The organism is Roseovarius litorisediminis, from assembly GCF_900172295.1.
In the GTDB taxonomy this organism is placed as follows: domain Bacteria; phylum Pseudomonadota; class Alphaproteobacteria; order Rhodobacterales; family Rhodobacteraceae; genus Roseovarius; species Roseovarius litorisediminis.
The window spans coordinates 54,003-109,553 of sequence record NZ_FWFL01000011.1 but is presented as its reverse complement, the minus strand read 5'-3'; the positions used below and the strand labels follow the sequence as shown (position 1 = coordinate 109,553).

Sequence of the window (55,551 nt, the reverse complement as noted above, 5' to 3'; positions counted from 1 at the left end):
TACGAGGCACTGCGCAAGGGCGGCTATTACCCTTGGGAATATCAACCGCTGCAAAAGGCATCCGAGCGCTACATGCGCAACCATATGGACCTGAATGTTGTCGAGGAAAATCAACGCTTTCCGAGGGGAGAGTGATGTTAACCGTTTACGGTCGCGCCACCTCATCGAATGTACAGGCCTTGCTGTGGGGGCTGGAGGAACTCGGCCTCAGCTATGAGCGGCTGGATTATGGTGAAAACCATGGCGGGCTGGACACGGATGACTTCAGGGCGATGAACCCGCATGGCAAGATCCCGGTGCTGAAAGTTGGCAACCGGGCGCTTTTTGAGACGGCTGCGATCCTGCGTTATCTGGCCGGGCAGCATGGCGACGCCGCATTCTGGCCCCGCGACCCGGTGGCGCGGGCCGAGGTGGATATGTGGGCGGAATGGGCCAAGCATGACGTGGCAGAGGCATTTACCGGGCCGGTATTCTGGCGGGTCGTGCGAACACCCAGGGCGCGTTGGGATGTGGCGGCAATTCGGGGTGCGGTTGAGGCACTGGAGAACCAATTGGCCATTGCCGAACCACGTTTGGCAAAAACCGCATACCTGTGCGGGGATGATCTTAGTCTGGCTGATATTCAATTTGGCCATGTCCTGTTTCGGTACTTTGATATCGAGATTGAACGTCGGGAGTTTCCGGAGGTGCGGGCTTATTTTGACCGGCTGGCTGAACGCCCGGCGTATCGGACAGCGGTGATGCTGTCCTATGAGATGCTGCGTGACACGGTTTGAAACCTGATTGGGTGGGGGCCGCCGCCTTGGCGCGCCGCCCACCCGCCCACCCCGTCGCGCCAAGGCGGCGGTAACTCGAAAGTTGATCTGAGGTTGTGATGGAAGCGGACTATGTGATTGTGGGGGCGGGAAGTGCGGGCTGCGCCATGGCCTATAGACTGTCCGAGGCGGGCAAATCGGTGCTGGTGATCGAGCATGGCGGCACCGACGCAGGGCCGTTCATTCAGATGCCGGGCGCGCTGAGCTATCCGATGAACATGAAGCGCTATGACTGGGGGTATCGCAGCGAGCCCGAGCCGCATTTGAACAATCGAGAACTGGCCTGTCCGCGTGGCAAGGTGATTGGCGGCTCATCCAGCATCAACGGGATGGTGTACGTGCGGGGGCACGCCTGCGACTATGACCATTGGCGCGATCAGGGGGCGGATGGCTGGGGCTATGCCGATGTGCTGCCCTATTTCAAGCGCATGGAGAACTGGCACGATGGCGGCCATGGCGGCGATGCCGGGTGGCGCGGCGACAGCGGGCCGCTGCATGTATCGCGGGGCGGGCGCAAGAATCCTTTGGTGAAGGCTTTTGTCGAGGCCGGTGGGCAGGCGGGATACCCGCTGACCGACGATTATAACGGCGAGCAGCAAGAGGGGTTTGGCCCGTTTGAAATGACGGTCTGGAAAGGGCGGCGCTGGTCAACGGCAAATGCCTATCTGCGGCCTGCCTTGAAACGCAAGAATTGCGATCTGGTGCGCGGGCTGGTGCGCCGTGTGGTGATGTGCGGGAACCGAGCCGTCGGTGTTGAGGCCACGATAAAGGGTCAGACGCAGGTGGTGCGCGCGCGGCGCGAGGTAATTCTGGCGGCGTCGTCCATCAATTCGCCCAAATTGCTGATGCTGTCGGGTATCGGGCCGGCGGCGCATCTGACCGAACACGGTATCGAGGTGGTCGCCGACCGCCCCGGGGTAGGTGCAAATTTGCAGGATCATCTGGAGCTTTACATCCAGATGGCCGCCAGCCAGCCGGTGAGCCTTTACAAATACTGGAACATTTTTGGCAAGGCCTGGGTGGGCGCACAGTGGCTGCTTGGTAAGAACGGGCCCGGAGCCAGTAACCAGTTTGAAAGCTGCGGCTTCATCCGCTCTCGTGCGGGGGTGGATTATCCGGACATTCAGTTCCATTTTCTGCCCATTGCGGTGCGCTATGACGGTCAGGCGGCGGCCGAGGGCCACGGGTTTCAGGCCCATGTCGGCCCGATGCGCAGCGCCTCGCGCGGGGCGGTGACCCTGCGCAGTGCGGACCCCGAGGCCGATCCGGTCATCCGTTTCAACTATATGAGTGAAGAAAGCGACTGGGTGGATTTCCGGCAATGTATCAGGCTGACCCGTGAGGTTTTTGCGCAAGAGGCGTTCAAACCCTTTGTAAAGAAAGAGATTCAACCCGGTGCAGAAGTTCAGAGCGATGATGAACTGGATGGGTTTATCCGCGAGCATGGCGAAAGCGCCTATCACCCTTGCGGAACCTGCCGCATGGGGCGCGCGGAGGACAAAACGGCCGTGGTTGACGCCCAGGCGCGGGTGATCGGGGTGGACGGGCTGCGGGTGGCTGATAGCAGCATTTTCCCCAGGATTACCAATGGCAACCTGAATGCGCCGTCGATCATGGTGGGCGAAAAGACGGCGGATCACATTCTTGGCCGGACGCCGCTGACGCCCGAAAATGCACAACCCTGGATGCACCCGGACTGGCAGGCGGCACAGCGCTGATCCGAAGGAGCGCGCTGGCGCGCGCGCTTTATTCCGTGTCAGGCTGCGCCCGCCCCGGCGCCCGGGACACCGCGATGCCCTGTCCGGGGCGATTGTCATATCTGCCATGTTCTTTTTGAGTATTTGATTCTTTTTGAGTATTTGAGGAAAAGTGAAAGTGCAGGTTTGTTGTCTTTCAAGACAGGGGCCGGGCCCCGCCGTGCATAAACCGACAGTTACCTGGGTGCGGCGTCAGGGCTTGCGGGTGGAATTCCGGCAAGCAATGCAATGATTTTTCCCGGCAAACTTATCCATTTGATCCGGATCAAAGAGGGATCGCGCGGCAGGGCCTAGCGTGGTCTGCGAACATTGGACAAAGGAGAAAAGCGCGATGTCTCATACGCCTCATGAATTGCAGGAGGAATTCCCGGAACATGCTGACAAGATTACCAGGCTGAAACAGGCGGATGCGCATTTTGCCCGGTTGGCAGATGAGTACCATGAGGTCAACCGCGCCGTGCATAGGGCGGAGACCAATGTCGAACCGGTTGAGGAGTTGACCGAAGTTGCGATGCGCAAGCAGCGGGCGGCGCTGAAGGATGAGCTATACCGGATGCTATCGGCCTGAACTTAATGTTGGTCGATGAAGTGCCACAGCGCTGGCAGGACGTCTGAGCGCCAGATATCGGTATGGCCGGCGCCTTTTACAGCCAAAAAGCGTTTTGCTTGCGACGGGGCGGCGGTGAAAACCTGCCGCCCCTGATTTATGGGTATCAACGCGTCGTCGGTGCCGTGCAGGACCAGCAGGGGGACAGACAGGGCGCGGGCATGATCCAGGCTGTTCCAGATATTTTTCATCCGCGGGATCAGCGGTTCCAGCTGCGGGTAGGTGTGGCGGACGACGTCGGGCAACGAGGTATAGGGCGCCTCAAGCACCACGGCGGCGGGTTGGGCTGTGCCCGGCTTTGCCAGCAGTTTGAGGGCCACGCCGGTGCCCAGGCTTTCGCCGTAGATCACGGTTTGTGATGGCGTGAGACCCGGGATCAACCGGTCCAGATGACGGTAGATGTGCTGTGCGTCGCGGCTCAGGGCGGGCTCGGATGGTTTGCCGCTGCTACCCGAGGAGCCGCGATAGGCGGGGGCAATCACGCCGTAGCCACGCGCCTGAAATCGCTGAAACCGACCCGCACGATTGGCCAGGTTGCCGGCGTTGCCGTGGAAGTAGAGGATTGTCGGCTGGCCCGGTTTTGGGGCAGCTGTCCAGAGGATCAGGCTTTGGCCATTGGTTTTGACAATGCGCTCGTGCAGTGCAGGCGCACCTGCGCTGGAAGGGCTTTGACGTTTTTTATCAAAGGGATATACGGCCTGAACCTCGATCCGGTTCAGGTTGGCAAACAGGCCGCCGGTCAATATGGCCAGCAAAAGGGAAAGCCTCAGCATCCACTTCATCCCACCTTGTAGGGTAGCACGCCGCGTTCATCGGGGGTGATCGACAGGCGGCGTTCCAGCGGCGGAACCGAGCGTTGGTGGCATTCGGTGCGTTCGCAGATCCGGCAGGAAATGCCGATCGGTTCGAACGCGCGGGCGTTGGTCACGTCCAGGTTGTCGGCATAGACCAGCGCCTCGGCGTGTTTGATCTCGCAGCCCAGGGCAATGGCAAAGCGCCGCACAGGTGCACCAAAAGACCCACCGGGTTTGGACACGTCGCGCGCCAGGCTGATATAGCGCACGCCGTCGGGGGTTTCGGCCAGCTGGCGCAGGAAACGACCGGGGGTTTCAAAGGCGCGGTGCACGTTCCACAGCGGGCAGGCCCCGCCAAAACGGGCAAATTGCAGCAGGGTGGCCGAGTGGCGCTTGGTGATCGTGCCGGCCTGATCGACCCGGACAAAGAAGAACGGAATGCCCTTGGCGCCGGGGCGTTGCAGGGTCGACAGGCGGTGGCAGACCTGTTCGATCGAGGCGCCAAAGCGGTTTGCCAGTATTTCAAGGTCGTGCCGACACTCTTTGGCGGCCCGAAGAAGGGCGCCGTAAGGCATCAGGGCCGCGCCGGCGAAATAGTTGGCAAGCCCGATTTTGGCGATGGCCCGGGCTGCATCCGATTGAAATCGGGCAAAATCCAGCGTCGCCTCAAGCAGTTTGTCCTGCGTCAGCAGCGCCAGCTGCAGCAGGATCTGAAAGGTCACGGTTTCGGGCAGGGCGCGGGATGACAGGTAAAGCATGCCAGTTTGCCGGTCGTAAAACCGCAGTCTGGGGCTGTCGGAATAACTGACCTTGATGCCCATCTCTGACAGGCGCGCGATGGCGATGTCACGGATGCTTCCGGGGGTTTCCGAGGAGGTCGCGAACCGTTCGGCGGCCCGGTCTACGGCGTCGATATAGTTGTCGCAGTAGTGGAAGAAATCGCGCACCTCGTCCCAGGGGCTGGGTTGGGTGCGGGCATCTTCACGACCCAGGGCTTCGTCCAGGGAGGCCAGCCTTTCGTGGGTCTGCCGATAGGCGCTGTGCAGTTCCAGAAAGGCGCGCGCCAGCGCCGGGGCGTTCGAGGCGGTAAGGCGCAGATCGGCCAGCGGGGGCGGATCATCGGCAAAAACCGGATCGGCAAGGGCCTCGCGCATGTCGCTGACCATGCGTTCGGCATCGCCGGTGCTGAGTTCGGTCACGTCAAAGCCGAATTCCTGCGCCAGGGCCAGAACCACGGTGGTGCTGACGGGTCGGTTGTTGTTCTCCATCTGGTTCAGATAGGGAAGTGAGACACCCAGCTTTGCCGCGAAATCCTTTTGTGTCAGCGCAAGGCGTTGGCGGGTTTCACGCAGTTTGGCACCGGCATAGAGTTTCTGAGGGGGCATGGCGGGTTCCCAGGTTTGCAGATTAGCTATTATTGCAGGTTAGATTTGCAAAGCGTCGGGTGCAAGCCATGCCAATCCTGGACCGAAATTTGCAATCATCTGGGGGTAGGGCTGATAAATGGACTGAAAGCGCCAGATGACTGGTAAGAACCCGAAGCGGACATGCTTCCATTTCTGATTTGGCAGAAGCAGCGATCTTGTCGGCAAAGCCAAAGCAAGAGAATTTCCCGGTCCCAGCAAGTCGAACAGCCTTTGGTAGCTCGGCAGTCTGCGGATTGCACGCATGTTTGCACTTCAAGACAAAAACGCGGAACTGGTACTTCGCTCGAGAAGATCCTGGACCAAGGGATTCGGGAACCGGCGCCGTAGCGTGATGGCGAAAAAGGTTTCCTTGATCAGAGGGTGCTCTTTGGCTTCCTTGAGCCGACCGGAGTTCAACTCATCCTTCACAACAATCGGTGCTACAAGCGCAAGCCCGATATCCTCTCGTGCCAAAAGGCGCATCATGGCCATGTCGTCCACCTCGGCTGCGATTTGCGGGCGCACGGATAACCGGCTGGCCATGGCGTCGAAAGCGGTGCGCACGCTGCTGTCGGTCGTGGGCAGAATAAAGGGCTGATCGAGGAGAAGTTCCCTGATCGGACGGTCCGGATCGAGCCTCTCTGGGGAACCAACGATGCTGACGTCCTGTTCACCAATCTGGTGCGTTTCGTACGGTGTCAGGCTGTCGTCTGGTGGCGGGCGGTTCATGAGCGCCAGGTCGAGATTGAGCGTTCCCAATCCTTCAAGCAATTCAGTAGGACTGCCTGAGCGCAGGATCACCTCAACATCGATGCGAGACAGAATCGGCCCCAGAAAACCGATCTGGAAGTTGCGCGACATGGTTGCGAGCGCGCCCACCCGCAACGCTTTGCGGCTTTGAACGGTGCCCGTCAGGGTGGCGACAAGTTCCTGGCCGGTCGAGAAAATCGCATCCGCGTGGTCCAATGCAATGCGTCCGGCCTCGGTCAGGTGAAGCTGCCGCCCACGCCGTTCGAAAAGAGCATGGCCAAGACGTTCTTCCAATTGCTTGATCTGAACTGACAAGGCCGACTGCGACAGGTTCAACCGCTGTGCCGTGCGCGTCAGGTTCCCGTCATGCGCAACCGCCCAAAAATACCGGAGGTGATGATAGTTCAATGGCATAACGTTCTATTTAATGGAACGATAACTCAAGAACAATGAATTTTTATTGCCAGAACTTCTATCCTAACCAGTTTCCAAAGGTCTTTGGCCGCGAAAACTAAAAGGATCTCGATCATGGCTTATCTCTTTTTGCCTCTTGTCAGCCCACTTGTCCTGCTGGCGGCGGCACTTCATGCGGCCCGAAACCCGGGGCGCCGTCCGGGAATGGTGCCACAGATGACCGAGGCTGCCGCTTTCGCCGCCTTCGTGGTCGCGGTGGTGGCTGCAACGCTCCTTGTGATCAAAGGCGACGGCACATCGCCATTGATCGGACTGTACGGCGTTGGCCTGTCCGTGCGGCTCGACGCTGTGAGCGCGGTGATGCTGGTGCTGGTCAGCTTCATCGGCTGGATTGTGCTGCGCTATTCCAAGACCTACATGGATGGAGAAGCCCGACAGGGGGCATTCACCGCCTGGATGTCCGTGACGCTGGCGGCTGTCCTGTTCATCGTAATGTCGGGCAATCTGTTTCAGCTTTTCGCGGCCTGGACACTCACCAGCGTGTCGCTAAACCGGCTGCTCCTCTTTTACCCCGAGCGCGTAACTGCACGGCGCGCCGCCCGCAAGAAAGCACTCGTCGCGCGGCTGAGTGAAGGCGCTCTGGCAGGTGCTGTCATTCTGCTGATCACCGCAACCGGGACCAGCGACATCGAAACTATCCTGACTACGATCGAAGCCAACTGGCTGACAATGGTGGCCGCCCTGCTGATCGCCGTCTCGGCAGTGTTGGCATCGGCGCAATTCCCGGTACATGGCTGGCTGACCGAAGTGATGGAGGCCCCAACACCGGTATCCGCCCTTCTGCATGCGGGTGTTATCAATGCGGGCGGGTTCCTCTTGATCCGGTTCGCGGACGTGATGCTTCTGGCTCCGGGGGTCATGGCACTCCTCGTCATGCTTGGGGGGTTCACTGCGCTGTTCGGTGGTCTGGTGATGCTGACCCAGCCGGCGGTCAAGACGTCGCTGGCGTGGTCGACCATCGCGCAGATGGCCTTCATGGTCATGCAATGCGGTCTGGCGCTGTTCCCGCTGGCCTTGCTGCATATCGTGGCGCACTCGCTGTACAAGGCGCATGCGTTCCTCAGTTCTGGGGAGGCCGTGCGCAATGTCGCGGCTATCCGCCGCCCCGGACCGATTGCCGTGCCAAGTGCGCGCAACGTCTTGCAGGCCTTTGCCATTGCCATCGTCATCTATGGTCTGGTCGGCACCATTCCGGGGTTTGTTGGGAAATCGATCCAGGCCATGGCCTTGGGCGTGATCCTGATCTTTGGCGTTGCCTACCTGCTGGCGCAGGGCTTTGCCGATGCGGCACCGCGCGCGTTGATGCGGCGCACTGCAATCTATGCCTTGGTGACTTCGGTGAGCTATTTCGCCCTTCAGGTCGTCGCGCAGTCTCTCACCGCCGGTAGCTTGCCCCCGACCCCGAGCCCCGGTCCCCTGGAGTGGGCCCTCATCATCCTTGCGCTTGTGAGCTTTGGCTTTGTCGCCGTGGCTCAGGCGACATTCCCGCTGTGGGCATCGCACCCGGCGGCAGCCGGACTTCGCGTTCACCTGACCAACGGTCTTTATGCCAATGCGATCTTCGACAAGCTTCTGGACGGACGGTCCAAGCGCTCAGCAGCCTGAAAGGAACAAACCTCATGTTTGCAAAACTCGAGTCCTACCCCGCCGCCCTGTTGGAACTTGTCGCCGAAGCCAACAATGTCGCCAAGGCGATCCCGCCGCTTTTCCCGCTTTCCGCGAATGTTGCGGTGAACCCTTTCCTGGGCCAGACCGGTGAGACCCTGGCGGTCACCGCTGCGCGTCTGGCGCGGGTGGGCGGCGCCCGGATTACACCTTCGCGCGCGCACTGGGCCAGCAAACTGGACGCAGGTGAAATCGCGGAAACGGACCTGCTGGATGCATTGACTGCGGTCGAAGGGCGGTTCCATGTGCTGGGCCTGCAGGACATCAAAGCCGCTCTGGAGGATGACACACCCGAGCCCAAGGCCTTTCCCACTGTGGCTGAGTTGGCGGCGGAGGTTTCGGGCATTGACTGGCCGGGGCTGATCGAAGACCGCATTGGAGCATGGGCCGCCAGTTATTTTGACCAGGGACAGACTCTCTGGCAGCAGGCCAACACCGGAGGGCCCTTCAAATCCTGGCGGGATTTCGCCTCGCGCGATCTGACCCCCGAGATTCAGGGCCTGACGGGCTTTTGTGCCTTTGTCGCTGAAACCAACCGGTCGCATTGGCGTGCCATAGGCCGCGCTTCGGAAAAGCTCGGAGTGACCACCGGTTCCGCGACGACCGCGTTCCACCGTTGGCTGATGACGCTGGGCGGATGGGCCCAATACGGGCGCTACCTTTTGTGGCAGGCGGAACTGGATGGCGAACAGGAAAGCACCGTGACCGAGCTTCTGGCTGTCCGCATGGTGTTCGATGAAGCGCTGTTTGAACTCTATGAAGAGCAGATCGCGGCGCGTTGGGCAGAGGTTATCGCGGCCCACCAGACACTTGTCATTCCTTCAAGGGATCTTGTCATCGACGCGGTGCTCCAGGACGCCGCTGAAAGGGCACAACAGCGTATTCTGGCAGACAAGCTGTTTCGGGGCAAACCGCGCAAGGCCCAAGGCCGTCCGGATGTGCAAGCGGCCTTCTGTATCGACGTTCGCTCCGAAGTCTTCCGTCGCGCACTGGAAGCGCAGGACAATAACATCGAGACTATCGGTTTTGCCGGGTTCTTCGGGCTGGCCAGCGCGCACAAGGCCGCCGGCTCGGATGTGACCGAACTGCGCGGGCCGGTTCTCTTGCAACCCGGCATGACATCACAGGCGGCCGAACCCAAGAAGGCCGATCTTGACCGCCGCCACACCGCACGGGCTAAGCGGGCCTGGGGCCGGTTCAAGCTGGCTGCTGTATCGTCTTTTGCCTTCGTGGAGGCCACAGGGCCGCTCTATGCAGGGAAACTGGTTCGGGATTCGCTGGGTCTTGGCGGCAAGGCGACAGCAGAACCTACACCCCGGATAGACCCGGCAATCGACCTTGAAACACGTGTTGGACTGGCGAAGTCAGTGCTGACCGCCATGTCACTTACAGACAATTTTGCGCGGATCGTATTGCTAACCGGTCACGGCGCCGACGTGACCAACAATCCGCACGAAAGCGCGTTGCAGTGTGGTGCCTGTGGCGGTTACGCAGGGGACGTGAATGCCCGGCTTCTGGCTGGCCTTTTGAATGATCGTGGCGTGCAGTTTGGGTTGCGTAAAAACGGGATCGACATCCCTTCGGACACGGTGTTCCTGCCCGCAATGCACCATACAACGACTGACGAGGTGACCCTCTTCGAGCAGGATTTGCCGCATGGTGAAACAACGGGCGGGCTCACACAGCTGAAAAAGTGGCTGGCCGCGGCCGGGAGCCTCGCCCGTGCAGAGCGCACGCAACGTCTGCCGCGCGCGGCAGGAGCAGCGACCGTCCCACACCGGGCACGGGACTGGGCCGAAACACGTCCCGAATGGGGGCTGGCTGGATGCCGTGCCTTTATCGCCGCGCCGCGCCACCGCACTGACGGCGCAGACCTGTCCGGGCAGGCATTCCTACACAACTACGACTGGCGTCGCGATGACGGGTTCGGCGTTCTTGAATTGATCATGACCGCCCCTGTGGTCGTCGCCAGTTGGATCAGCCTTCAGTATTACGGCTCGACCGTGGCGCCGACCCTGTTCGGTGGCGGCAACAAGCTGCTGCATAATGTGGTGGGTGGCATCGGAGTTCTGGAGGGCAACAACGGCGCCCCGCGTCCGGGTTTGCCGTGGCAATCAGTCCATGACGGCAGCAGGTTGCAACACGATCCGCTGCGCTTGTCTGTGATCGTCGAAGCACCACGCGAAGCAATGTCCGAGATTCTCACGCGCCATCCCGGTGTGTGCGAGCTTTTTGACAACGGGTGGCTTCACCTCATCGCCATGGATGATGAAGGCAGGCTGTCCTGGCGCTATCGCGGAAATCTGAGATGGACACGATTTAAAGATCAATCCGATTACACACACGCAATAGCAGCGGAATAGTCCGTACTTTCCGCCCGCGCGGATAGGATTGGGGGCGACGTATTGGTGTTTCAGGTGACCTGCGACGCTACCGATACAGAAATGCGCCAGGGCAACAGACTGCTCCGCACATCAATATGTCCGCTTTGTCCGCAAGGCAGCCATAGGTGCAAACCGGTCGACTTGCACGAAACCAGCGAAGCGGGCGTTGCCTGGGCTACCCGATTTCAGACGATAAGCCTGGGCCAATCAGGGGCGCGGTTGTTTCAGGGGTGCGCCAGCCTGCGCTCTCGTCTGATAACCAGAATAATGGCAACAACGGCCAGCAGGGCGGTGACCAGCATGATCCAGAGCAGGGGAAAGGCACCTGAGCCGGGGGTCAGCAGCGCACCTGCAAGGGCCGAGAGGGCCGCGCCGCCGCCGATCATCAGCGCACCTGCCAGCCCGCTGGCGGTGCCGGCCAGATGTGGGCGGACGGACAGGGCGCCGGCGGTGGCATTGGGAATTGTCATGCCATTTCCCAGACCCATAAGGGTCATCAGGCCAAAAAAGCTGAGAGCGGTGCCCAGGCCTGCGTAGAACGACGCAAGGTTCAGCGCGATCCCGGCGGCATTTACGATGGTGCCCCAGAGCACCATCCGGTTGACGCCGATCCGGACGGAAAACCGCCCCGACAGGAAATTGCCAAGAAAGTAGCCGATGGCAGGGGCGCCGAAATATAGCCCCAGTTCGGCCGGTTCCAGCCCGAATACCTTGTCCCCGACAAAAGGGGCGCCCCCGAGATAGGCAAAAAATGCCCCCGACGACAGGCCTGACGCAAACGCATATCCCCAGAAACGCGGTGAGGTCAGCAACTCGGGGTATTCGCGGAACTGCCCGGCCAGGGTGCGGCCGCTGAGGGGGGCGGTTTCGCCCAGATCAGCCCACATCAGCCAGAGAACAAGCATGCCAAGCACCAGCAGCAGCCAGAAATTTGCCTGCCATCCAAACCACTGGTCCAGAAAGCCGCCAATGGCAGGGCCGACCATCGGGACAACGGCCATGCCCATCGTAACATAACCCATCATGCTTGCGGCCTGATCCTGCGGTACCATGTCCCGCACGATGGCGCGGCTGAGCACCATGGCCACGACGATGGCGGCCTGCATCATCCGGAATCCAAGGAAAACATATACGTTCCCCGACAGGGCGCAGCCCAGTGTCGCCATTAAAAACAGGACTATTCCGGCCAGAACAACCGGGCGGCGCCCCCACCGGTCCGAGATCGGACCGATGACCAGTTGCAGCACTGCATTGACCGTGAGATAGACCGCAACTGACAATTGCATCACGCGGTAGTCGGTGCCAAATTCCTTGGCCATTCCGGGAAGGCTGGGCAGAAATATGTTCATCGCCAGCGCAGCAATTCCCGCAAGCAGGATAAGCGTTGCTATATGCGGTGGCGTGGTGCGGTCGAGAAACCGAACCTGTAGGTCATTGGTCATAACCCAATGGGTAGGAGGGCGCTATGGTGATGTCCATGTCAACGCGGGATGGTTTGCAAATTTACATATATTCAAAATAGGGTTTTCAATATTTTGCAAATTTGCGGGATTCTGCTTTGTTACCTGTGGTTTTTTGCCTATTGTAGCGGAAAAATCGCAAGGGGACCGCCATGAAAGATATCCTTCAGGTACTGGAAGACCGCCGCACCGAAGCCCGCATGGGCGGGGGTGAGCGCCGGATTGAAGCGCAGCACGCCAAGGGCAAACTGACAGCGCGCGAACGGATCGAATTGCTGCTGGATGAGGGCAGTTTCGAAGAATTCGACATGTTCAAGGCGCATCGCTGCACTGATTTCGGCATGGAGAAGGTCAAGATGCCTGGCGATGGTGTGATCACTGGCTGGGGCACGATCAACGGTCGGATGGTCTATGTGTTCAGTCAGGATTTCACGGTGTTCGGCGGCTCGTTAAGCGAGACCCACGCCGAAAAGATATGCAAGATCATGGATATGGCGATTCAGAATGGCGCGCCGGTCATCGGCATCAACGATTCCGGTGGCGCGCGCATTCAGGAAGGCGTGGCATCGCTGGCGGGTTATGCCGAGGTGTTCCAGCGCAATATCATGGCCAGCGGTGTGATCCCGCAGATCAGCGTCATCATGGGCCCCTGTGCCGGTGGCGCGGTTTACAGCCCCGCGATGACTGATTTCATCTTCATGGTCAAAGACAGCAGCTATATGTTTGTGACCGGTCCTGACGTGGTCAAAACCGTGACCAACGAGGTGGTGACCGCAGAAGAGCTGGGCGGTGCCAGCACCCACACGCGCAAATCAAGCGTGGCCGATGGCGCGTTTGAAAATGATGTCGAAGCAATGGCCGAAGTGCGCCGTCTGGTCGATTTCCTGCCGCTGAGTAACCGCGAGAAAGCGCCTGTGCGCCCGTTCTTTGACAAGCCGGGCCGGGTAGAGGAGAGCCTTGATACGCTGATCCCCGACAATGCCAATACACCTTATGACATGAAAGAGCTGATTGAAAAGATCGCCGATGAAGGCGATTTTTACGAAATTCAGGAAGACTTTGCCAAGAACATCATCACCGGCTTCATGCGGCTTGAGGGGCAAACCGTGGGGGTGGTGGCCAATCAGCCGATGGTGCTGGCCGGTTGTCTGGATATCGACAGCAGCCGCAAAGCGGCGCGGTTTGTGCGGTTTTGCGATTGTTTTGAAATTCCGATCCTGACGCTGGTGGATGTGCCGGGCTTTCTGCCGGGAACGTCACAGGAATATGGCGGCGTGATCAAGCACGGGGCCAAGCTGCTGTTTGCTTACGGTGAAGCGACCGTGCCGAAGGTGACGGTGATCACCCGCAAGGCTTATGGTGGCGCCTATGACGTTATGGCGTCAAAGCACCTGCGCGGCGATTTCAACTATGCCTGGCCCACGGCCGAGATTGCGGTGATGGGGGCCAAAGGCGCAACCGAGATCATCTATCGCGCCGATCTGGGCGACCCTGAGAAGATCGCGGCGCATACCAAAAGCTATGAAGATCGGTTTGCCAACCCGTTTGTCGCGGCCGAACGCGGCTTTATCGACGAGGTTATCACACCGCGCAGCACCCGGATGCGTGTGAGCCGTGCCTTTGCCTCGCTGCGCAACAAGAAGCTGTCCAACCCATGGAAAAAGCACGATAATATTCCCCTCTAAAGCGGTTGAACACAGCCCGGAACCCAGTGAATGTCCAATTCGGACAATGGTGCCGCAGCGATTCCGGGCCCTTTGGAAAGATCGAAAAGCAAATGCAAGACAAGCACTGGCATATCCTGGAGGAGGACGGCGTGTTGACCTATGCGCGCCGGGTGCCGGTGCGGTTTGATCTGGCGGTGCGGACCACTTTGCCAAGTGGCTCGCGCCGCCGGATCGCCCGGCAGATCCGGCAGGATATCTGGCGGGTGCTGCGCGATCTGCGCGGGTTTTCTCCGGTGGTTCAGGTGACGCGCGTTGACGCGGGTCTGGACGTGATTGCAGGCGGGCAGGTGGATGGCAGATTTGCACGGGCCATGGCCGAGACAAGGATTGGCGAGGTGCTGGAGTGTCCCAGGAACCGCGCGCGCTGGATGCGGTGGGCCGCATGAAAGCAGCCATGATCACAGGCGCTTTGTTGGCGGCTGCCGGGGTCACAGCGGGAGCGTTGTGGATGGGCGGAGGTCAAAAGCCCGTGGCGCTGGCCGATCAGGGAATCCTCTTGCCGTCTGGTCTGGAGGCCGAACTGCAGGAGATGCTGTGGAATGAACCCGGCAGCGGGCTGGTGTACCGGTTTCGGTTTGTGGCGCCCGCGTTCAAGGGCGGGGACGGGGATTTTGATCAGCTGAGGGCTGATCTGGAATATCTGTGTAACGAATATGCGCTGGCGCGCCTGTCCAATCTTGGACCTGTGCCCCGTCAGGTGATTATTTCACTTGCTGACCGTCCGTCGGAATTTGGGGTGGCCGACCCCAACGTAACGCAGGTTTTCGAGGCCTATAGCATCGAAAATGACACCTGCATCTGGGAGATGTTTTGATGGATACACAATATGTTGCGGGCCAAAGCTTAGGTGGTTGCACGTTTGAGGCTTTCGGATCACATGCGCGGGCGTTCGCCTTTGACGCGTATCCATTTTACTCATTTTCCAGTATGCTGCCGCGCGGTTGCAAAAACGCAAACCGAACCTTGCAACTGAGGCAGGCACGGGGGATTTTTCCCGGTTTGTCTTCGTTCACATACAGGAGAAATAAATGTCGAACAGTATCAAGAGCCTGCTGGCCATCAGTCTGGTTGCCTTCGTGGCGGCCTGTGCCCAACAGGCAGAAGACGAATTCGTTGTCGTCGACCCGGAGCCGATTTCGGTCGAACCGGTTCACACCGGCAAATACAAGTAAAACCTTCGGGCAAAGTTCGGGGCAGGCGTTTGCGCCTGTTCCGGCGCAGGTTTCATTGTCCGCTGTTGGTGCGGAGATTAACCTAGATCAATTCATCCCAGATTTTGTTCGATATTCTGCCCGTGCGCACGGCGGTAATTGCTGTGTGTTTCTATCTTGGAAGGGTATTGAAGAATGTTTGGAAAAACAAAAACAATCTTGCTTGGTGCGGCAATGGCCAGCCTTGCCGCGTGTGCGCAGCAGGAAGAGCCGACGCCTGTTGGTGTCCAGCCGACTTTCACAAAATATGGCGAGGCCATGTGTCCGGAAGGCTATGCACTGTCCGGAGACGTCTGCCTGCCTGCCGGTTACGCTGGTGCCTCAACTGCGTCGGCAGGGGTTGCCGACGCAAACGGCAACGAAGATGGCGCATCCGGAACCGGTGATTCAAGCGACGGCTCGGAAGGTGATCCCGGATCAGATCCCGGATCTGACCCCGGAAGTGATCCGGGTACAGGGCCAGGACCGGATGCGGGCTCTGGGCCGGGTGCCGGGCCTGGGCCGGGCGAGGGAACTGGTCAGGGCCAGGGTAGTGGCCAGGGTCAGGGCGGCGCAGTCTGACATTTACCCGTTCCCCCGGTCAATTGAACTGGTCGGGGGGGCCTTGTGGGGCGCCTTCGCTGATAGCGAGGGCGCATCATGCTGAAGCATCGCGGGTTTCCGGGCCGTCTTCCCGGATCGGATTTTCAATTTACCGTAAGACGCGCCAATCCCAAGGGCGCGACACCTTTGATCCCCCGAGAGCGGTATCGTGATCGCAAGTCGGTTGACCGGCGCGCGGACGCGGCCTTTGTGCGAGCGTTGTGGGAGAATTTTGGCGATCAGCCGTTTGAGCGCGGCAATCTGGACGCCGGGCGGCTGAACTGGCTTTTCGGTCGTGAGGTATTACCTGCCGAAGATCCGTTCGACCCGGCAAGCTATGACGCATTGCTGGTGCTGGACGTCGAGGCGGCGCGCGCCTCCTTTCCTGATGCATTCAGCGACGGGGAGGGGTGGTAGTGTCTTCGATTGGCGCGATTTTGCCCATGACTTGCGGATTTACGCGGAATGCAGCCGATGTGGTTGCGCTGTTTTCAATCCGCTTGGAAAACCGGGGAATTGTGTGCAGCGTCAATGGCGTAGTGGAGGCCCTCCCCCAAGGGGCTGAGACATTAAGTCTAATCCGTTACCCTTCCCCTGAAGGGCGGCTTTGCGCGTTGTGGTGCAAGCCGCCCACTTTTTTGTTTGGTGCTGCAGGTCGGCGTGATCGGCGAAGCTTTGCCGTTATAGGTTCGCGGGTGCAGACTGGTTTTGACGATGGCCGTGGATTGGCGTTGAGTGTGCGGAAGAAGCCCAATAACAAAATACGAGGCAAATTAAGATGCAGTCGATTCTTACAAAAACCCTGGCAGTCACGGCCCTTGTCGGCCTGTCGGCCTGCGGCGATACAATTCCTGAACAGGCTGTTCTGGGGGGCGGCGCCGGAGCGATCACAGGCGCGGTCGTTGGCGGCAGTGTCCTTACCGGTGCAGCTGTCGGCGCGGCAGGGAACGTCGTCTATTGCCAGACCTACCCAAGCCGCTGCTAACCTGATCCTCCCCCGCACAGGGGGCGCTGAAAAGAATAATCAAACCATCGGTGCGTTGCCGCGCGCCGGTGGTTTTTTGCATGCCGGATCCGCGCGCAACGTCGCGTGGCCAAGAACCAAAAGAAGGGACGAGAGATGTTCAAGAAGATCCTGATCGCCAATCGCGGCGAGATCGCCTGCCGGGTGATCAAAACCGCCAAAGCCATGGGCATTAAAACGGTCGCAATCTATTCCGACGCAGACCGCAATGCGCTGCATGTACGTATGGCGGATGAGGCGGTGCATATTGGCCCGTCGCCTGCCAGCGAATCTTATATCGTCATTGAAAAGGTGATGGAGGCCGTGCGCCAAACCGGAGCCGAGGCGGTGCATCCCGGCTATGGTTTTCTGTCGGAGAATCCCAGGTTTGCCAAGGCGCTGGAGGCTGAAGGCGTTGCCTTTGTCGGGCCGCCGGTGGGGGCGATCGAGGCGATGGGCGACAAGATCACCAGCAAGAAGATCGCGCAAGAGGCCAATGTCAGCACCGTGCCGGGCTATATGGGCCTGATCGAAGACGCCGAGGAGGCGGTGAAAATATCTAATCAGGTCGGCTATCCGGTGATGATCAAGGCCAGTGCCGGCGGCGGCGGCAAGGGCATGCGGATTGCTTGGAACGACGACGAGGCGCGTGAGGGCTTTCAAAGCTCGAAAAACGAGGCGGCCAGCAGTTTTGGCGATGACCGGATTTTCATCGAGAAATTCGTGACCCAGCCGCGCCATATCGAAATTCAGGTGCTGTGCGACAGCCATGGTAACGGGATCTACCTGAACGAGCGGGAATGCAGCATTCAGCGCCGGAACCAGAAGGTTGTCGAAGAAGCGCCCAGCCCGTTTCTGGACGAGGCCACCCGCAAGGCCATGGGCGAACAGTCGGTCGCATTGGCGCAAGCGGTGAGTTATTCCAGCGCGGGGACGGTGGAATTCATCGTTGATGGAGACCGGAATTTCTATTTTCTCGAGATGAACACGCGTCTGCAGGTGGAGCATCCTGTGACCGAGCTGATCACCGGTGTTGATCTGGTCGAACAGATGATCCGTGTGGCTTATGGCGAAAAACTGGCGCTGAAACAGTCGGATGTGAAAATCAATGGCTGGGCGATTGAAAACCGCCTTTACGCCGAAGACCCCTATCGTGGGTTTCTGCCTTCCATTGGCCGTCTGAGCCGCTATCGCCCACCCGAGGAACTGGCCATTGAAGGCGCTGTGGTGCGCAACGATACCGGCGTCTATGAGGGCGGCGAAATCAGCATGTACTACGACCCGATGATCGCCAAGCTGTGCACATGGGGCCATACCCGCGCCGAGGCAATCGAGGGGATGCGCAACGCATTGGACAGTTTCGAGATTGAAGGCATCGGGCACAATTTGCCGTTTCTGGCGGCGGTGATGGATCATCCGATCTTCATTGCCGGAGAAATGACAACCGCTTTCATCGACGAGCAATATCCCGATGGGTTTGAAGGGGTTGGACTGAAAGAAGATGCCCTGCGCCGGATTGCCGCCAGTTCTGCGGCGATGCATCGTGTCGCCGAGATACGCCGTACCCGCGTGTCGGGCCGGATGGACAATCACGAACGCCATGTCGGCAATGATTGGGTTGTCAGCCTGCAGGGGATGAGCTTTCCGGTGACGATTGATGCCGATCCCGCCGGATCGACGGTGCGGTTTGAGGATGGCGACAAGATGCGCGTCACCAGTGACTGGACACCGGGTGATCAACTGGCCACGCTGCAGGTGGATGGATCGCCCCTGGTCCTGAAGGTCGGCAAGATCAGCGGCGGCTTCCGCATCCGCAGCCGGGGCGCAGATCTGAAAGTGCATGTGCGCACCCCGCGTCAGGCTGAACTGGCCGCGTTAATGCCCGAGAAACTGCCACCTGATACATCCAAGATGCTGCTGTGCCCGATGCCCGGCCTGATCGTGAAGGTCAATGTCGAGGTTGGCGACGAGGTGCAGGAAGGGCAGGCGCTGTGCACGGTCGAGGCGATGAAGATGGAAAACATTCTGCGGGCCGAAAGGAAATCGGTAGTGAGCAAGATCAATGCCGGTCCCGGTGACAGTCTGGCGGTGGATGATGTGATAATGGAGTTCGAATGAATTCATGAACCTGACCCGCGATCATATGCGATCCCACAGCCAGGCACCGCTGGTGCTGGCCTGTCTGGTGCTGTCTATGATTGCGGGATGTTCGCGCGAGGATGAAGAAGCGCTGCGCGGGCGGCTGGAACAATGGTATGCACTGGGTCCGACAGTGGCCTTTCATGCGACGGGTAACTGCGCAGCGGGCGCTTTCGGGCTGACCGATGACGCCGTGAAATCTGCCATGCCAGTCACGCAGGGCCTGCCCGAAATGGTGATTGCATTGGCCCGTCGCGGTGCCGCGGCACTGGATGATCCGTCACAGACACCGGATGCCGGGATGGTGGCACTGGTAAACTTAGACCGCGCAACCGGAAGCGGCATGCGCCGCGCGGCCCTTGAGGGGCGTGCGTGTATGAATGAAACGGTTGAAAGCGCCTTTCGCTATGCGCTGGTCAATCCACGCGCCGTGCTGGCCTATGACAAGCGCCACGCGGCGCTGATGCTGCTGGACCCGCGGACAGGTATGCTAATCGTGGCAATGGGGGCAGCTGATGGTTGAGCCTTGCGCCCGTCAGCTACCGCTACGGCGGTCGCGCAGCTCTTGCTGGCGCATCGGCAGCTTGTCGATCACGCGGGTGATTTCGCGCACGTCCCAGGGAAAGGGTTTGCGCAGGTACTTGGTGCCGTCCTTGCCAATCAGAACCAGCATGAAGCCGCGCGGATGCAGTGCTTTGCGCAGGGCACTTTTGGCAGAAGGGTCGGTATCGGTCAGGACAACAACATCGCGATCGGCAAGAACATCCAGCCTTTCGGTGATATATCCCATCTGCTGGATATACCTGGGGTCCGCCGGAGAGTCGGCAAAAATGACAAGCGGTCGTTTTATCCAGACAAATTCATTCAAATCCGATTCAAGGCCGGACCGGATCACCTGCGGTTCGGCAGGATCGTCCGTCACCGTGGGCGTATCTGCAAAGGCAAAGCCTGCGATAAGCGTCAGAAAAACAAAGGATATGGTTTGCTTCATCGTCCCTCCTGTCAGCCAAGATATAGGGGCGGCTGCCGGGAATGCGAAGGCCAATCGCAACGGGGGTGATGAAAATTTTAGTGTTAATCGCATTGTCAGCTTTGGAGGGGCATCATGCAGGCCATGACCGTTCCAAGCCCGCGTTTCGCGGCAATCCGGCGAAAGGTGCGCGTAACGATGGATGTGATATTGCATTTGGGGGCCCATAGAACGGCATCCACCAGCTTTCAGCATTATATGCGTGAAAATGCGGCGAAGCTTATGCCGGAGGGTATTGGTTTCTGGGGGCCTTTGCGAACGCGGGACGGTTTGCTGAGCGGTATCATCCCGGTGCCGGGCAGGCGCACAGCCGCAGACCAGCTTGGCCGGGCCAAGGGCCGCATCGCGCTTCACCTGAAAACGGCGCGCGACAAGGGCATCCGCCAACTGATCGTCAGCGATGAAAACATGATAGGCGCGGCACGCAAAAATTTGCGCGATTCCTGCCTCTACGCCGGGGTGGGTGAACGGATGGCAAGATACAACGACGCATTTGCCGGGAAGATCGTGCGTGTCGCCTTGTCGATCCGCAGTCAGGATGGTTTCTGGGCCTCGTCAGCCGCTTTTGCCGTTGGGCGCGGGCACGTGGTGCCCCGCAAAGATGACCTGGACCGGTTGGTTACCACAAACCGCCACTGGCGCGAGGTGGTTGCTGATCTGTACTGCGCTTTGCCGGGCGCCGAGATTCAGGTGATGCCCTATGAGATTTATGGCGGCCTGCCCGAGCGCAAGCTGGCACAGATGACCGGGCTGGCCAACCCGCCGCGCAAACATGCACGCGAATGGCTCAACCGCGCGCCTGACCTGACCAGGCTGCGCCAGATTGTGACGGATCGCGGCGGCGATGCCGGACGCCTGCCCGAAGGAACCGGCCGGTGGCACCCGTTTGACCGGCACCAGACCATCGCCCTGCGCGAGGCTTATGCGGACGATCTTTTCTGGCTGCGGGCCGGGGCGGATGGGTGCGCGACACTGATAGAGGAAACCGGACCTGAGAAGGCGGGGCAGAACCCGTCCACAGGCCAGAATACGACAAGAGGACAACCCAATGGTATCGAAGAAAGACGACTGGCGTAGCGCTGCTGAAAAGGAATTGCGGGGCCGCCCCCTGGATGATCTGACCTGGAAAACGCTGGAAGGCATCGAGGTTCAGCCGCTTTACACCGAAGAGGACCTGACCGGTCTGGATCATCTGGGAACAATTCCGGGGCAGGCGCCGTTCACCCGGGGCGTGAAAGCCACTATGTATGCCGGCCGGCCCTGGACAATCCGGCAATATGCCGGGTTTTCCACTGCCGAGGAATCAAATGCCTTTTACCGCCGTAACCTGGCGGCCGGGCAGCAGGGGGTTTCGGTGGCCTTTGATCTGGCCACGCACCGCGGGTATGACAGCGATCACCCCCGCGTCGAAGGCGATGTCGGCAAGGCCGGGGTGGCGATTGATTCCGTTGAGGACATGAAGATCCTGTTTGACGGTATCCCGCTGGATCAGGTCAGCGTTTCCATGACGATGAACGGGGCGGTTGTGCCGATTCTGGCCAGCTTCATCGTCGCCGGAGAGGAGCAGGGCCATGACAAGAGCGTGCTGTCAGGCACCATTCAGAACGATATTCTGAAAGAATTCATGGTGCGGAACACCTATATTTATCCGCCCGAACCCTCGATGCGGATCATTTCGGATATCATCGAATATACCTCGAACCAGATGCCGAAATTCAACTCGATCTCGATTTCGGGCTATCATATGCAAGAGGCCGGGGCCAACCTGGTGCAGGAGCTGGCCTATACCCTTGCGGACGGCCGCGAATATGTACGCGCTGCCATCGAGGCGGGCATGGATGTGGACAAGTTTGCCGGACGGCTGAGCTTTTTCTTTGCGATCGGCATGAACTTTTTCATGGAAGCGGCCAAATTGCGCGCCGCTCGCCTGCTGTGGCACCGCATCATGACCGAGTTTGGCGCCAAAAACGAACGCTCGAAAATGCTGCGCACCCATTGCCAGACGTCGGGTGTCAGCCTGCAGGAGCAGGACCCCTATAACAACGTGATACGCACCGCCTATGAGGCGATGAGCGCGGTGCTGGGCGGCACGCAGTCATTGCACACCAACGCGCTGGACGAGGCAATTGCCCTGCCCACTGATTTCAGTGCCCGGATAGCCCGCAACACCCAGCTGATCCTGCAGGAAGAAACCGGGGTGACCCATGTGGTCGATCCGCTGGCGGGATCATATTACGTTGAAAAACTGACTGCCGATCTGGCCAGCGAAGCCTGGAAACTGATCGAAGAGGTCGAAGAAATGGGCGGCATGACCAAAGCGGTTGAATCAGGCATGCCCAAGCTGAGAATCGAGGAATCAGCGGCCCGGCGGCAGGCAATGATCGACCGCGGGGATGAGGTGGTTGTTGGCGTCAACAAATACAAGCTGGCGCAACAGGACCCGATTGATATCCGCGATATCGACAACACATCGGTTCGCGACTCGCAGGTCGCGCGCCTGAAAAATATCCGTGCAACCCGTGACGAGGCGGCCTGTCAGGCGGCGCTGGACGAGTTGACACGCCGCGCGAAGGAAGGCGGCAACCTGTTGGAGGCGGCGGTTGAGGCCGCCCGCGCAAGAGCATCGGTCGGAGAGATCAGCATGAGTATGGAAAAGGAATTCGGCCGCCACCGCGCCGAAGTGAAAACCCTGGCAGGCGTCTATGGCGCCGCCTATGAGGGCGACGAAGGTTTTGCCGCGATCCAGAAATCGATTGAGGATTTTGCCGAGGATGAGGGGCGCCGCCCCCGGATGCTGGTGGTCAAGATGGGCCAGGATGGCCATGACCGCGGTGCCAAGGTGATCGCCACTGCCTTTGCCGATATTGGGTTTGATGTCGATGTCGGCCCGCTGTTTCAGACGCCGGAAGAGGCCGCCCAGGATGCGGTCGACAACGACGTGCATGTGATCGGCATCAGCTCTCAGGCGGCGGGGCATAAAACGCTGGCGCCCAAACTGATCGAGGCGCTCAAAGCCAAGGATGCAGGGGATATTCTGGTCATTTGCGGCGGCGTTATTCCGCAGCAGGATTACGACTTTCTGAAAAAGGCCGGGGTGAAGGCAATCTTTGGTCCGGGCACCAACATTCCGCAAGCGGCCCAGGACATTTTGCGCCTGATCCGTGAAGCGCGGGCGTGATGTTGCCAACGCCCGGGGGGCGATCTGCCCCCCGCCGCTGATACTGTTGACAGTATCAGCGTGCCCCCCGAGAGTATTTTTGGGAAAAATGAAAGAGCACGATGGGCAAGCGGGGCAAAATTACGGTCGGTATGACGGCGGGATTGATCTGGGCCATGGCGCTGCTGTGGGGGGCTGCAAATTTTGTGGTGCTGCCGGTGTTCACCCTGATGCCCACGATCATGACTGCGTTTCTGGCGCCGGGTCTGGTTCTGATCATGATGATCGGGCGGCTGGCGCAGCGGCGGTTCTATGACGACGCACTCATTGACGGGCAGCCTTTTGAATCACAAAGCAGCGCCGAGATTGATCACAGAGTTCTGGTAAACACGGTTGAGCAACTGGTGCTGGCGCTGTGTGTCTGGCCCGCCGCTGCGGTTATTCTGGCGGGCGAGGGGCCGGGGGTTATCATGGTGTTGGGACTGGGATTTGCCGCGGCAAGACTGGCTTTCTGGGGCGGTTATCACATGTCGCCACCGCTGCGGGCCTTTGGCTTTGCCGCCACGTTCTATCCCACCGTTCTGGTCGCCCTTTGGGCGCTGTTCAGGCTGGTCAGTTACGTCGGTTAGGCTTGGGGCGCTTTGGGCTGAGATGATCCGACTTATGTCTGATGGTGTATGACAGAACGGGAATGAAGACGGCGAAGGCCGGGAGCATGCGCGTCAAATAGATTTTTCCCGAAGCGGTATAAGCGCAGAAACGGTAAATGGCGCGCAACAACATTGCCTTTTTCTGCGTTAACCACTTATGTATCCCTGCCTTGGACAAACTGGCATTGGTCTGTGTCCGGAACTGGGACGCGTCACCGGAGGAACCATGCTGCACCTGGATCATATTGCCGTCGCGGCAGAAACGCTGGATGCGGGGCGCGCGATGGTTGAAGGCGCACTTGGTGTTGCCCTGCAGCCTGGCGGGCAACATGCGCATTTTGGCACGCATAACATGCTGCTGGGGCTGGAAGACGGATTATACCTTGAGGTCATCGCGATTGACCCGGGAGCCCCCAAACCCTGTTATGCACGGTGGTTTGATCTGGACCGGTTTCAGGGGAAGCCGCGGCTGAGTAACTGGATATGTCGCACGGATAATCTGGACCGCGAGGTTGCGCAGTTTCCGGCGGCGGGGCAACCCGTAGCACTGGCACGGGGCGATCTGCGCTGGAAAATGGCGGTGCCAGATGATGGAATTCTGCCCTATGACAACCATTTCCCGGCATTGATCGAATGGCAATGCACGCAGCATCCGGCGCACCTGTTGGCGCCGTCGGGCTGCCGGTTGGAGCGCCTGCTGATCCGCCATCCGCATGCGGGCCACCTGCAGGCGGCGCTGGCGCCGGTTCTGGAGGATCCGCGTATCGTATTTGAGACCGGCCCGGCAGCGCTTGTTGCCGAGATCATGACGCCCCTGGGTCAACGGGTGCTGGAGTGATCATCCGTACGGCCCGGGTCGACGATGCCGAGTGTATCGCCGGGTTCTGGAACCCGCTGATCCGCGACACCAGCGTGACTTTCAGCACGATCGAAAAAACGCCGGAAGGATTGCGGGCGGATATCAAGGCGCGCGGTGATGCGTTTCTGGTTGCAGAAGATTCAGGTCAGGTGGTGGGGCTTGCCACCTACGGACCGTTTCGCGGCGGGCCGGGATACAGGCACACGGTTGAGCACACGGTGATTCTAGCGCCCTGCGCACGGGGACAGGGTACGGGGCGCGCGTTGATGGCACGGCTGGAAGATCAGGCACGTCATGCCGGCCTGCATGTGATGGTGGCCGGTGTAAGCTCTGAAAATCCCGGTGCCGTGGCCTTTCATGAACGAATTGGATACCAGAAGGTGGGGCTTATGCCGGAAACAGGCCGTAAATTCGGACGCTGGATGGATTTGATCCTGTTACAGAAACTTCTTTAAAACCTGCGCTGACAAGCAGGGGCAAAGCCGGTAGGTTGGGCGCGATGTCGATCTGGACCAGAATATCCGAAGCGCTGTCTGCGCTGACCAGCGGCGAGGGGCTGAGTGCGGTTTTTGACCGTTTGCGCACCCCGCCTGAACGCAGTGTGGCCTTTACCATCGCGGTTATCGCCCTGAGCGCCAAGATGGCCAAGGCCGACGGTCTGGTGACGCGCGACGAGGTGACCGCCTTTCGCGAAGTGTTCCAGATTGCCCAGGCCGACGAGGCAGGTGCGGCGCGGGTGTTTAACCTGGCGCGTCAGGATGTGGCGGGATTCGAGGAATATGCCACCCGGATCAGCCGGATGTTCGGGGATCAGGATGGTACGCTGTGCGACCTGATGGAAGGGCTTTTCCACATCGCCATGGCGGATGGTGTGTACCATCCGAACGAGGATTTGTTTCTGGGCCGTGTCGCGGAAATCTTTGGCATTTCCGACGCACAGTTCAGCGGACTGCGCAGCAGGTTTGTCCCGGATGCCAAACCCGATCCCTATTCGGTTCTGGGGGTCACGCCTGATACCCCCCTCGATGAAATACGCACCATCTGGCGCCAGATGGTGCGCGAAACGCATCCCGACAAGATGATGGCGCGCGGCGTGCCCGAAGAAGCGGTAAAGCTGGCCGAAAAGCGCATGGTTGATATCAATCGTGCCTGGGAGGAAATCAGCGAAAGGGGCTGAGATGCGGATTGCGACCTATAACGTTGAATGGTTCAACGCGCTGTTCGACGACGAAGGTCAGATGCTGGACGATGGCGAATGGTCTGCCAGGTATGACGTGACCCGGGCCGATCAATTGGCCGCTCTGGGTATTGTCTTTACGGCCATGAATGCAGACGCGGTTATGATCATTGAAGCGCCGGATCACAATGGCAAGCGCTCGACCGTTCCCGCCCTGGAAAATTTTGCCCGAAAGATGCAGCTGCGCACCCGCAAGGCACTGGTGGGATTTGAAAACGATACCCAGCAGGAGATTGCGCTGCTTTATGATCCGGATGTCCTGACTGCGGTTCATGACCCGAAAGGAGAGGAGACCGGTCGCAAAGGATCGACCGATGCGCCGCGGTTTGACGGGGTGTTCCGGATTGACCTGGATATAGACGCCACCGAGGATCTGGTTGAATTCTCAAAGCCGCCTTTTGAAGTAGCCGTCACAACGGCGGGCGGTTTTGCATTTCGGATGATCGGGGCACATCTGAAATCCAAGGCACCGCATGGGGCCCGAAACCGGGACGAGGTGATGCGTATGGCGATCTCGAACCGGCGTAAACAGATGGCGCAGGCGGTATGGCTGCGGCAGCGTGTGCAGGCGCATCTTGATGCCGGCGATCCGTTGGTCCTGCTTGGTGACCTGAATGACGGTCCGGGCCTTGACGAATATGAGCATCTGTTCGGGCGGTCCTCGATCGAGATCATCATGGGCGAAGGAAGCGATACCGATCTGAAGCTGTATGATCCACATGCAAGGCGCGCCCTGACGCGGAAGATCGGGGTGATCAATTCGACCGCGCGGTTTTATCTGAAGCATGAAAAACGCTATATGCAGGCTTTGCTGGATTACATCATGGTCTCGCCGGATCTGCGGGCCAAAGAACCAAAATGGCGCATATGGCACCCGTTTGACGACCCGGATTGCTGGAACATGCACGAGCTGTGTGACGCTTTGCTGACGGCGTCGGATCATTTTCCGGTGACGATTGATGTTGATCTGTGATCTACAAATCCTGACGACCCTGCTTATATAAAGCTGATGAAACGGTTTGCCACGATAACCGCCGCTATCTGCCTGAGCGCGTTGCCCGCGCTGGCGGATGATGCGGCTGACGACAATGGGTTTTCCCTGATGGAAGAGGGCGCAAAGCTGTTTTTCGAGGGCATCATGCGCGAGATGGAGCCTGCGTTGGACGATCTGCGCGGACTGGCCGACGAGATGGAACCCGCGCTACGCGAATTCGTACAGGAAATGGGGCCGGCTTTTGCGGATCTCATGGGCAAGATTGATGATCTGAATGCCTATCACCCGCCCGAGATTCTGCCCAACGGGGATATCATCCTGCGCAAGAAAACACCGCAAGAGTTGAGCCAAGAGCCGGACAGCGAAATCGAGATTTGAAGCGTTTGGCCTTAACCCTGCCTCGGGTGAAGGCGAAATATCCAATCGCCTGCTCAGAGGCCCTTGATGACCGATTCAGCACCAAGTGAGTCAGTCAAAGATGCGAAGCGCGCCGCAGCGACTTCGCCAAAGAGCGGGGCGGCTTTAACCGACAGGCGCAGTTCCAGGACCTTTTTCTTTGGGAACCAGCGCATTTCGCCAAGATCGGCGTTCTTTTTAAGCCAGAGCATAGCGCCAAATCGCATCGCCTTGCCCAGGATTTCAGCCTCGAGCTGATCCTTTTCTGTCACCAGCCCATACAGATCTTCAAACCGGGTGCCATCGCGCTTGTTCGAATAGCGGTGCAGCAGGGCCAGGCCCAGGAATACCCGTTCGGAATGCTTCAGCCCGCCCAGGTTGGCGCGGGTGGCGTTGTCAAAGCAATCTTCGGCGCGATAGTCGGGGTGCGCGCGCCAGCTGACATCGTGCAACAGGCAGGCGGCCTTGATCAGGCGCGTGCGCTCGGGCCCTGCAGATTTGAAGAGCGGTTGGATGAAATTATACAACACCTTGCCGAAACCAGGTACGCGGGCATCTTTTGATTCAGCAAAGCGGCAGGCCTCGATCAGCGGATCACGGTCGCGCAGTTGCTGGGGCATCTGTTCGTACAAAAGCCCTTCGCGGATACCATAGCTGGAAATAGCGATATCGCGGGGTTTGAAGGTCTTCACCACTTCGCTCAGGACTTCTGCGGCGTTTGGCACCAGCGACATTCGGGCTGTTGAGACACCGGCCTGCTGGCGCAGTTCTTCGATATCGGATTTGGCAATGAAATTGACAGTATCGCGCACCGCACTGGGGGTCATGCGGTATTCGTGCAGGACATGCAGCGGATATCCACGACGCGCCATATCTACCTTGGCGATGGCCCGCCATGATCCCCCCACCAGGAAAAGCCGGTTTCTCTGGGGTCCCAGCTCGTCCCGCATGGCGGCAAGCGTTTCGCGGATGTGAGCCTTGCGGGCCTTTTTGCCACCTTTCATATCGCGCAGTTTCAAGGGGCCAAGATGGGATGAAACGCGGTTGCCTACATGCCCGCCGTTGATCTCGGCCAGTTCCATCGACGAGCCGCCAATGTCGCAGACAAGCCCGTACGCCCCGGGCCAGCCCAGCAATACGCCCTGTGCCGACAGGCGGGCCTCTTCGCGGCCATCAATGACAAATAGCTTAAGGCCGGTTTCGGTCTCGACCTGATCGCGGAATTCCGGGCCATCTTCGGCCTCGCGGACGGCAGCGGTGGCAACCGCCGACAACGGGCCGGTGCCCATGCCCTCGCCCAGCAATTGAAAGCGTTTGATTGCAGCCAGTGCGCGTTTGCGACCCTCGGGGTTCAGGCGACCGGTTTCGGACATTCCGGCGCCAAGGGCACACATGATCTTTTCATTGAAAAAATAAGCCGGGCTGCGCGCGGCGCCGTCAAAAACCACCAGCCGGACAGAGTTTGATCCGACATCAACCACACCCACGCGGCTGAGTGCCCGCGCCGAAGGCTTATCAAACAGGGCGCGGCCAAAGGGGCCTGCATCTTGATGCGCCGGATCGCTACTGTCCATGTCACCTCCGGTTCTGGGCCGTTTCATATATGCGACGTCGGGCGAGACGGGTCAATCTTCGGTGTGGGTTAGTTTGGGCACATCCGAAGCCCCAGCCGAGCCGCGGCCTGATAATGACGGGTTTTCCATGAAGAACCTGTGACAATTGAACGCAAACTCGCCTTCGGGCGTTGGCGTGCGGGTAAAGCTGCCATCGGGGGCCATCACCCAGCTTTGCGCCACATCGGCCAGATTGGCGGCCATTACCTGACCGACAATCTGAGCCTTGACGGTGGGGTTTTCGATTTCGACCAGCGTTTCAACGCGCCGGTTCAGGTTACGCCCCATCCAGTCGGCTGAACTGATATAGACCCGCGCCTTTTTTGACGGCAGGCCCGAACCATTACCAAAACACACGATGCGCGAATGTTCCAGAAACCGGCCAATGATGGATTTGACCCGGATGTTTTCGCTCAGCCCCTTGATGCCGGGGCGCAAGCCGCAGATGCCACGTACCACCAGTTTGATTTTTACCCCCGCCTGACTGGCGGCATAAAGCGCGTCGATGATATCGGGCTCGATCAGTGAATTCATCTTGGCCCAGATTTGTGCAGGCTTGCCCTCGCGCGCGAAATCCGCCTCGCGAGCGATCATCTCAAGCAGCCGGGACTTGAGCGAGATCGGCGAGATGGCAAGGTTTTCAAGGCTGTCCGGCTGAGCGTAGCCAGACAGGTAGTTGAACACCTTGGTCGCGTCGCGGCCCAGCGTGGCGTCGCAGGTGAAAAACGACAGGTCAGTGTAAATCTTGGCCGTAATGGGGTGGTAATTGCCGGTGCCATAGTGGGTGTAGGTCACCAGATTGTCGCCTTCCCGGCGTACCACGATCGAGATTTTGGCGTGGGTTTTAAGGTCAAGAAAGCCGTACACTACATGCGCGCCCGCCCGCTCCAGCCTGCGGGACTGGCGAATGTTCGCCGCTTCGTCAAAACGGGCCTTCAATTCTACCAGGGCGGTGACGGATTTGCCGTCTTCCGCTGCTTCGCACAAGGCCTCGACGATGGGAGAGTTTTTCGAGGTCCGATAAAGTGTCTGCTTGATTGCCACCACATCGGGATCACGCGCGGCCTGTGTGAGGAACCGCACCACCATGTCAAAGGTCTCGTAGGGGTGGTGCAACAGCATATCTTTCTGGCGGATCGCAGCGAACATATCGCCGTCATGATCCTGCACACGTTCCGGCACGCGTGGGGTAAAACTGGGCCACAGCAGATCGGGGCGGGATTCCAGCACCAGGTCTTTGAGATCGGCCAGACCGATAAGTCCTTTGACCTCTACCACTTCGTCGGGGTTGACGTGCAGTTCCTCCATGATCAGTTGGCGCAGGGCCTCGGGGGCGCCAGCCGAGACTTTCATGCGCACAACTTCGCCCCGACGGCGACGTTTGAGGGCAACCTCAAATTCGCGCACCAGATCCTCGGCTTCTTCCTCGACCTCAAGATCGCTGTCGCGCAACACGCGAAACGCGCAGTGGCCGATGTATTTGTAGCCGGGAAAAAGGCTGTTGAGGTGCAGTAAAAGCAACTCTTCCAGCGGCAGAAAACGAAAAGTCCCTTCAGGCGCGGGCAGGGTGACGAACCGGTCAATCTGCTGTGGGATAGGTAGCAGGGCCTGCAAGGGTCGTTTGTCTTTCTTGCGCTCAAGATTCAGCGCCAGAGAATAGCCCAGGTTCGGTATGAACGGGAACGGGTGGGCCGGGTCGATAGCCAGAGGCGACAGAACTGGAAAGACTTTGTGCAAAAAGACATCGGCCAGATAGGTTTTATCCGCTTCGGTCAGATGCGCATTGTCGAGGATCGAGATTTTCTCGGCTTCCATCTCAACGCGAAGCGCCTCGAATGTGTCTTGCTGTGTCTCCAGCAATTTGCGGGCATCTTCATTGATCAGTACCAGCTGCTCAGCCGGAGTCAGCCCGTCGTCGGCCGGGGTGGTATTTCCGGCGTGGGCCAGTTCGCGCAGACCCGCAACGCGGACGTTGTAGAATTCATCCAGATTGGTGGCCGAAATAGACAAAAAGCGCAGCCGCTCCAGCAGGGGAACGCGCGGGTTCTGCGCCTCTTCCAAAACACGCCAGTTGAACCCCAACCAGCTGAGTTCGCGGTTGTAAAAACGACCCGGGCCAGTGATGTCCAGGCCGGGCACATCAACGGCTTCGGGTAGTGGGGATTTTAGAAAATCAGCGTTTGTCATCTGTGCCTTATGGCTATGTAACGTTTTGGGAAGAGGTCAATTGTGGCCTTATCCGCCCAGGTTGTCCAGCACCTTCGCCGCCAGTTTGCGGGTGATGGGCCGCCCGGTCTCGAGCGCTGTGCGATCAAGGGCGTCTATTACCCTGCGTGCGGTTTCAAACGAGCGGTCGATGCGGCGCGTAAGATAGGGAATGATATCCGGGCCAGGCGACAATTGCCGGTCTGACAACAATTTCATGAGGACGGCAGACAGCAGTGCGTCATCCGGCGCGCGCAATTTTACCAGTGTGGTGGCCTGCATGCGGCTGGCCAGGTCGGGCAGGGTGAGGGCCCAGAAATTGGGTGCGGTAGTGGCTGTCAGCAAAAGCGATTGCCCTTCGGCCAGGATCAGGTTGTGCAGATGGAAAAGCGCCTCTTCCATGGCGCGGTCTCCGGCGATCTGGTCTGCGTCCTCAACCGCGACGGGGGCGGCGGCCAGGGCGGGTATATCCGCCCCGATCAAATGGGTGGCGGATAGGATATGTGCACCGGTCAACGCGGCCCAGACATGGGTCAGGTGGGTTTTGCCAGCGCCCGCGGGGCCTGCCAGTACCAGCTTGCGGTTGGGCCAGCCCTGCCAGCTTTCGATCATTGCCACGGCCTCGGCGTTGGCGGGCGAGACAAAGAAATCGTCGCGCCCCAGAGCCTGCCTGGCGGGCAAATCAAAGCTAAGCTGCTGTGCCATTATTCTTCGTCCCGCGCCGCCAGACCAAGATAAAGGCGGCTGTCCTTGTATTGGCCAAGGGCAAACCGGGCAAGAACACCAATAGATGCAGCGACAGGGACGGCGACCAACATGCCGACAAACCCGAAAAGTGCGCCAAATACCGATAAGGCAAAGATCAGCCAGACAGGATGCAATCCCACCGAATTGCCTACCAGACGGGGGGTCAGGATGTTGCCCTCGATCACCTGGCCAAGAACGAAAATGCCTGCGACAAGTCCGATCGAGACCCAATCCCCCCAGAACTGAAACAATGCCAGCCCGACGGCCAGTGCGCCCCCAACAAGCGCCCCAACGTATGGAATGAAGGTGATAAGCCCGGCGATAAAGCCCACGACCAGACCAAATTGCAATCCGACTAGCATTAATGACGCCGCGTAATAGGTGCCCAGAATTAAGCTTACAGTGCCCATGCCGCGGATGAAACTTGCAAGTGTTTGGTCAATCTCGGTGGCCAGCTTGCGGATGACGGGCGCGTGATCGCGGGGCAGAAGGTCGTCGACCTTTTCAACCATATGATCCCAGTCATACAGAAGGTAGAAAGCCACCACCGGCACGATGACGAACAAAACCACTACATTAAGCAGTGATGCCGCTGAACTAAGCGCGGTTTGCAGCAGTTGCCCGCCTCTCTCTCGGATGGTTTCGCCCAGCGAAATCAACGTCTTGTGTACTGTCGAGTTGCTGTCAAGCAAGTCCGGGAACCTGTCGGTCAGAAAGTGTTGCAGGTCCTGCGCCAGCTGAGGTGCGATGTTGAAAAGCGCAATAGCCTGTTCAACCAGTGTCGGTACGACCAGCAGGGCCATGATCACGAACACCAAAAGCGCCACAAGCGTGATGATCGCAACCGAGGCCGCCCGGCTGAATTTCATCGCTTCGAGCCGGTCAGCGACGGGATCAAGGAAATAGGCAATCGCTCCGCCCAGAACGAAGGGCAGGATGACATCGCCCAGGAACCAGAGCAGCACAAAGAAGACCGCCGAAGCGATCCCCCAGTATTTCATCTGATCCTTGACGGGCAGGGCCATCGCTACCTCGGGTTCTGGTCTGTCTTACACATCGCCCATGGTCGCGCGGCTTTCAAGAGCAGTGGCGCGAAAAGGCTGCAACATGGCTTGTGTGCCATATCGCAAAGCCATAAACGGGGGATAACATCAAATTTCCGAGGTCCACCATGCGCCTGTCCCGCTATTTTCTGCCCGTTCTCAAGGAAACCCCTGCCGAGGCGCAGATTGTCAGCCATCGGTTGATGCTGCGTGCGGGGATGATCAAGCAGGCCAGTGCCGGGATCTACTCGTGGCTGCCTTTAGGTTTCAAGGTATTGCGCAAGCTGGAAAATATCGTGCACGAAGAGCAGGCGCGCGCCGGGCATATTCCTATGTTGATGCCCACGCTGCAATCCGCTGACCTGTGGCGTGAAAGCGGGCGGTATGATGATTATGGCGCTGAAATGCTCAGGATTACCGACCGCCACGGGCGCGATATGCTGTATGGGCCCACGAATGAAGAACTGATTACAGATATTTTTCGTTCGCACGTAGGTAGCTACAAAGATCTGCCGCTGACGCTTTACCATATCCAGTGGAAATTTCGGGACGAGGTGCGCCCGCGCTTTGGTGTGATGCGGGGCCGCGAATTTTTGATGAAAGATGGCTATAACTTTGATTTAACAAAAGAAGACGCGCTTCACTCTTACAATCGCCACTTGGTCAGCTACCTGCGTACATATGAACGGATGGGGCTTCAGGCCATTCCGATGCGCGCTGACAGCGGCCCGATCGGCGGGGATGATACGCATGAATTTCTGGTGTTGGCTGACACGGGTGAATCCGAAGTGTTCTATGACAGCCAGATTACCGATCTCAAATTTGGTGACCGGGAACTGGATTACGATTCTGTTGAACAGTGTCAGGCCGTTCTTGAAGAGTTCACCAGCAGGTATGCCCGGACGGATGAAACCCACGACGTAGCCGAGTTCAACAAGATACCCGAAGACCGCAGGCGGACAGCCCGTGGAATCGAGGTTGGGCAGATTTTCTATTTCGGAACAAAGTATTCCGAGGCAATGGGCGCCACGGTGCAGGGCCCGGACGGCAAGCCGGTACCGGTGCATATGGGCAGCCACGGGATTGGGGTCAGCCGCCTTGTCGGGGCGATCATTGAGGCCAGTCATGACGACAAGGGGATCATCTGGCCCGAAGGGGTGACGCCGTATCATGTGGGCATTGTCAATCTCAAGCAGGGTGATACCGAGGCGGACGCCGCCTGTGAAAGCCTTTACAAAGCCGTGCAAGCTGTTGGTTTAGAAGCTTTATATGACGATCGGGACGAGCGGGCAGGCGGCAAGTTTGCGACGATGGACCTGATCGGACTGCCCTGGCGGATTACGGTCGGGCCGCGGGGCCTGAAAAACGGTGTGGTCGAGCTGACCAGCCGCCGTACGGGGGAAAGCGTTGAAATGCCCCCGCAGCAAGCCATTGAAAAGATTTTAGAAATCTATCACCCGCATCATCACCATAACATTGCCCAGCCGATGGCAAAGCAATCATTCCACACTTGGGTGTAATCGGGTATACTGCTCTGCAAAAAAACGAGGCAGAGCAGATGTTTATCAAGGTACTCGCATTGGCGGGCGGCTTGGCTGGCGCCGCCGGGCTTTCGCAATTTCCTGAGTATTCTCAACAGTATATGCAGCGCCTTTCAGGTGCTGTGGACGAACTTTCGCATGTGGTGGCGCGGTTCGATGCGGATGCAGAGAGCCTTGGGTTGAGCCGTGACACCGCCATGGAAGATTTGCGCCAGGGTGGAAAAATGGCTCAGGCTCAGGCGCTTTCGATGGGATATGTGCTGGAGCGATATGACCGGCTGACCAATGATCTCGAGGTTTTGAAAGGGTCAGCGATGGCCGATAAGGTGTTGAATTTCTGGCGCTTTACAGATTCCGGAGTTGCAAGGCAGGCCCTGTCCGATTTTCAACCGGCGGTCCCGCTGACCCCGCAGGGGCTGGGGCTGGCGGCGGTAGGCTATTTGACCGGGTATGGTGTGTTAAGCATCCTGTTGGGCGGTTTGGCCAGACTGTTCCGGCGGCGTCGGGCTGAGGGCCATCCCGCCTGAGCCTGTTTTGTACGATCCGTACGTTTTGTACGTGAATTTCGTACGCTGGCATCCGAATTTTTGGCTGCCGGCGTACAAAACGTACAAAATACAACTCTGTCGGGCTATTTTCAGATGATTTAATACGTGCGCTTCACCTGCCTGACAGGGGGTCAGAAACCAATGTGGTCGCACAGAACGCATCGCATGGTGCGAACTGCGGGTCGGTCTTATTCGAACTCGACCGGCGATTGTTTGGCGCGGTTGACAGTCAGGGTGAACACGTCGGGCCGGGCGTAGTGGCCGGAAACATCGAATTTCCGGCGCGAGGCGCGGGCGGCGGCGGGATCGATATCGGTGACCAGCAGCCCCTTTTCCTTGTGCATCGGACCAGCCGAGAGACCGCCGAAAGGTTGGTAGACGACCGCATCACCGGGGTTCACCCATTCATCATTGCTCGGAAAGAGTTCATCCCGGTAAGGAATGTCTTCGGGAATATCGCTGGCCTCCAGAGCGGTTGCACAGCCAATGACCCAACACCCGCCTTCGCGTGCGATATGTTGCATGGTGGCAAGCCATGTGTCGCCGCTGTCCCACGTGGGCGCGACATAGATGTCGATATTTTGGGCATAAAGCGCATATCGTGCCAAAGGCATGTAATTTTCCCAACAGAGCAGGGCACCAACGCGGCCAACGGCGGTATCGACCACGTTCAGGCCCGATCCGTCGCCAAAGCCCCAGACCATGCGTTCGGGGTTGGTGGGCATGAGTTTGCGGTGGTTGTTGGCAATCCGGCCATCGGCATCAATGATCGCGCAGCTGTTGTACAGCGTGCTGCCGCTGACCGCGCCATCGACCTCCTGATACCCCAGAACGATGACCGTGCCATGGTCGCGGGCGGCCTCTTGCAGGGGGGCAAGGCCATTTCTGGACAGGTCCACTGAATTGGCTTGCGACAAGGCATAAAGCGCGTCGGTTTTGCCCATTCCCGCACCGGGAGCCATACGCCAGACAAACGTCGGGTAGCCGGGAAGCCAAGCCTCGGGGAAGACCACCATCTGGCAGCCCTGCTTTGCCGAAGCGGCGACAAGTTCGACCGCGCGTTCCATTGATTTTGCCAGGTCCAGATAGACCGGCGGTTGTTGTACGACCGAAAGTTTCATCGGGCTCTCCAATCCTGCGGTATGCCGTAACGTTTGAGGTACATAGCACACAATGGATTTAAATGTCGGGAAATCGTTATTTTACAGAGATTTAACCGTTTTGCGCGACCTTGGAGAATCGCGTTCAAGCAGCAATTGTGAACGGGTGCGACGATTGCCTTTGGGGCCGTGCGTTTTATCTGAGGCGGAAAGCTGCCCTGTCTTCTTGACGCCACCGCCCACAAAACGCAGTGTCTGCGCGAAACAAACCCCGGAGCCGTTCATGGCATCTTCGCCCGCCCCTTTTGCCCCTTTTGAATGGATGATCGCCTGGCGTTACCTGAGGGCCAAGCGGGCTGAGGGGGGTGTCAGTGTGATGACATGGATCAGCCTGATCGGCATCACGCTGGCGGTCTTTGCGCTGATTGCGACGCTGGCGGTGCGTTCAGGTTTTCGGGCTGAATTTGTTGATACGATCCTGGGCTCGAACGCGCATGTGACCGTCTACAACGCAGGCGAGACGGACGCGCAGACCGGCCAGGTTGACCGAACCCTGAAGGATTATGAGGCTATGGCCGCACGGGTGCGCGAGGTGCCGGGGGTGACACGGGTGGCGCCGCTGGTCAAAGGCCAGGTGATGGCAAACGCGCGCGATCGCAACGCGGGTGTGCAGGTGTTTGGCATCACACTGGAGAACCTCAAGACGATTCCGCGGATTGCCAACGCTGAAACGGCGCGCGGGGCGATTGATGATTTCGGCAGGGGCAAGGACGTTGAGACAGGCCTTTGGCCCATCGCCATCGGATCGGGCGTGGCGCAGGATCTTAACGTGGGGCTGGGCGACCGGATCAAGCTGATCTCGCCCAACGGGGTCAAGACCGCCTTTGGCACCAGCCCCAGGATCAACGCCTACGAGGTGGCCTATATCTTTTCTGCCGGGCGGTATGACATCGACAAGGTGCGGGTGTACCTGCCGTTTGCCGAGGCACAAAGCTATTTCAACCGTGAGGGGCGGGCGGATGAGCTGGAAGTGATGGTAGAAGACCCCGAGGCGGTAGACGATCTGGCGCTGTCCCTGCTGCGCGCCGCCGGAGACCGGGCGCTGGTCTGGACCTGGCAGGATGCCAGCGGCGGGTTTCTGCGGGCGCTGGAGGTGGAAGACAATGTGATGTTCATCATCCTGTCGATTCTTGTGCTGATTGCCGCAATGAACATCACCAGCGGGCTGATCATGCTGGTCAAGAACAAGGGGCGCGACATCGGCATCCTGCGCACCATGGGCCTGACCGAAGGGTCGGTGCTGCGGGTGTTTTTCATCTGTGGGGCGTTCACCGGGCTGATCGGCACCCTGATGGGGGTGATCCTGGGGTGTCTCTTTGCGATCTATATCGATCCGATTTTCAGCTTTGTGAACGTGATGATGGGTGGGCAGGTCTGGGACCCGTCGATCCGGGGGATTTATCATCTGCCAGCCAAGCTGCAGTTTGGCGATGTCGCCAGTGCGGTTGCCCTGTCTTTGGGGTTAAGCTTTGTGGTGACGATCTTTCCGGCGCGGCGGGCGGCGCGGCTGAACCCGGTGGAGGCACTGCGCTATGAGTGAGGTGATGCTGCGGCTGAGCGGTCTTAAAAAGACCTATAAGAAGGGCCAGACCGGTGAGGTGACGGTTCTGGACGGTGCCGACCTGGAACTTGCCAGAGGCGAGATGGTGGCGCTGGTCGCTCCTTCGGGTGCGGGCAAGTCGACGCTTTTGCATATTGCGGGGCTGCTGGATACGCCCGATGCGGGAACGGTTGAAATCGGCGGCGTGGATATGACGGGGTTAAGTGACCGGCGGCGCACGGTGGCGCGGCGGCAGGATGTGGGGTTTATCTATCAGTTTCACCATCTGCTGCCCGAATTTACCGCCTGCGAAAATGTCGTATTGCCGCAACTTGCCGATGGTGTGCCGCGCGGTGAGGCGCTGACACGCGCCTGTGACCTGCTGGCACGGGTCGGTGTGGGTGAACGGGCCGATCACCGGCCCTCGGCCATGTCCGGGGGCGAACAGCAGCGGGTGGCGTTCTGCCGGGCGCTGGCCAATGAGCCGCGGCTGCTGCTGGCGGATGAACCCACGGGCAATCTGGATCCGGCGACGTCGGATCAGGTGTTTGATACATTGGTAGAACTGGTGCGGGGCACCGGCCTGTCGGCGCTGATCGCCACCCATAATCTTGAACTGGCGGCACGGATGGATCGCGTGGTGCGGCTGGATCAGGGCAGGGTTGTACCCGGCTGAGGTGTTTTAAGTTTTTCAGTGGGTTCTGCTAATATTCTATATCTTCGCTGAAATACCAGAGGCTTTGGGTGGTTGCGATTGACGGCACGACCCGCCTGGACCAATGTCACGCCCGAAGCATCCGGAGGCGACATGGTACAGATTTCCCTGAACGACATTGAACAAACCACAAAGACAGCGTTGCAACGGCATGGCGCGGCGCCATGGGTTGCAGATGAAGTGGCCCGCGCGGTGCGCAAGGCTGAATCTGTCGGCAACAAGATCTGTGGGCTGTACTATCTGGAAAGCTATTGCAAACAGCTGGAAACCGGACGGGTCAAAGGCGATGCCGAGCCTGTGGTGACGCGGCCCCGACCCGGTGCGGTGATGGTGGATGCAAAATATGGCTTTGCCCAGGCTGCGTTTGCGCGGGCGCTGCCCGAGGCGCTGGCAGCGGCACGGGAATGCGGCACCGCCAGCCTGGCAGTTGGTCACGCGCATACCTGCACGTCGTTGGGGTATTTCACTGAACAGATTGCCATGCAGGGGCTGGTTGCAATTGGAATGACCAATGCCTCGCCCATCGTGGCGCCACCGGGCGGCAAGACCCGTGTGATCGGCACCAATCCGATTGCGTTTTCCGTGCCCGACGGCACGGGCGGAATTGCAATGCAGTTTGACCAGTCCACCACCACGGTGGCATTGGGCAAGATCACCATGGCCAAGGCGGCAGGCGAAAGCATCCCCAAGGGCTGGGCCGTGGATGCGGCGGGCAACCCCACAACCGACCCCGAGGCGGCGCTGGCCGGATCGCTGGTCAGCATGGGCAGCTACAAGGGCTGGGGTTTTGGCCTGATGGCCGAATTGCTGGCGGCGGGCATGACCGGCGGCGTGGTCAGCCGCGATGTGAAGCCGTTGAAGGCGCCCGAGGGGCCACCGCATGATCTGGGCCAGTTCTATCTGCTGATGGACCCTGACGTTTCAGGCGCGTTTTACGATCGTCTGGAACAGGTGGCTGAAGGTGTTGCCATGGACGAAGGTGCGCGGATGCCGGGGCAGGGCAAGCAAGCCATGGACCCGGTTGATCTGGAAGAGGCCGTCTGGGCGCAGGTGCAGGGGTTGGCGGGCGCAGTGTAAGCGACAGTTTCTGCAACTTAAGGTCCGTCTGCCCCCATAGAAAAAGGCTGCGCCCGGAAGCGCGGCCTTTTCATGGTTTTCACAGAACCGTCAGTCTTATGTCTTTTTCAGACGACGCAGACCGGCCAGACCGCCAGCGCCCAAGAGAAGAAAGCCGAACGATGCGGGCAGGTGTAAAATCTTTTTCTGATCGGCCCCAACACATGTTTATCCCCGCTCATGGCTCGGCCCTGGAAGCGGATTCATGACGGCTTTTCGGTTGCTTTTCTCGCAGATCGGGCAGGCAGAGGTTTTACGCCGCCCAATTCGCAAGACTCTGCTTGCAAGCCGGGCGCGGCACACCTAGAACGGCCCCTGATTTTGACCGCCGCGGACGCCTCCGCGGCCTAATGCATATGAGAGGACGAACAATGCAGGTCACCGAAACACTGAACGAAGGCCTAAAGCGCGCCTATAAGATGATCCTGTCCGCCAAGGACCTGGACGACAAGGTGATGCAGAAGCTGAAAGATGCGCAGCCCGATATCGAACTGAAGGGTTTTCGCAAAGGCAAGGTACCACTGGCGTTGATCAAGAAGAAATTTGGTCAGAGCGTTCTGGGTGAAGCCATGCAGGAAACTGTCGATGGCGCCATGTCCAAGCATTTTGAGGAAAAGGGTGAACGCCCGGCGTTCGAGCCTGACGTCAAGATGGCCAACCAGGAATGGAAAGAGGGCGACGACGTCGAGGTCGAGCTGACCTATGAGGCACTGCCGGAAATTCCCGAGATTGACCTGACGTCAATCAAGCTGGAACGACTGGTTGCCAAGGCCGACGATGCGGGTGTTGAAGAGGCACTTGGCAATCTGGCGGAAAGCGCCCAGGACTTCAAAGATCGCAAGAAGGGCAGCAAGGCCAAAGACGGCGATCAGGTTGTGATCGACTTCGTCGGCAAGGTTGACGGAGAAGCGTTTGAAGGTGGCAGCGCCGAAGATTACCCGCTGACACTGGGATCAAACAGCTTTATCCCCGGCTTTGAAGAACAGTTGGTTGGTGTAAAGGCGGGTGAAGAAAAAGATGTGACCGTGACCTTCCCTGAAGAGTATCAGGCCGAGCACCTTGCCGGTAAAGAAGCGGTTTTCAACTGCACGATCAAATCCGTAAAAGCCCCGGCTGCCGCTGAGATCAACGACGAGCTTGCTCAGAAATACGGTGCGGAAGACCTGGAGGGTCTGAAGACACAGATCCGCGAGCGTCTGGAGCAGGAATACGCGGGCGCTGCCCGTGCGATCCTGAAACGCGGTCTGCTAGACGCGCTGGACGAGAAAGTCAGCTTTGAGCTTCCGCCGACCATGGTTGAAACCGAAGCCAAACAGATTGCCCATCAGATGTGGCATGAGGAAAACCCTGACGTGCAGGGCCATGACCACCCGGAAATCGAAACCACAGACGAGCATAATACCCTGGCTGCGCGCCGCGTACGTCTGGGGCTGTTGCTAGCCGACCTGGGGCAGAAAGCCGAGATCGAAGTGACCGATGCCGAGATGACTCAGGCGGTGATGAACCAGGCGCGTCAGTATCCGGGGCAAGAGCGTGAGTTTTTTGAATTCGTACAGAAAAACCCGCAGATGCGTCAGCAAATGCGTGCTCCGATTTTTGAAGATAAGGTTGTCGATCATGTGGTCGCAAAGGCTGACGTCAAAGACAAAGAAATCAGCAAAGACGATCTGGAAAAAGCCATTGAGGCACTGAACGACGAATAACAGACCAGCGGCCGGGTTGAACCAGTCAGCCCGGTCGTACCAGACCTGAAATAAAGCGGGCCGCCCCTATAAATGGGGCGGCCCTACTCGTTCATTCGCCCCCGAGGAGGAGGGTCAATCTACCCCGGGAAGACGGCACCTTCTGGGGGTTAGGCGTCGCAGTTGGGGCGTGAACGAATTATGGTTCCAAGCGCGTCTTGCAGGGCGAGGGCCGCTGCGCGTTCTTCATCAGTGCTGGCCATTGCGATCTGTTCTTTACAGTATTTAGCTAGGTCATCCTGTGGCTCGTTGGGCTGCTCGGACAAGGCCTTGATTGCCGGCAAGGCAAGAGCGGCTTCATCTGAGATAAAAACATCTTCCTCGATTCCACCAAATTCGCGGATCCGTTCAATCCGTTCGTCAGTGCAGTCAAGCAGGGCCGCCAGGGCGGGCACCTTGCCCATGTCGGCCTGTTTGCCAACATAGTCATAGGGTGCATTGCCCGAACGCTTCAGGACACGGTCCATCACCGGATCGATAACGGTGACGATATCGGTTACACCAGCCTGCTTCGCCGCTTCAAGCGAGGCGATCATGAGTTCGCAGGTGGCATAGGATACTGAATTCCGGTCCCGGCCACGGCCCAGACGTTTTGTGTCTACGCAAAAGCGTGTTGATTCCCACAGTGTGGCACTACGCAGCGGAGGTTCGCCATCCAGAATATCGGAAAACACATCTGCCAGCATGTGTGGCCCTGTCGTTTGCAGCGCACGTACACAGGAGACGACTTCCCCCTGGTCGTCCAGCCCGACAGCATAGGCCGGATCAAGATCATCAAACAGATCCCGTTCCATTCCATTCGCGACATTGACCTGCCATCCCAGGCGGTCGCCGAATACCCGGGCTCGCAACCTGAACATCTCGTCCAGTACGCCGCCGAATTTTTCTTTGTTTATTGCATCGATGACTAAGATCATCTTGGTTTCCCCTTGAGTGGTGGCTTCATGAGTCAGAGAGTAGAAAATTCTACCGCCAAAACCATTGGGGAAATCCCGTATTTAGGACCGGGAAGCATCACACGCCTGTGAGTTATACGTCTTATAGTGGTAAATTTACAACTAGCGGGGGTAGATAAGGCCCAAACTGATGGCGCGCCCAATCGCTTGCGGCGTCGTCAGGGAACTTAACTTTTGCCGGGCCGAACGCAAGTGGACCTCGACTGTGCGATGGGAAATCGACAAAATATCGCCGATGTCCTGCTGAGATTTGCCTGCAGCTGTCCACTGAAGGATCTCAACTTCGCGGGTTGAAAGGGACGGGGCATTGAGAACCCGGCTCAGCGGGTCCGCCCGGATCACCATATCATGCATATGTACGGCGAGGGTCTGCAACTCGCCTATAATCTTTTGTTTGAGCAAACCCCACTCACGCTCGCCGCAATCGCGCGTCACGCTAAAGCCGCCAATGTCGCCATAGGGGCCCCGAACGGGAATTGTCATGCCGCAATCGCCGATGCCGAACTCGCGCGCATCATTGAACACAGCGCGAAAATTGTCGCGTTCCCCAAGGCGGCCCCAGTCGACCGGTGCGATACTGCGCCGCGCCTCGGCCAGTGTCGGGTCTATCTCGTGAAATTTGTTCTGAAAGTAATGCGTGGTCCAGTCAGAAGAATAGGTTACGTGCCCATGCGTCGTACCACTGATCGGGTTCATCCCGGCATACGCGGCATGATCCAATTCGTACTTTTCACGAACCTGATGCAGGAACGTGGTGAAGAGGGCATCGTTTTCCTGTGCATTGTGAAGGTCAACTAGGTCCATTGGCGTTCCTGGTCACGCACGCGGATAGAGCCCCCCTCTAGCGCGTCAATTGATTAAGTTTCAGCCTTTTCCGGCTCCATGATACGTTCCGACGACAGGGCCTTAATAAAGGCTACGACCATCGGGCGTTTAGAATCCGGCAGGCGGTGGAAAAGGTCAAGCAGTTCGCAGCTTTCGCGTGACGATGCCGGATCATCCCGAAGATCCTGAAACAGCGAAACAACCGAAACCCCCAAAGTCTCAGCAATCTGCCAAAGGCGGGATGCCGCAACGCGATTCGCACCGCTTTCGTACTTCTGGACCTGCTGGAACCTGACGCCGATTGCATCAGCCAATTCGGTCTGACTAAGCCCCAAAGCTTTCCTGTAGGTCCGTATACGTGCGCCGACCGATTTATCAATAGAGTTCATTACGCTTCCCTCATAACAAAAAAAAACAAGCCTCACCTCAATTGCAAAGCGAGGAAACTACTACCACTAGGCGATAAGGCTAGCACAATTTAAAGTCAATTGTCGAGAATACTTGTGAGTATGGTTTATTGAATAAAAAAAGCCGCGCAATCAGATTGCGCGGCTTTTATTGTTTCCGTCAACGTGACTAATTAATCAGTTTTCGTCGTCATCGTTGCCGTTTTCGCGATTGTCAGCGCCAGAATCGCCCTCGACCATATCGGCAAGATCTTCATCTTCCGAGGCGGCCGCGCCGATATCTTCAAAAAGCTCGGCGATTTCGAAATCGGCGGCTTCGTCTGCTTCTGCAGCGGCATCCTGAATCGATTTGCCCGACGCCTGCAGCTCGGCCTCTTCGGGCGAGCGTGCGACGTTCAGCTGAATCGTGGCTTCGACCTCGGGGTGTAGCGATACGATCACGTCATGCAAACCCAGCTCTTTGATCGGGCGGGTCAGAGAAACCTGCTTGCGATCCAGAGTAAAGCCATTTTCGGTGGCAGCTTCGGCGGCGTCACGTGTGCTGACCGAGCCATAAAGCGAGCCAGAGTCCGAGGCCTGGCGAATCACGATGAATTGCTGGCCACTCAGTTTGGCGGCCATCGATTCGGCCTCGGTGCGGGTTTCCAGGTTCTGTGCTTCAAGCTGCGATTTGCGGGCTTCGAAGTCTGCGATGTTCTGCTGTGACGCCGACAGCGCCTTGCCTTGCGGCAGCAGATAGTTGCGCGCAAAGCCGGGCTTTACGTCAACGACTTCGCCCATCTGGCCCAGCTTGGCCACACGTTCAAGAAGGATAACTTGCATCTGCTTTTCTCCTTACTTCACGGCATAGGGCAGCAGGGCGAGAAAGCGGGCGCGTTTGATGGCGCGGGCCAGCTCGCGTTGCTTTTTGGCCGAGACGGCGGTGATACGGGACGGCACGATCTTGCCACGCTCCGAGATGTAGCGCTGCAGCAGACGGGTGTCCTTGTAGTCGATCGCGGGTGCATTATCGCCCGAGAAGGGGCAGACTTTGCGGCGACGGAAAAACGGTTTTGTAGCCATGGTTTAGCGTCCTTTCTTCAAGCTGATGATCAACGGCGTTCGCGGCGTTCGCCACGATCACCACGGTCGCCGCGCTCTTCGCGCTTCTGCATCTGAACCGAGGGGCCCTCGGCATGTTCGTCGACCCGTATGGTCAGAACACGCATGACGTCATCATGCAGGCGCATCAGGCGTTCCATTTCCTGAATCGCTGCGGCAGGCGCATCGGTTTTCAGAAAGGCATAGTGGCCCTTGCGGTTCTTGTTGATCTTGTAGGCCATCGTTTTGACGCCCCAATACTCGTGCTCGACGAGTTTGCCGCCATTGTCGGACAGCACGGCACCAAAATGTTCGATCAGGCCTTCGGCTTGCGTGTTGGACAAGTCCTGACGCGCAATCATTACATGCTCATACAGCGGCATGTTTGCTCCACTTCTATCAAGGCGCATTTCAAAGGTGGGCCGTTAGATCCTTTCGCGGCCCATCCACGAGAGTCTGCGCGGGTCAAATTCATCTGCGAAAGGAAGGGCGCGTATACGACGGATCGCGGCGCCACGCAAGGTAGATTGCAACTGCCAGAAATTCACCGTGCAGCCGCCCAATTCCTGTCGTTTTTCTGACTGACACTAATAAGGAGTAAAATAGTGAGGATAGAAGAATGGTTGCGCTTCCTGATACATCGCAAATGACTGCACAGATACGCCCTGACAAGGCGACGGCCCCCAAAACGGTGGTCTTGCGTCAGGCGGTGAAAATGGTGGCGGGCACATCCTTGATCCTGTCCGCAGTTGGTGTCTGGCTGCTGCCGTCAGGGGCCGGTGATGCGGCAATGCAGTTGATCAAGCTGGTGTTCTCATTTTCGATGCTGGGTCTTGGGGTGATGTGCATCAGCGCCATGGACCAGCCGGACGACGAGCCGGAAATTGAATTTGACACCATAAACCGGCAGCTTCGCATCGTTGAGTTTGACAATTTGGGTCATCCTGCGGTGACCTCTTGTCATGATCTGGATTCGCTGTCGGAACTGAATTTTCAGGATGGGTCGCTGACGGCCCGCGATGCGGATGGCAATCAGGTTGTGGCGCTTTCTATCCACAGCAAGACGACAGAACGTGCGCTGCGCGCTGCGATTAACGACGCAGGCTGAAACTGGCGGTTGTTCGCCAGTCCACACGATATGTTTAAAATTGCCGGGTTGCCCGTTTTCACGGGCAGCCTATTTACATCTCCAGAATGTTTTAACGCGTTATGGAGAAACCAAAAATGAAAACAATCCTTGCTGCTGCCGCTCTGGCACTGACTGCATCCGGGGCTTTGGCCGCACCCGAGAAATATACGCTGGACCCCAGCCATAGCCAGGTGGTGTTTTCCTACCAGCATCTGGGCTTCTCGACCACTTTCGGCATGTTCTCGGGGTTTGAGGGTGAGATCATGTTCGATCAGGAAGATCCTGCCAACTCATCAGTCAGCGTTTCGATGCCGGTGATGTCGATGATGACCGGCTGGGAGAAACGGTTCGAGCATTTCATGTCGGATGATTTCTTTGGTGCCAGCGATGGGGACATGGTGACCTTTACATCCACCGGGATCGAGGTGACGGGTGACAACACCGCCAATATCACAGGCGACCTGACGATGAACGGGACAACCAAATCGGTTGTTCTGGATGCCAAGCTGAATCAAGCTACAGGACACCCGATGAAAGACGGTCAGCCCTGGGCGGGGTTCAATGCAACCACCACCATTCTGCGGTCGGATTTTGGTGTGGACAAGTTTGCGCCCTACGTCAGCGACGAGGTTGAGGTGCAGATTTCGATCGAGGCCGGCAAGGCCGAATAACGAACGGACAAACTTTTCATTGCTCACGGAACAGGCTGCCCGCGGGGATGCGGGCAGCTATTTATTTTGGGCAACCTGCCTGTTCAATACGGGATTTCTGTGCGGAAGGCCGGATCCTTCAGCAGGGCGAAATAGCGTTGGCGCAAGTGGCTGGCGATGGGGCCGGCGGCGCCGTTTGAAAAAGTTCTCTCGCCGATCCGGGCCACAGGAATGATGCCGCCGCCCGAGGATGAAAGGAACACTTCGTCCGCCTGCATCAGTTCCGTGACAGGGAGGGCGCGCTGATCTACCTGCAGGCCTTCAGAGGTGCAAAGCTCGATCGCGGTACGGCGGGTGATTCCATGCAGAACACCCTGATCGGGTGTGACCACGCGCCCGCCTTTGAGGGCAAAGATGTTGAATCCCGGCCCTTCTGTCACATTGCCTGCGTGATCGGGCAGGACAACGGTTTCAAAACCACGATCCTTGGCCTCGAACAATCCGGCGGTGAAATCGCCCCAGTGATAGTTCTTGGCACGTGGATTCACGCTGTCTGGCGGGATGCGGCGGGTGGTTTCCGACAACCACAGGGCAATGCCCTGATCCGCAATCTCGGGTTTGACAACATGCACGTAGGGCACACACCAGGCATAGAAATGGTTGGCGCAGTCGCGCGGATCGCGGCTGCCGGGGATCAGCGGTACCCCGCGGGCCGCTACCATGGCCACATAGGCGTTCAGCAGGCCCGAGCGCGCGACCATGGCGTGCAAGGCACGGGTCCTTGCAGCTCGGTCCATACCGGTTTCCATGCGCAGGGCGGTCATTGAGGTCTCGAACCGGTCAAGATAGTCGTCCAGCCGGAAAAACGCCCCGTCCCACACCGGCACCACGTCATAGGTGACGTCGGAATGGGTCACCGCCCAGTCGGTGACGCCAATTGTGGCCTGATCAATCGGCATGATCTGCCCTTTGATCCAGGCGGCCCCTTTGCTGAAATCCATGACATGCCCCTTTTCCGCCCATTCAGCGCCGGCGCAGGCCGGTGGTCAAGTCCCGTAAGCGCGGGTATCGCCCATGACATCATCGGCGGCGCTGGTCAGGGCCCCGGCGATCAGGTCAAGTTCAGTACGTTTCAGCCGGGCGGGCAGGCGGGTGTCGCAGGCGCGCATCAGCATCGCACGGGTCCGCGGCAGGTCAGGCGTTTCACCGGGCAGGAAATGCCAGTTCCAGAAGGCGCGGGCATTGTCCGCCGACAGGCCGAACACCTGCACCTTGACGCCGCGCGCGGCGGCGGCATTGGCAAAGGCACGGGTTTCTTCGTCGCTCAGGCCAACAAGGTTGAACTGAATGGAATCCGGCGCGCGGTTTTCCTTTTCAAGCTTTTCCGGCACCTGCAGCCAGGGGGATGCATTCAGCAACTTTGCAACATAGTCGTGGTTGGCGCGGCCGTCTGTGACGCGGCGGGCAATTTCGGGCAGTTGCGGGCGAATGATGGCCGCCGAGATGTTGTTGAGCCGAAGGTTGTACAGCGGCAATTGGTTCTGCGCCCTGGCAAAGGCGGCATCCAGCGCCGGATCGGGCTGGGTAATGTGTTTGGCCCAGTTATGCTCATACGCGCCCGACATGATCACGGCGCGGGCAATCAGATCGGGGTCATCGGTGACCATGATCCCGCCTTCGCCGGCATTGACCAGTTTGTAGGACTGAAAGCTGAAACAGCCCACGCGCCCGATGGTGCCGATTTTCGCACCGTTCCAGGTGGTGCCCAAGGAATGCGCCGCATCTTCGATCATCGGGATTTCGCGGGCCTCGCAAAGCGCCGTGATTGCATCCATGTCCGAGGTATGTCCACGCATATGGCTGACAATGACGGCACTGATATTGCTCTCAAGTTTTGCCGCAAAATCGTTGATATCAATACGGTAATTTTCGCCCACCTCGCAAAGGACCGGAATGCAGTCGGCATGCACCACCGACGAGGGCACCGCGGCAAAGGTAAAGGCAGGGATCAGCACACGCGCGTCCCGCGGCAGGCCAAGCGCCTTGAGGGACAGGAACAAAGCCGCCGAACAGGACGACACCGCCAGAGCGTATTTTGTGCCCATCAGGTCGGCAAACTCGCGTTCCAGAAGGGTCACGGGCGCACTTTCGGGCGCTGTGTAGCGGAACAGATCACCCGATTCCAGCATCCGGTCAATCTCGGCCCGGGCTGCGGCGGGAATGGGTTCGGCGTCATATACGTTGGGGGGAAGGGACATGTCTTCGGGTTTCCTGAATGTTGTCTTCGGATTTTCAGAAAACATAATGTGATGAAAGCATCAAACGCCAATAAAAAAGCCGGATCTTGATCGGATCCGGCTTTAATTGTTGCTTTTTAGCACGCTCAGACGCCCAGACGGTCACGCATGGCATACCAGGTCATCGCCAGAACCAGCAGCGGCGAGCGCAGGGCGCTGCCGCCGGGAAAGGCCGGAGCCGGGACGCGGGCCATGGTATCAAAGCCCTCGGCCTGTCCGGCAATCGCATCGGCCATCAGCTTGCCCGCGTGGGTGGCTGTACCGACCCCATGACCGGAATAACCCGAAGCCGACAGGATATTGGGTGCTAGCCGCGCCAGATAAGGCATGCGTTTCAGGGTGATGCCAAGGGTGCCGCCCCAGGTGTAGTCGATCTTGACATCGCGCAGATGCGGATAGATTTCCTGCATCGGCTTGCGCACCGTCGCCGCGATATCGCTGGGGAAACGGTAGCCATAGCTTTCGCCGCCGCCAAACAGCAGGCGTTTGTCGTGCGACAGGCGGAAGTAGTTGATCACGAATTTCGTATCGGCCACGGCGATATCGCGGGTCAGCACACGGGCCGCATCATCGCCCAACGGCTCGGTTGCGGCGATGAAATTGTTGATCGGCATGACACGGGCGGCCACTTTTCGCTCCAGCCCGCCCAGATAGCCGTTGCACGCCAGAATCACATGATCAGCCTCGACCTGGCCATGGTCAGTCCGCACCACAACGCGGGTGCCGCGCTGGATGTCGTGCACCACAGAGTTCTCGTGAATCCGGACACCGGCGCTCTGCGCTGCCCGCGCCAGCCCAAGGGCATAGGATAACGGATGCAGGTGGCCGGCCCCCATATCCAGCGTGCCGCCCTTATAGGCAGGCGAAGGGCAGATCTCATAAAACGCGTCCGCCTCCAGGTTTTCGATCTGATCATAGCCATACGTCTTACGCAGATGATCGGCATAGCCGTGCTCTTGGGCAACCTCGCGCGCGGTAAAACAGGCATGGGCTATGCCAGGCTTGAGATGGCATTCAATCTTGTGCTTTGCCACCAGCGACTTGACCAGGTTCTTTGCATCTTCGGCCAGATTCCACAGCTTCGCAGCATCCTCGTGGCCCATCATCTTTTCCAGCCCGGTCTGGTCCATCCGCTGGCCACTGCCCAACTGGCCGCCATTGCGCCCCGAGGCGCCAAAGCCGACGCGATGCGCCTCGATCAGGGCCACGTCATAGCCGGCTTCGGCCAGATGCAGCGCCGCTGACAAGCCGGTGTAGCCGGCGCCGATGACACAGACATCGGCCCGTGTCTGGCCTTTCAGGCGCTCAAACGGGTCCAGCGGCGTCGCGGTTGCCGCATACCAGCTTGCAGGGTATTGGCCCTGGCGGTCATTGGCGTAAAGCAGGTTCATGCTTTCACTTTTCCCAAAATACTCATGCCCGCGCTGATCCCCGGATCAGACGTTCAGCAAAAGATGCTCGCGTTCCCATGGGCTGATGACCTGCAGGAACTCTTCGTATTCGGCGCGTTTCACGATCGAATAGACCCGGGCAAATTCCGGCCCCAGAATGTCATGCAGTTCCCTGGCTTCATCAAAAAGATCCAGCGCATCGCCCAGCACCTGCGGAATTTCGGCCTCGCCGGCGTAGGCATCGCCCTTGAACTGCTTGGCGGGACGGGTTTCATTTTGCAGCCCCAGCAGGCCACAGGCCAGGCTGGCGGCAATCGCCAGGTAGGGGTTGCAATCCATGCCCGCCAGCCGGTTTTCCACCCGCCGAGACTTGGGGCTGGAAAGCGGCACACGGATACCGGTGGTGCGGTTGTCACGGGCCCAGGCCAGGTTGATCGGGGCGGCGTTGTCTTTCACATAGCGCCGGTAGGAATTCACATAAGGCGCCATCACGGCAATAGCGGCGGGCATGTGTTTTTGCAGGCCGCCGATGAAGTGATAGAACGCGTCTGTGTCACCGCCCTGCGGGCCGACAAAGATGTTCTCACCGGTTTTGATGTCCAGGATCGAGTGGTGGATATGCATCGCCGAGCCGGGCTCTTCCTCGATCGGTTTGGCCATGAAGGTGGCAAAGGCATCGTGGCGCAGTGCCGCCTCGCGGATCAGACGTTTGAAGTAAAAGACTTCGTCGGCCAGTTTCACCGGATCGCCGTGCTGCAGGTTGATCTCCAGCTGTCCGGCGCCGCCCTCCTGGGTGATTCCGTCAATCTCGAATCCCTGCGCCTCGGCGAAGTCATAGATGTCGTCAATCACCGGGCCAAATTCATCCACGGCAGTCATCGAATAAGCCTGGCGCGCGGCGGCGGGGCGGCCCGAGCGGCCCATCATCGGTTTGATTTCCTGGGACGGGTCAATGTTGCGGGCGACTATGAAAAATTCCATTTCGGGCGCAACCACAGCTTTGAGCCCGCGTTTGGCATAAAGGTCAACCACCCGTTTCAGCACGTTGCGCGGGCTGCATCCGATGGGTTTGCCATCGCGGTCTTCGGCGTCGTGAATCACCTGAAGAGTCCAATCGCCGGTCCAGGGTGCGGCCGTCGCGGTTGAAAAGTCCGGGCGCAGCGTCATGTCACGTTCGATAAAGCCTTCTTCTTCGTCAGCGGCTTCACCCCAGTCACCGGTGATGGTTTGAAAGAAGATCGAGTCGGGCAGGTGGAAATAGTCCTGCCGGGCGAATTTCGTTGCAGGAACCGCCTTGCCGCGGGCAATGCCGGGCAGGTCAGAGACGATGCATTCGACCTCGTCCAGGCGGCGGCCCTCCAGGTAGTCACGGGCGGCTTGCGGTAGTTTGTCTGTCCAGTCAGCCATGTCTCAGGCTCCTCGTTTAAAGAATTCCGCCACGCGGGTGGCGATTTTGTCGCTGTCGATGGGAATGTCGAGTTTGGCGGCCGCGTCGTCGATCAGCGTGTCCGGTACCAGGCCGCGACCACGGGTTTCCAGAAGCTGGCCAACCATGCGCGACGTGAATTCGGGGTGGGGCTGAATGGTATAAATGCGGTGGTCATAGACAAGGGCTGCGTTGGCGCAGAAGTCTGACGTGCCGATCACCTGGGCCCCCGGGGGCAGTTCTGTCACCTGATCCTGATGCCAGGCGTTGATCGCCAGTTCCTGACCTTCGATCGTGTATTTTGTGTGCCCTATCGACCAGCCGCCTTTGAATTTCTCGACCTTGCCACCAAGCGCCTGTGCAATGATCTGGTGGCCAAAGCACACGCCGACCAGTGGGCGGCCAGCAGCATAGATATCGCGGATCAGTTGCTCTAACGGCGGGATCCAGGGGTGGTCCTCGTAGGCGCCGTGCTTCGAGCCGGTAATCAGCCAGCCATCGGCATCATGCGGACCGGTCGGGAATTCTTCATCGACCACGTTATAGCCCCGGAACTCAAACCCGTGGCCGTCCAGCATCTGGGCGAAAACGGCATCGTAATCCCCGATGTCTTTTTGAAACTCGGGGATGGCGTGGCCGGTTATTAGGATGCCGATCTTCATGGGTATCTCGTAATTTGATCAAATTATTGATAGCGCAGAGCACCTGCTGCAGCAAGTCCAATCACAGATTGCTGTAAATGAACGCGATAGGCAATCAAACCGTATCAAGGTAGGTTTTCCAATGCGCCGACGGCGGTATTTTTTCGATGCGATTTCGTTCCTGCCGTTTGGTCATCACCAGATTGCGGATCAGCGCTGGTGAAAAGATACGCGCAATGCCGGGGTCTTTTTCAAACAGATTGATCGCCGCCTTCCAGCTGGGCGCCAGCTGCTCCAGATCCAGTTCATAGGCATTTCCCTTGATCGGTTCGGGGGGGGCAAGCCCGTCTTCGATTCCGTTCATCGCTGCGCCAAGGATAACTGCCAGTGTCAGGTAGGGGTTGATATCGCCCCCAGCGACGCGGTGCTCAATCCGGCGGGCAGCCGTGGAACCGCCGGGAATGCGGATCGCGGCGGTGCGGTTTTCATAGGCCCAGCACACCCCAGTCGGGGCATGGGCGCCGGGCACCAGACGGGTGTAACTGTTGGCATGGGGTGCAAAAAGCAGGGTCGACGCTGGCATCGCCGCCAGGCAGCCTGCGATGGCGGAAAGCATTGTGTCGGTGCCCTCTTTGCCGCCGTTGTTGAACACGTTGTTGCCAGCCGCATCCAGCACAGAGAAATGCATGTGCATGCCGTTGCCGGCGTCATCCTCGAACGGTTTGGCCATAAAGGTGGCGGCAAAGCCATGTTTGCGCGCCAAGCCCTTTATAAGCGTCTTGAAGGCCCATGTATCATCAGCGGCGCGCAGTGCATCCTGATGGTTGAGGGTAAACTCGAACTGACCGATCCCCACTTCGCAGGTGGCGGTCTGAGCGGGGATGTCCATTTTGGCGCAGCCCTCATAAAGAGCGCTCAGGAATTCATCAAACCCATCCATCTGCGAAACCGACAGGACGTCGGGCGATTTCAGTCGGCGACCATTGCGCGGGTCACGCACATGGGCAAGTTTGCCGCTTGTATCGTCGATCAGAGTGAATTCCAGTTCGGTTGCGGCAATCACTGCCCAGCCGCGCGCGGCATAGCGGTCAAGCACGGCAACAAGGGCATGGCGCGGATCGCCGGCGAAGGGGCGGCCATCCTCGTGGTACATCGACATGGGAACCAGCGGCTGGGGCACATCTATCCAGGGCAGGGGCATGGGGCCGCGTTCGGTAGGGCGCAGGATGCCGTCGGCATCGCCGCTTTCAAACACGAGCGGGCTGTCGTCGATATCGGCGCCAAAAATATCCACGTTCAACGCGGAATAAGGCATGCGCACACTACCTTTGTCGAGGCTGGCAGCATAGCTGGCGGGGACGCGTTTGCCGCGCATCTGGCCATTGAGATCGCAGGCGGCAACGCGGAAGGTGGGGAATTGGCTAAGATCCATGGGGTAGTCCTGTGCAGAATTTGCGACAGTCTAACCTCACCGGGGGGCGCTTGCCAATGGAATTTGATCAAAATATTTTGCGTGGATCGAACCAGCGCTGTTTTGTAAGCTCTGTAAGGTTTGTGCGGCGATTTCCTAAGGTCGGCAGGCGCGGGACGTCTAACCCAGTCTGAGGCGTAAATCCTGATCGTTTCCGATGTGTTCGCCATCAACAAAAACCTGCGGGATTGACCGGGCCCGGGGAAGACGGGCGCACAGGGCCTGCATCACGTCCGGGTCGCTGACATCATGTTCGGTGAAGGGCAGGATAAGATACAGTCATGGGTTTTCTCCTTTTGCATTTTGAACGAGCGTTCCAATCCGGGCCAAAAAAAATCACCCCAGCATGATGTGAACCTGTGCCAGTATGGCGGCGATGGCAGATTTGCGCGGGGTGGCGCGGGTCAGAACCCGCAGGCCGATTATCAGGCCAAGAAGCGCCTGTGCCGTACTGCGCGGTGCGATGTCGCGGCGTATCGTGCCCTCGGCCTGCGCAGCGACGATACAATCGTGAAAGAAGTTTTCAACCTCGGCAATGCGGCTGTCGACATATTGCGCGATCTCTTCGTCATGCGGTGACATTTCAAGTGCCGTATTGATCATAAGGCATCCGCCCGGAAGGCCCTTGTTGGGCTTTGCGGTGGCTTCAAACATCGCGATGATGGCCTGTTTTGGCGGCGTGTTATCCCGGATATGCCTCAGAAAGTCCGTACAGTAATTTTTGTCGTAGTGTTCCAGCGAGCGCAGGAAAAGTGTGCGTTTGTCGGTAAAGGCAGAATAGATGCTGCCGCGGTTGATGCCGGTGGCGTTGACCAGATCTGCCATCGAGGTGGCCGCGAACCCTTTGGCCCAGAAAGCGCGGGTGGCCCTGTCAAGCACGTCAAGATCGTTATAAGATTTTTCCCAGGGCATCCGTGGACCTTTGATAGTAGACTGGCAATGGCATCACTGGGCACAAATGATTTGACCCAACACGACGTAGACCATCCCCGACACCGCATGCAAGGGTTGAGTAATGGGCCCTCGCCTACGATGCCGGAAATGAGTGGTCCGGTCGTGAGTCATTAATGATTAGCAGTAGAAGCAGGTATGGAACGAACGGTCAAATAACAAAAAAGTGCGTTGACGTTAGCCTGAGGTCATGGACGCGGATCAAATCCGGGGGTGCCGGAATCTTCGGGGTGTTGGGCCAGATGTTTCCGCTTGATCCGCTCGGAGGTGTCGCGCGAGCCATCATGGCTCCAGCCCGGGGGGGCGAGTGCATACATCAACCGCTCGCGCCATGTCAGGTCCGGACGGGTGATATCGCGAAAAATGCCGATCCATTCGTGAAAGGCGACGCGGATCGGGTTGAACGTGCCAAGGTTATGGACAAGGCCGTAGTCCACCTTTTCGCTGTCCAGTTCGGGCACGAAGGTGCCGAACATCCTGTCCCATACGATAAAGACCCCGGCATAATTGGCATCCAGATAACGCGGATTTCGGCCATGATGCACCCGGTGATGCGACGGCGTGTTCATCACGGCCTCAAACCAGCGGGGCAATTTGCCGATTGCCTCGGTATGAATCCAGAACTGATAGATCAGGTTCAGCCCACCGCAGAAAAGCACCATAGCCGGGTGAAACCCCAGCAGGATCAGCGGGGCGCGGACGATCATCATGAAGGTGAACGTACCGGTCCAGGTCTGTCGCAGGGCAGTTGTAAGGTTGTAGTGCTGGCTGGAATGGTGATTGACGTGGCTGGCCCAGACCCAGCGGATGCGATGGCCAAAGCGGTGCACCCAGTAATAGCGTAGATCATCCAGCACAAAACACAGGGCAACCACCCAGGTGGACGTGCCCAGATCCAGCGGCGTGATCGCCCAGAGGGCCATGAAGAAGCTATAGGCGACAAAGCCCAGAAGGATTGTGGAAGTCACATTGCCTGCCCCCATCAGCAGCGAGGTCAGGGCATCGCGCGTTTCGTACCGGCCGCCGCGGCCTTTGATCACGATCCACAACAGTTCGGCCAGGATGGCAGCGATGAAAAACGGCACCGCCCAGTGGGTCACTTCGGGGTAGGTCAGCATGTCGGTCATGCGGTATCCTTTAGCAGGGTTGGCCATTTGTCGGCCTCGTCCGCATCCAGTGTCAGGTTGATGTGTGGCGCGGTGTAGTCGGGCAAGTCGATGCGCAGGCCACGGGCGGTGCGGGTGATGTGGGCCCCGGCGA

The 55,551-nt window shown here is 58.7% G+C and carries 58 protein-coding genes (2 of these 58 running past the window's edge); 31 read left to right on the top strand and 27 right to left on the bottom strand.

Annotated elements, in window-relative coordinates; all coding sequences use genetic code 11:
* From betC to PEL8287_RS17695, 4 genes are all read left to right on the top strand, one after another.
* Nucleotides 1-135, top strand: the 3' end of a protein-coding gene (gene betC, locus PEL8287_RS17710) for a choline-sulfatase (protein WP_085893764.1). It extends 1,374 nt beyond the left edge of the window; the window shows 135 of its 1,509 coding nt (coding positions 1,375-1,509); the start codon falls outside the window, past its left edge; the stop codon is at nt 133-135.
* On the top strand, nt 135-776 hold the full coding sequence (locus tag PEL8287_RS17705) for a glutathione S-transferase family protein (RefSeq protein ID WP_085893763.1): 642 nt from the start codon (nt 135-137) through the stop codon (nt 774-776). Before betC ends, PEL8287_RS17705 begins: the two co-directional genes overlap by 1 nt.
* Nucleotides 777-874: 98 nt before the next feature.
* Nucleotides 875-2,533, top strand: coding sequence for a choline dehydrogenase (gene betA / locus PEL8287_RS17700; protein ID WP_085893762.1), 1,659 nt, complete (start codon nt 875-877; stop codon nt 2,531-2,533).
* A 370-nt stretch (nt 2,534-2,903) separates the two neighbouring features.
* Nucleotides 2,904-3,140 carry an HP1242/YdcH family protein gene (locus PEL8287_RS17695; RefSeq protein ID WP_085893761.1) on the top strand — a complete coding sequence of 79 codons (237 nt, stop codon included), beginning with the start codon at nt 2,904-2,906 and terminating at the stop codon, nt 3,138-3,140.
* Between the two features lie 2 nt (nt 3,141-3,142).
* On the opposite strand, the gene PEL8287_RS17690 is transcribed toward PEL8287_RS17695, so the two are convergent.
* From PEL8287_RS17690 to PEL8287_RS17675, 3 genes are all read right to left on the bottom strand, one after another.
* Nucleotides 3,143-3,952 carry an alpha/beta hydrolase gene (locus tag PEL8287_RS17690; protein WP_176228689.1) on the bottom strand — a complete coding sequence of 270 codons (810 nt, stop codon included), beginning with the start codon at nt 3,950-3,952 and terminating at the stop codon, nt 3,143-3,145.
* Between the two features lie 5 nt (nt 3,953-3,957).
* Nucleotides 3,958-5,358, bottom strand: a complete 1,401-nt coding sequence (locus PEL8287_RS17685; RefSeq protein ID WP_085893759.1) for a helix-turn-helix domain-containing protein — start codon at nt 5,356-5,358, stop codon at nt 3,958-3,960.
* A 294-nt stretch (nt 5,359-5,652) separates the two neighbouring features.
* Nucleotides 5,653-6,543 carry a LysR family transcriptional regulator gene (locus PEL8287_RS17675; RefSeq protein ID WP_085893757.1) on the bottom strand — a complete coding sequence of 297 codons (891 nt, stop codon included), beginning with the start codon at nt 6,541-6,543 and terminating at the stop codon, nt 5,653-5,655.
* Nucleotides 6,544-6,657: 114 nt separating this feature from the next.
* Here PEL8287_RS17675 and PEL8287_RS17670 point away from each other — a divergent pair, with 114 nt between their 5' ends.
* Together PEL8287_RS17670 and PEL8287_RS17665 are read left to right on the top strand one after the other, a co-directional pair.
* Nucleotides 6,658-8,208: a proton-conducting transporter transmembrane domain-containing protein gene (locus PEL8287_RS17670; protein ID WP_085893756.1), complete on the top strand. Its 1,551-nt coding sequence runs from the start codon at nt 6,658-6,660 to the stop codon at nt 8,206-8,208.
* A gap of 14 nt (nt 8,209-8,222) precedes the next feature.
* Entirely contained in the window at nt 8,223-10,631 is a 2,409-nt protein-coding gene (locus tag PEL8287_RS17665; protein WP_085893755.1) for a YbcC family protein, read from the top strand.
* 245 nt (nt 10,632-10,876) lie between these two features.
* Here PEL8287_RS17665 and PEL8287_RS17660 read toward each other — a convergent pair whose 3' ends face one another.
* The gene (locus tag PEL8287_RS17660) at nt 10,877-12,094 is read right to left on the bottom strand and encodes a multidrug effflux MFS transporter (protein ID WP_085893754.1); all 1,218 of its coding nucleotides are present in this window, start codon (nt 12,092-12,094) and stop codon (nt 10,877-10,879) included.
* Between the two features lie 170 nt (nt 12,095-12,264).
* On the opposite strand from PEL8287_RS17660, the gene PEL8287_RS17655 reads away from it, so the two are divergent.
* The 9 genes from PEL8287_RS17655 to PEL8287_RS17620 all read left to right on the top strand — a co-directional run bounded on the left by PEL8287_RS17655 (nt 12,265) and on the right by PEL8287_RS17620 (nt 19,297).
* Entirely contained in the window at nt 12,265-13,797 is a 1,533-nt protein-coding gene (locus tag PEL8287_RS17655; protein ID WP_085893753.1) for an acyl-CoA carboxylase subunit beta, read from the top strand.
* A 92-nt stretch (nt 13,798-13,889) separates the two neighbouring features.
* The gene (locus PEL8287_RS17650; protein ID WP_085893786.1) at nt 13,890-14,225 is read left to right on the top strand and encodes a hypothetical protein; all 336 of its coding nucleotides are present in this window, start codon (nt 13,890-13,892) and stop codon (nt 14,223-14,225) included.
* Nucleotides 14,183-14,653: a DUF6497 family protein gene (locus tag PEL8287_RS17645; protein ID WP_235862334.1), complete on the top strand. Its 471-nt coding sequence runs from the start codon at nt 14,183-14,185 to the stop codon at nt 14,651-14,653. The genes PEL8287_RS17650 and PEL8287_RS17645 overlap by 43 nt, the downstream gene beginning before the upstream one ends.
* Before the next feature lie 214 nt (nt 14,654-14,867).
* Nucleotides 14,868-15,011, top strand: coding sequence for a hypothetical protein (locus tag PEL8287_RS20110; RefSeq protein ID WP_176228688.1), 144 nt, complete (start codon nt 14,868-14,870; stop codon nt 15,009-15,011).
* A 174-nt stretch (nt 15,012-15,185) separates the two neighbouring features.
* Nucleotides 15,186-15,611 (top strand): hypothetical protein, encoded by a 426-nt coding sequence (locus PEL8287_RS17640; RefSeq protein ID WP_085893752.1) that lies wholly within the window; start codon nt 15,186-15,188, stop codon nt 15,609-15,611.
* Between the two features lie 78 nt (nt 15,612-15,689).
* A complete protein-coding gene (locus PEL8287_RS17635) occupies nt 15,690-16,049 on the top strand; it encodes a hypothetical protein (protein WP_085893751.1) in 360 nt (119 codons plus the stop codon).
* Between the two features lie 361 nt (nt 16,050-16,410).
* Entirely contained in the window at nt 16,411-16,617 is a 207-nt protein-coding gene (locus PEL8287_RS17630) for a hypothetical protein (RefSeq protein WP_085893750.1), read from the top strand.
* Nucleotides 16,618-16,752: 135 nt separating this feature from the next.
* Nucleotides 16,753-18,753, top strand: coding sequence for an acetyl-CoA carboxylase biotin carboxylase subunit (locus tag PEL8287_RS17625; protein WP_085893749.1), 2,001 nt, complete (start codon nt 16,753-16,755; stop codon nt 18,751-18,753).
* Between the two features lie 4 nt (nt 18,754-18,757).
* A complete protein-coding gene (locus PEL8287_RS17620; protein ID WP_085893748.1) occupies nt 18,758-19,297 on the top strand; it encodes a hypothetical protein in 540 nt (179 codons plus the stop codon).
* Between the two features lie 12 nt (nt 19,298-19,309).
* On the opposite strand, the gene PEL8287_RS17615 is transcribed toward PEL8287_RS17620, so the two are convergent.
* Nucleotides 19,310-19,765, bottom strand: coding sequence for a DUF4174 domain-containing protein (locus tag PEL8287_RS17615; protein ID WP_085893747.1), 456 nt, complete (start codon nt 19,763-19,765; stop codon nt 19,310-19,312).
* Nucleotides 19,766-19,879: 114 nt separating this feature from the next.
* On the opposite strand from PEL8287_RS17615, the gene PEL8287_RS17610 reads away from it, so the two are divergent.
* From PEL8287_RS17610 to PEL8287_RS17575, 8 genes are all read left to right on the top strand, one after another.
* On the top strand, nt 19,880-20,881 hold the full coding sequence (locus PEL8287_RS17610; RefSeq protein ID WP_235862333.1) for a hypothetical protein: 1,002 nt from the start codon (nt 19,880-19,882) through the stop codon (nt 20,879-20,881).
* Nucleotides 20,853-22,982 carry a methylmalonyl-CoA mutase gene (gene scpA / locus PEL8287_RS17605; RefSeq protein WP_085893746.1) on the top strand — a complete coding sequence of 710 codons (2,130 nt, stop codon included), beginning with the start codon at nt 20,853-20,855 and terminating at the stop codon, nt 22,980-22,982. Before PEL8287_RS17610 ends, scpA begins: the two co-directional genes overlap by 29 nt.
* A 101-nt stretch (nt 22,983-23,083) precedes the next feature.
* Nucleotides 23,084-23,590, top strand: coding sequence for an MAPEG family protein (locus PEL8287_RS17600; RefSeq protein ID WP_085893745.1), 507 nt, complete (start codon nt 23,084-23,086; stop codon nt 23,588-23,590).
* 247 nt (nt 23,591-23,837) lie between these two features.
* A complete protein-coding gene (locus PEL8287_RS17595) occupies nt 23,838-24,449 on the top strand; it encodes a VOC family protein (protein WP_085893744.1) in 612 nt (203 codons plus the stop codon).
* Complete coding sequence (locus tag PEL8287_RS17590) at nt 24,446-24,925, top strand: GNAT family N-acetyltransferase (protein ID WP_085893743.1); 480 nt, start codon at nt 24,446-24,448, stop codon at nt 24,923-24,925. Before PEL8287_RS17595 ends, PEL8287_RS17590 begins: the two co-directional genes overlap by 4 nt.
* 44 nt (nt 24,926-24,969) lie before the next feature.
* Nucleotides 24,970-25,647: a molecular chaperone DjiA gene (locus tag PEL8287_RS17585; RefSeq protein ID WP_085893742.1), complete on the top strand. Its 678-nt coding sequence runs from the start codon at nt 24,970-24,972 to the stop codon at nt 25,645-25,647.
* Nucleotide 25,648: 1 nt separating this feature from the next.
* Entirely contained in the window at nt 25,649-26,680 is a 1,032-nt protein-coding gene (locus PEL8287_RS17580; RefSeq protein WP_085893741.1) for an endonuclease/exonuclease/phosphatase family protein, read from the top strand.
* A 36-nt stretch (nt 26,681-26,716) separates the two neighbouring features.
* The gene (locus PEL8287_RS17575) at nt 26,717-27,079 is read left to right on the top strand and encodes a hypothetical protein (RefSeq protein ID WP_085893740.1); all 363 of its coding nucleotides are present in this window, start codon (nt 26,717-26,719) and stop codon (nt 27,077-27,079) included.
* Between the two features lie 53 nt (nt 27,080-27,132).
* Here PEL8287_RS17575 and PEL8287_RS17570 read toward each other — a convergent pair whose 3' ends face one another.
* From PEL8287_RS17570 to PEL8287_RS17555, 4 genes are read right to left on the bottom strand one after another with little or no spacing between them, the layout of a single operon-like run.
* Nucleotides 27,133-28,671, bottom strand: coding sequence for a Ppx/GppA family phosphatase (locus tag PEL8287_RS17570; protein ID WP_085893739.1), 1,539 nt, complete (start codon nt 28,669-28,671; stop codon nt 27,133-27,135).
* A 51-nt stretch (nt 28,672-28,722) separates the two neighbouring features.
* Complete coding sequence (locus tag PEL8287_RS17565) at nt 28,723-30,897, bottom strand: RNA degradosome polyphosphate kinase (RefSeq protein WP_085893738.1); 2,175 nt, start codon at nt 30,895-30,897, stop codon at nt 28,723-28,725.
* Between the two features lie 48 nt (nt 30,898-30,945).
* Nucleotides 30,946-31,620 (bottom strand): P-loop NTPase family protein, encoded by a 675-nt coding sequence (locus tag PEL8287_RS17560; protein ID WP_085893737.1) that lies wholly within the window; start codon nt 31,618-31,620, stop codon nt 30,946-30,948.
* Complete coding sequence (locus tag PEL8287_RS17555) at nt 31,620-32,687, bottom strand: AI-2E family transporter (RefSeq protein ID WP_085893736.1); 1,068 nt, start codon at nt 32,685-32,687, stop codon at nt 31,620-31,622. Before PEL8287_RS17555 ends, PEL8287_RS17560 begins: the two co-directional genes overlap by 1 nt.
* Before the next feature lie 146 nt (nt 32,688-32,833).
* Between PEL8287_RS17555 and proS the strand changes: the two genes are divergently transcribed.
* Both proS and PEL8287_RS17545 read left to right on the top strand, forming a co-directional pair.
* Complete coding sequence (gene proS / locus PEL8287_RS17550) at nt 32,834-34,225, top strand: proline--tRNA ligase (protein WP_085893735.1); 1,392 nt, start codon at nt 32,834-32,836, stop codon at nt 34,223-34,225.
* A 38-nt stretch (nt 34,226-34,263) separates the two neighbouring features.
* The gene (locus PEL8287_RS17545) at nt 34,264-34,773 is read left to right on the top strand and encodes a DUF2937 family protein (protein WP_085893783.1); all 510 of its coding nucleotides are present in this window, start codon (nt 34,264-34,266) and stop codon (nt 34,771-34,773) included.
* Between the two features lie 209 nt (nt 34,774-34,982).
* Here PEL8287_RS17545 and PEL8287_RS17540 read toward each other — a convergent pair whose 3' ends face one another.
* Nucleotides 34,983-35,915, bottom strand: coding sequence for a carbon-nitrogen hydrolase family protein (locus tag PEL8287_RS17540; protein WP_085893734.1), 933 nt, complete (start codon nt 35,913-35,915; stop codon nt 34,983-34,985).
* A gap of 262 nt (nt 35,916-36,177) precedes the next feature.
* Here PEL8287_RS17540 and PEL8287_RS17530 point away from each other — a divergent pair, with 262 nt between their 5' ends.
* From PEL8287_RS17530 to PEL8287_RS17520, 3 genes are all read left to right on the top strand, one after another.
* Entirely contained in the window at nt 36,178-37,494 is a 1,317-nt protein-coding gene (locus PEL8287_RS17530) for a lipoprotein-releasing ABC transporter permease subunit (RefSeq protein WP_085893732.1), read from the top strand.
* Nucleotides 37,487-38,170, top strand: a complete 684-nt coding sequence (locus PEL8287_RS17525) for an ABC transporter ATP-binding protein (RefSeq protein ID WP_085893731.1) — start codon at nt 37,487-37,489, stop codon at nt 38,168-38,170. The genes PEL8287_RS17530 and PEL8287_RS17525 overlap by 8 nt, the downstream gene beginning before the upstream one ends.
* A 132-nt stretch (nt 38,171-38,302) precedes the next feature.
* On the top strand, nt 38,303-39,286 hold the full coding sequence (locus PEL8287_RS17520) for an Ldh family oxidoreductase (protein ID WP_085893782.1): 984 nt from the start codon (nt 38,303-38,305) through the stop codon (nt 39,284-39,286).
* Between the two features lie 96 nt (nt 39,287-39,382).
* On the opposite strand, the gene PEL8287_RS20575 is transcribed toward PEL8287_RS17520, so the two are convergent.
* Nucleotides 39,383-39,457 carry a VPLPA-CTERM sorting domain-containing protein gene (locus PEL8287_RS20575; RefSeq protein WP_370737930.1) on the bottom strand — a complete coding sequence of 25 codons (75 nt, stop codon included), beginning with the start codon at nt 39,455-39,457 and terminating at the stop codon, nt 39,383-39,385.
* A 239-nt stretch (nt 39,458-39,696) separates the two neighbouring features.
* Between PEL8287_RS20575 and tig the strand changes: the two genes are divergently transcribed.
* A complete protein-coding gene (tig, locus tag PEL8287_RS17515; RefSeq protein ID WP_085893730.1) occupies nt 39,697-41,028 on the top strand; it encodes a trigger factor in 1,332 nt (443 codons plus the stop codon).
* 149 nt (nt 41,029-41,177) lie between these two features.
* Here the strand turns inward: tig and PEL8287_RS17510 are convergent, their stop codons facing one another.
* From PEL8287_RS17510 to rpsF, 6 genes are all read right to left on the bottom strand, one after another.
* Nucleotides 41,178-41,984 carry an acyl-homoserine-lactone synthase gene (locus PEL8287_RS17510; protein ID WP_085893729.1) on the bottom strand — a complete coding sequence of 269 codons (807 nt, stop codon included), beginning with the start codon at nt 41,982-41,984 and terminating at the stop codon, nt 41,178-41,180.
* 141 nt (nt 41,985-42,125) lie between these two features.
* Nucleotides 42,126-42,827, bottom strand: a complete 702-nt coding sequence (locus PEL8287_RS17505) for an autoinducer binding domain-containing protein (RefSeq protein ID WP_085893728.1) — start codon at nt 42,825-42,827, stop codon at nt 42,126-42,128.
* Nucleotides 42,828-42,880: 53 nt separating this feature from the next.
* On the bottom strand, nt 42,881-43,237 hold the full coding sequence (locus tag PEL8287_RS17500) for a helix-turn-helix domain-containing protein (protein ID WP_085893727.1): 357 nt from the start codon (nt 43,235-43,237) through the stop codon (nt 42,881-42,883).
* 195 nt (nt 43,238-43,432) lie between these two features.
* On the bottom strand, nt 43,433-44,077 hold the full coding sequence (rplI, locus tag PEL8287_RS17495; RefSeq protein WP_085893726.1) for a 50S ribosomal protein L9: 645 nt from the start codon (nt 44,075-44,077) through the stop codon (nt 43,433-43,435).
* 12 nt (nt 44,078-44,089) lie between these two features.
* Nucleotides 44,090-44,317 carry a 30S ribosomal protein S18 gene (gene rpsR / locus PEL8287_RS17490; RefSeq protein WP_025061827.1) on the bottom strand — a complete coding sequence of 76 codons (228 nt, stop codon included), beginning with the start codon at nt 44,315-44,317 and terminating at the stop codon, nt 44,090-44,092.
* A 29-nt stretch (nt 44,318-44,346) separates the two neighbouring features.
* The gene (gene rpsF, locus PEL8287_RS17485) at nt 44,347-44,718 is read right to left on the bottom strand and encodes a 30S ribosomal protein S6 (protein WP_085893725.1); all 372 of its coding nucleotides are present in this window, start codon (nt 44,716-44,718) and stop codon (nt 44,347-44,349) included.
* A 236-nt stretch (nt 44,719-44,954) separates the two neighbouring features.
* Here rpsF and PEL8287_RS17480 point away from each other — a divergent pair, with 236 nt between their 5' ends.
* Nucleotides 44,955-45,443: a hypothetical protein gene (locus tag PEL8287_RS17480; protein WP_085893724.1), complete on the top strand. Its 489-nt coding sequence runs from the start codon at nt 44,955-44,957 to the stop codon at nt 45,441-45,443.
* A gap of 116 nt (nt 45,444-45,559) precedes the next feature.
* Nucleotides 45,560-46,135, top strand: a complete 576-nt coding sequence (locus PEL8287_RS17475; RefSeq protein ID WP_085893723.1) for a YceI family protein — start codon at nt 45,560-45,562, stop codon at nt 46,133-46,135.
* An 83-nt stretch (nt 46,136-46,218) separates the two neighbouring features.
* Here PEL8287_RS17475 and PEL8287_RS17470 read toward each other — a convergent pair whose 3' ends face one another.
* The 10 genes from PEL8287_RS17470 to PEL8287_RS17430 all read right to left on the bottom strand — a co-directional run.
* Nucleotides 46,219-47,115 (bottom strand): aminotransferase class IV, encoded by an 897-nt coding sequence (locus PEL8287_RS17470; protein WP_085893722.1) that lies wholly within the window; start codon nt 47,113-47,115, stop codon nt 46,219-46,221.
* 45 nt (nt 47,116-47,160) lie between these two features.
* The gene (locus tag PEL8287_RS17465) at nt 47,161-48,372 is read right to left on the bottom strand and encodes a DegT/DnrJ/EryC1/StrS family aminotransferase (protein ID WP_085893721.1); all 1,212 of its coding nucleotides are present in this window, start codon (nt 48,370-48,372) and stop codon (nt 47,161-47,163) included.
* Between the two features lie 125 nt (nt 48,373-48,497).
* Nucleotides 48,498-49,802: an NAD(P)/FAD-dependent oxidoreductase gene (locus PEL8287_RS17460; protein ID WP_085893720.1), complete on the bottom strand. Its 1,305-nt coding sequence runs from the start codon at nt 49,800-49,802 to the stop codon at nt 48,498-48,500.
* Nucleotides 49,803-49,847: 45 nt separating this feature from the next.
* A complete protein-coding gene (locus tag PEL8287_RS17455; RefSeq protein WP_085893719.1) occupies nt 49,848-51,209 on the bottom strand; it encodes a glutamine synthetase family protein in 1,362 nt (453 codons plus the stop codon).
* 3 nt (nt 51,210-51,212) lie between these two features.
* Nucleotides 51,213-51,890 (bottom strand): type 1 glutamine amidotransferase, encoded by a 678-nt coding sequence (locus PEL8287_RS17450; RefSeq protein WP_085893718.1) that lies wholly within the window; start codon nt 51,888-51,890, stop codon nt 51,213-51,215.
* A 94-nt stretch (nt 51,891-51,984) separates the two neighbouring features.
* The gene (locus PEL8287_RS17445) at nt 51,985-53,301 is read right to left on the bottom strand and encodes a glutamine synthetase family protein (protein WP_085893717.1); all 1,317 of its coding nucleotides are present in this window, start codon (nt 53,299-53,301) and stop codon (nt 51,985-51,987) included.
* A 159-nt stretch (nt 53,302-53,460) separates the two neighbouring features.
* Nucleotides 53,461-53,607, bottom strand: coding sequence for a glutaredoxin family protein (locus PEL8287_RS20570; protein WP_370737929.1), 147 nt, complete (start codon nt 53,605-53,607; stop codon nt 53,461-53,463).
* A gap of 69 nt (nt 53,608-53,676) precedes the next feature.
* Nucleotides 53,677-54,252, bottom strand: coding sequence for a TetR/AcrR family transcriptional regulator (locus PEL8287_RS17440; protein WP_085893716.1), 576 nt, complete (start codon nt 54,250-54,252; stop codon nt 53,677-53,679).
* Between the two features lie 227 nt (nt 54,253-54,479).
* Complete coding sequence (locus tag PEL8287_RS17435; protein WP_085893715.1) at nt 54,480-55,418, bottom strand: sterol desaturase family protein; 939 nt, start codon at nt 55,416-55,418, stop codon at nt 54,480-54,482.
* A protein-coding gene (locus tag PEL8287_RS17430; RefSeq protein ID WP_085893781.1) for a hypothetical protein crosses the window boundary here: on the bottom strand, nt 55,415-55,551 show its 3' end. Its footprint extends 256 nt past the window's final position; the window shows 137 of its 393 coding nt (coding positions 257-393); the start codon falls outside the window, past its right edge — the gene reads right to left on this strand; its stop codon occupies nt 55,415-55,417. The genes PEL8287_RS17435 and PEL8287_RS17430 overlap by 4 nt, the downstream gene beginning before the upstream one ends.

Excerpts from the sequence above, each read along its gene's own strand:
- PEL8287_RS17705 (WP_085893763.1), top strand. The coding sequence starts at position 135 with ATGTTAACCGTTTACGGTCGCGCCACCTCATCGAATGTACAGGCCTTG.
- betA (WP_085893762.1), top strand. The coding sequence starts at position 875 with ATGGAAGCGGACTATGTGATTGTGGGGGCGGGAAGTGCGGGCTGCGCC.
- PEL8287_RS17695 (WP_085893761.1), top strand. The coding sequence starts at position 2,904 with ATGTCTCATACGCCTCATGAATTGCAGGAGGAATTCCCGGAACATGCT.
- PEL8287_RS17690 (WP_176228689.1), bottom strand. The coding sequence starts at position 3,952 with ATGCTGAGGCTTTCCCTTTTGCTGGCCATATTGACCGGCGGCCTGTTT.
- PEL8287_RS17685 (WP_085893759.1), bottom strand. The coding sequence starts at position 5,358 with ATGCCCCCTCAGAAACTCTATGCCGGTGCCAAACTGCGTGAAACCCGC.
- PEL8287_RS17675 (WP_085893757.1), bottom strand. The coding sequence starts at position 6,543 with ATGCCATTGAACTATCATCACCTCCGGTATTTTTGGGCGGTTGCGCAT.
- PEL8287_RS17670 (WP_085893756.1), top strand. The coding sequence starts at position 6,658 with ATGGCTTATCTCTTTTTGCCTCTTGTCAGCCCACTTGTCCTGCTGGCG.
- PEL8287_RS17665 (WP_085893755.1), top strand. The coding sequence starts at position 8,223 with ATGTTTGCAAAACTCGAGTCCTACCCCGCCGCCCTGTTGGAACTTGTC.
- PEL8287_RS17660 (WP_085893754.1), bottom strand. The coding sequence starts at position 12,094 with ATGACCAATGACCTACAGGTTCGGTTTCTCGACCGCACCACGCCACCG.
- PEL8287_RS17655 (WP_085893753.1), top strand. The coding sequence starts at position 12,265 with ATGAAAGATATCCTTCAGGTACTGGAAGACCGCCGCACCGAAGCCCGC.
- PEL8287_RS17650 (WP_085893786.1), top strand. The coding sequence starts at position 13,890 with ATGCAAGACAAGCACTGGCATATCCTGGAGGAGGACGGCGTGTTGACC.
- PEL8287_RS20110 (WP_176228688.1), top strand. The coding sequence starts at position 14,868 with ATGTCGAACAGTATCAAGAGCCTGCTGGCCATCAGTCTGGTTGCCTTC.
- PEL8287_RS17640 (WP_085893752.1), top strand. The coding sequence starts at position 15,186 with ATGTTTGGAAAAACAAAAACAATCTTGCTTGGTGCGGCAATGGCCAGC.
- PEL8287_RS17635 (WP_085893751.1), top strand. The coding sequence starts at position 15,690 with ATGCTGAAGCATCGCGGGTTTCCGGGCCGTCTTCCCGGATCGGATTTT.
- PEL8287_RS17630 (WP_085893750.1), top strand. The coding sequence starts at position 16,411 with ATGCAGTCGATTCTTACAAAAACCCTGGCAGTCACGGCCCTTGTCGGC.
- PEL8287_RS17625 (WP_085893749.1), top strand. The coding sequence starts at position 16,753 with ATGTTCAAGAAGATCCTGATCGCCAATCGCGGCGAGATCGCCTGCCGG.
- PEL8287_RS17620 (WP_085893748.1), top strand. The coding sequence starts at position 18,758 with ATGAACCTGACCCGCGATCATATGCGATCCCACAGCCAGGCACCGCTG.
- PEL8287_RS17615 (WP_085893747.1), bottom strand. The coding sequence starts at position 19,765 with ATGAAGCAAACCATATCCTTTGTTTTTCTGACGCTTATCGCAGGCTTT.
- PEL8287_RS17610 (WP_235862333.1), top strand. The coding sequence starts at position 19,880 with ATGCAGGCCATGACCGTTCCAAGCCCGCGTTTCGCGGCAATCCGGCGA.
- scpA (WP_085893746.1), top strand. The coding sequence starts at position 20,853 with ATGGTATCGAAGAAAGACGACTGGCGTAGCGCTGCTGAAAAGGAATTG.
- PEL8287_RS17600 (WP_085893745.1), top strand. The coding sequence starts at position 23,084 with ATGGGCAAGCGGGGCAAAATTACGGTCGGTATGACGGCGGGATTGATC.
- PEL8287_RS17595 (WP_085893744.1), top strand. The coding sequence starts at position 23,838 with ATGCTGCACCTGGATCATATTGCCGTCGCGGCAGAAACGCTGGATGCG.
- PEL8287_RS17585 (WP_085893742.1), top strand. The coding sequence starts at position 24,970 with ATGTCGATCTGGACCAGAATATCCGAAGCGCTGTCTGCGCTGACCAGC.
- PEL8287_RS17580 (WP_085893741.1), top strand. The coding sequence starts at position 25,649 with ATGCGGATTGCGACCTATAACGTTGAATGGTTCAACGCGCTGTTCGAC.
- PEL8287_RS17575 (WP_085893740.1), top strand. The coding sequence starts at position 26,717 with ATGAAACGGTTTGCCACGATAACCGCCGCTATCTGCCTGAGCGCGTTG.
- PEL8287_RS17570 (WP_085893739.1), bottom strand. The coding sequence starts at position 28,671 with ATGGACAGTAGCGATCCGGCGCATCAAGATGCAGGCCCCTTTGGCCGC.
- PEL8287_RS17565 (WP_085893738.1), bottom strand. The coding sequence starts at position 30,897 with ATGACAAACGCTGATTTTCTAAAATCCCCACTACCCGAAGCCGTTGAT.
- PEL8287_RS17560 (WP_085893737.1), bottom strand. The coding sequence starts at position 31,620 with ATGGCACAGCAGCTTAGCTTTGATTTGCCCGCCAGGCAGGCTCTGGGG.
- PEL8287_RS17555 (WP_085893736.1), bottom strand. The coding sequence starts at position 32,687 with ATGGCCCTGCCCGTCAAGGATCAGATGAAATACTGGGGGATCGCTTCG.
- proS (WP_085893735.1), top strand. The coding sequence starts at position 32,834 with ATGCGCCTGTCCCGCTATTTTCTGCCCGTTCTCAAGGAAACCCCTGCC.
- PEL8287_RS17545 (WP_085893783.1), top strand. The coding sequence starts at position 34,264 with ATGTTTATCAAGGTACTCGCATTGGCGGGCGGCTTGGCTGGCGCCGCC.
- PEL8287_RS17540 (WP_085893734.1), bottom strand. The coding sequence starts at position 35,915 with ATGAAACTTTCGGTCGTACAACAACCGCCGGTCTATCTGGACCTGGCA.
- PEL8287_RS17530 (WP_085893732.1), top strand. The coding sequence starts at position 36,178 with ATGGCATCTTCGCCCGCCCCTTTTGCCCCTTTTGAATGGATGATCGCC.
- PEL8287_RS17525 (WP_085893731.1), top strand. The coding sequence starts at position 37,487 with ATGAGTGAGGTGATGCTGCGGCTGAGCGGTCTTAAAAAGACCTATAAG.
- PEL8287_RS17520 (WP_085893782.1), top strand. The coding sequence starts at position 38,303 with ATGGTACAGATTTCCCTGAACGACATTGAACAAACCACAAAGACAGCG.
- tig (WP_085893730.1), top strand. The coding sequence starts at position 39,697 with ATGCAGGTCACCGAAACACTGAACGAAGGCCTAAAGCGCGCCTATAAG.
- PEL8287_RS17510 (WP_085893729.1), bottom strand. The coding sequence starts at position 41,984 with ATGATCTTAGTCATCGATGCAATAAACAAAGAAAAATTCGGCGGCGTA.
- PEL8287_RS17505 (WP_085893728.1), bottom strand. The coding sequence starts at position 42,827 with ATGGACCTAGTTGACCTTCACAATGCACAGGAAAACGATGCCCTCTTC.
- PEL8287_RS17500 (WP_085893727.1), bottom strand. The coding sequence starts at position 43,237 with ATGAACTCTATTGATAAATCGGTCGGCGCACGTATACGGACCTACAGG.
- rplI (WP_085893726.1), bottom strand. The coding sequence starts at position 44,077 with ATGCAAGTTATCCTTCTTGAACGTGTGGCCAAGCTGGGCCAGATGGGC.
- rpsR (WP_025061827.1), bottom strand. The coding sequence starts at position 44,317 with ATGGCTACAAAACCGTTTTTCCGTCGCCGCAAAGTCTGCCCCTTCTCG.
- rpsF (WP_085893725.1), bottom strand. The coding sequence starts at position 44,718 with ATGCCGCTGTATGAGCATGTAATGATTGCGCGTCAGGACTTGTCCAAC.
- PEL8287_RS17480 (WP_085893724.1), top strand. The coding sequence starts at position 44,955 with ATGGTTGCGCTTCCTGATACATCGCAAATGACTGCACAGATACGCCCT.
- PEL8287_RS17475 (WP_085893723.1), top strand. The coding sequence starts at position 45,560 with ATGAAAACAATCCTTGCTGCTGCCGCTCTGGCACTGACTGCATCCGGG.
- PEL8287_RS17470 (WP_085893722.1), bottom strand. The coding sequence starts at position 47,115 with ATGGATTTCAGCAAAGGGGCCGCCTGGATCAAAGGGCAGATCATGCCG.
- PEL8287_RS17465 (WP_085893721.1), bottom strand. The coding sequence starts at position 48,372 with ATGTCCCTTCCCCCCAACGTATATGACGCCGAACCCATTCCCGCCGCA.
- PEL8287_RS17460 (WP_085893720.1), bottom strand. The coding sequence starts at position 49,802 with ATGAACCTGCTTTACGCCAATGACCGCCAGGGCCAATACCCTGCAAGC.
- PEL8287_RS17455 (WP_085893719.1), bottom strand. The coding sequence starts at position 51,209 with ATGGCTGACTGGACAGACAAACTACCGCAAGCCGCCCGTGACTACCTG.
- PEL8287_RS17450 (WP_085893718.1), bottom strand. The coding sequence starts at position 51,890 with ATGAAGATCGGCATCCTAATAACCGGCCACGCCATCCCCGAGTTTCAA.
- PEL8287_RS17445 (WP_085893717.1), bottom strand. The coding sequence starts at position 53,301 with ATGGATCTTAGCCAATTCCCCACCTTCCGCGTTGCCGCCTGCGATCTC.
- PEL8287_RS17440 (WP_085893716.1), bottom strand. The coding sequence starts at position 54,252 with ATGCCCTGGGAAAAATCTTATAACGATCTTGACGTGCTTGACAGGGCC.
- PEL8287_RS17435 (WP_085893715.1), bottom strand. The coding sequence starts at position 55,418 with ATGACCGACATGCTGACCTACCCCGAAGTGACCCACTGGGCGGTGCCG.